Here is a 56,956-nt window from a genome sequence, read left to right as displayed (position 1 = left end):
TGACCGGTGTGGAGAGCACCGCGGGCCGGGGGGCCGGGGCGGGACCGGTGCTGCTCGGGGTGCGGCATCACGGGCCGGGATCGGCGCGGGCGGTGCGGGCGGCGCTGGAGGGCATCCGGCCGCGGGTCGTGCTGATCGAGGGGCCGCCCGAGGCCGACGCGCTGATCCCGCTCGCGGCCGAGGCGGAGATGCGGCCGCCGGTCGCCCTGCTCGCCCACGCGGTGGACGAGCCCGGCCGCTCGGCGTTCTGGCCGCTGGCCGAGTTCTCCCCGGAGTGGGTCGCCGTCCGCTGGGCCCTGGAGCACGACGTACCCGCCCGCTTCATCGACCTGCCGGCCACGCACACGCTGGCCTGGGGAAGGCAGGAGGACGAGGCGGCAGTGGGCGAAGGCCCCCCGGCGGGCGGGACGGCGGCGGACGGGGACACCGCCCCGGACCCGGCCGGCCTGCGGATCGATCCGCTCGGAGTGCTCGCCGAGACCGCCGGTTACGACGACCCGGAGCGGTGGTGGGAGGACGTCGTGGAACACCGGGGCGCGGCAGAGGACGACGCCCTCGCGCCGTTCACCGCGCTCGAGGAGGCCATGACCGCCCTGCGGGAGACCTACGGCAGCGGGGGACTCGACCGGGACCTCGTACGCGAGGCGTACATGCGGCTCCAGGTGCGGGCCGCCGAGCGGGAGTTCGAGGACGCCGTGGCCGTCGTCTGCGGGGCCTGGCACGTACCCGCCCTGCGGCAGAAGACCACCGTCGCCGCCGACAAGGCGCTGCTGAAGGGACTGCCCAAGGTCAAGACGGACATGACCTGGGTGCCGTGGACCCACCGCAGGCTGTCCCGCAGCAGCGGCTACGGGGCCGGCATCGACTCGCCGGGCTGGTACGGGCACCTGTTCAGCGCCCCGGACCGGCCGGTCGAGCGGTGGCTGACCAAGGTGGCGCGGCTGCTGCGCGCCGAGGACCGGATGGTCTCCTCCGCGCATGTCATCGAGGCGGTGCGGCTGGCCGAGACGCTCGCCGCGATGCGCGGCCGTCCGCTGCCCGGCCTGAGCGAGACGACCGACGCGGTGCGGGCGGTGATGTGCGAGGGATCGGACGTACCGATGGCCCTCGTGCGGGACCGGCTCGTCGTGGGGGATGTGCTGGGGGAGGTGCCGCCCTCGGCTCCGGCGGTGCCGTTGCAGCGGGACCTCACCCGGCTGCAACGACGGCTGCGGCTGAAGCCGGAGGCACTGGAGCGGGAGGTCGAGCTCGACCTGCGCAAGGAGAACGACGCCGCCCGCAGCAGACTGCTGCACCGGCTGCGGCTGCTCGGGATCGCGTGGGGCGAACCGGCCGCCTCCCGTGGCAGCACGGGCACTTTCCGGGAGACCTGGCGGCTGCGCTGGGAGCCCGAGCTGGCCGTGCGGGTCGCCGAGGCCGGGGTGTGGGGCACGACCGTGCTGTCCGCGGCGACCGCGAAGGCCGAGGGGGACGCCGTCACCGCCGAGGGCCTGGCCGACGTCACGGGGCTCGCCGAGCGCTGCCTGCTGGCCGAACTGCCCGACGCGCTGCCGACGGTGATGCGGGTCCTCGCCGACCGGGCGGCCCTCGACACGGACGTGGGGCATCTCGCCCAGGCGCTCCCGGCCCTGGTCCGCACTCTGCGCTACGGCGACGTGCGCGGCACGAACACCGGTGCCCTCGCGGAGGTCGCGGCGGGACTCGCCGAGCGCGTCTTCGTCGGACTGCCTCCGGCCTGTGCCGGGCTCGACGCGGACGCCGCCGAGGAGATGCGGCGCCATGTGGACGCGGTGCACGCAGCCGTGGGGCTCCTGGGCGACGCGCCCGCGGAGGGACACGGCAGCCTGAGAGGCCGCTGGCAGTCGGTGCTGCGGGTGCTCTCCGGGCGGGACACCGTGCCCGGGGTGATCCGGGGCCGGGCCGTGCGGCTCCTGCTCGACGACGGGGAGCTGGCGCAGGACGAGGCGGCCGTGCTGATGGGCCTCGTCCTGTCGCCGGGCACCCTGCCCGCGGACGCGGCCGCCTGGATCGAGGGCTTCGTCGGAGGGGGCTCCGGCGGCGGGATGCTCCTGGTGCACGACGAACGGCTGCTGGGGCTGGTCGACGCGTGGCTCACCGGCGTGCCGGCCGAGGCCTTCACCGACGTGCTTCCCCTGCTGCGGCGGACGTTCTCGGCGTACGAGCCCGGGGTGCGCCGGACCCTCGGTGAACTGGTCCGGCGCGGGCCGGGCCCCGGGGGCGGCAGGGCAGCGGCCGGCTCGGGGACACCGGGATTCGCGGCCGAGCTCGACCTGGCGCGCGCGGACGCCGTGCTGCCCGTCGTGCGGCTGCTGCTGGGGCTGGACGACGTGGACGAGAACACCGGTAACGACCTGGCGGGGGTGACGGGATGACGATCCAGGCACGGAAAGAGCGGACGGCGACGCGGGAAGTAGGGGCCATCACGACGGGCGGTCTCCGGGTGGAGGCGCGGCCGGCGAGGGCCGTGCCGGTGATCCCGCTCTGGGAACGGCCTCGCGAGGGAGGACGGCGATGACCCCCCAGGTGACGGACCCGGCGCAGGAGCGGCTGCGGCGGTGGCGGCTGGTCCTCGGGGGCGACGCGGCGGACGGCACCGGCTGTGCGCTGTCGGGGCAGGACGCCGCGATGGACGGGGCGCTCACCGCGCTCTACGGCAGGAAGGACGGCAAGTCACAGGGCGGCCGGGACCGTTCGGCGGGACTCGGGGCGTCGGCACCGTCCGTGGCGCGCTGGCTCGGTGACATCCGGACGTATTTCCCGTCCTCCGTCGTGCAGGTCATGCAGCGCGACGCCATCGACCGGCTCGGCCTCGCCACCCTGCTGCTGGAGCCGGAGATGCTCGAGGCGGTGGAGGCCGACGTGCACCTCGTCGGCACACTGCTCTCCCTCAACAAGGCGATGCCGGAGACCACGAAGGAGACGGCCCGGGCCGTCGTGCGCAAGGTCGTCGACGACCTGGAGAAGCGGCTCGCCACCCGCACCCGGGCCACCCTCACCGGCGCCCTCGACCGCAGCGCCCGCATCAGCCGGCCGCGTCACCACGACATCGACTGGAACCGCACCATCGCGGCCAACCTCAAGCACTACCTGCCCGAGTACCGGACGATCGTGCCGGAGCGGCTCATCGGGTACGGCCGGGCGGCGCAGTCCACCAAGAAGGAGGTCATCCTCTGTATCGATCAGTCGGGATCCATGGCGGCATCGGTGGTCTACGCATCGGTGTTCGGGGCGGTCCTCGCCTCGATGCGGACGATCTCCACGCGACTCGTCGTCTTCGACACGGCGGTCGTCGACCTCACGGACCAGCTGGACGACCCGGTGGACGTGCTGTTCGGCACCCAGCTCGGCGGTGGCACGGACATCAACCGGGCGCTCGCCTACTGCCAGTCGCAGATCACCCGGCCCGCCGAGACGGTGGTCGTGCTGATCAGCGACCTCTACGAGGGCGGCATTCGCAACGAGATGCTCAAGCGGGTCTCCGCGATGAAGGCGTCGGGGGTGCAGTTCGTGACGCTGCTGGCGCTCTCGGACGAGGGGGCACCGGCGTACGACCGCGAGCACGCGGCGGCGCTCGCGGCGCTGGGGGCACCGGCGTTCGCGTGTACGCCCGACCTGTTCCCCGAGGTGATGGCGGCGGCGATCGAGAAGCGGCCGTTGCCGATACCGGACGCGGCGTGAGGCTCCGCGTGTGCCGGCGTACCGTCGCCCGGTGTGCGGCAGCGCACCGGACATGACGGCCCGTCGGTAGGCAAGGGCTTGCGCAACCTCCGCACTCCCGTGCGAGGATCGGCGCCTGCTCGGCCGTGTGTGCTGGTGGCCGGGTGGTACCGCTTCCGTCGCACGGGAGGAAGCCCCCCACGTGACCTGGTCAGCAGCCCCGCCCGAGGCCGCGTTGCGCGTGCCGCGCACAGCGCTCGGGCGGCGTGCGCTCCAAGTGACGCTGCTGGCGGGCGGGTTGCCGGCCATCGGGCTGGTGTGGGGTGAACGGGCCCATGCCGCGGGCTCGGTGGAAACGCCGCCGGAGGTCCGTGCCCGGCAGGTGATCAGCGGCCCTGAGCTGCTGGAGCGACCGCATGTTCACCGGCCGGCCCGGTCCGGCCGCGTTTCCGGTGCGGGCCGTGTCGTTCGGGCTGCGGGTGAGGTGCCCACTTCACCCGCGCTTCAGGGCGTGTCCGCGATCCCGCACTCGCCCCCGCTACCCACCTCCCCCGCGCTCCCGGACAAGCCCCTGCTCCCGAGCAGGCCCGGGCTTCCCACCTCGCCCAGGCTCCCGGTCTCGCCTGCGGCCCTCGCCTCGCCCGCGCCCCCGGACGAGCCCGCGCTCCCGAGCGGGCCCGGGCTTCCCACCTCGCCGGCGCTCCCCGTCCTGTCCCGGCTGCTCCTCCCGCCCGGCGGGCTTGGGGTGATACCCGGTACGCACGCAGGGATCCCCTGGGTGCCCAGGTGGCCGGGGCGCCTCGTACTACCGGGTGGCCACCGGCTGCCCGCCTCGGTCGCGGCCGTTCCGCAGCAGTGGGCCGGGACGGCTGGGGAGGAGTCTGTGCTCCCTGAGCGGGCCGGGGTGGCCGGTGTCGCCGGCCGGGGGCTGCACGGCGCCAGCGGCACCCAGCGGATCAGAGGCCCGGTCCGGGACCGGACAGGTCACTGTCGGTGCGGCCACGGCAGCGGCCACGGCCACGTCGGTCGGCCCGGCCCCACTGCGTCGCCCGCCACCGCCGGACGCACCTCCGCCCACTGCCCGTCCGGCGGCCGTCCCGGCGGCGTGGCCGGGGGTCGGGTGACGGCCGACGGCCGATCGTCGCGGCATGGCGACGCCCCCGCCGTCACCCCGCGCCTCCCCGCACCGCTCGGTCCGCTGCCCGGGGCATGCACCCGCACCTCTGCGGGCGGCACCGGGAGCAGCCAGAGGGGCGTCCCCCTCTTCCCCGGCTAGTTCCGCAGGCCGTGCAGGCCCGATCGGTGGGGCCGCGCGGCGCTCCTCCCCAGTCGCTTCACGAGGCCTCACGCCCGGACGGCCGAAAGCCGTCGGTCGTCCGAAGCGGAAACCCCCGTGAAGGGGCCGGGTGGTCCCCAACGGGGTGGGGACGACCAGGCCCGCACCCCGGAGAACCGGGCCCTGAACGGGGCCTCGGCGCTCCTTCGGCGGTGTCCGGCGGGCCTCACCGGGCCAACCCCAACCCGGTGAGGCCCCTCACCCGCTCCTCACACCCGGCACGCCGTGCCAGAGAGCGCGGCATCATGTGACAGGTATCACCGCTCAGGTGTGACCCTCGATTTAGAGGCCCCCCGCAAGCAGCGATAACCTGCGAGACGGACATGCCGCGCGCTCGGACACCGTGTGCGCCTCCCTTGTGACAGACAGCGGACGTCACGTTGCCCTCGCGGCACGCCCACGCAGACAACGAACCGCGAGATCACTGATAGGGACGGAAGCGCGTGGACCTGTTCGAGTACCAGGCGAGGGACCTCTTCGCCAAGCACGATGTACCGGTGCTGGCCGGTGAAGTCATCGACACGCCTGAGGCGGCCCGCGCAGCCACCGAGCGCCTCGGTGGCAAGTCCGTCGTCAAGGCCCAGGTGAAGGTCGGCGGCCGTGGCAAGGCCGGTGGCGTCAAGCTCGCCGCCACCCCCGACGAGGCGGTCGAGCACGCGACCAACATCCTCGGCATGGACATCAAGGGCCACACGGTCCACAAGGTGATGATCGCCGAGACGGCCCCGGAGATCGTGGAGGAGTACTACGTCTCCTTCCTCCTGGACCGTGCCAACCGCACCTTCCTCTCCATCGCGTCCGTCGAGGGCGGCATGGAGATCGAGGAGGTGGCGGCCACCCGCCCCGACGCCGTCGCCAAGACGCCGATCGACGCCAACGAGGGCGTGACCGAGGAGAAGGCCCGCGAGATCGTCGCGGCCGCCAAGTTCCCGGCCGAGGTCGCTGACAAGGTCGTGAACGTCCTGGTCAAGCTGTGGGACACCTTCATCAAGGAGGACGCCCTCCTGGTCGAGGTCAACCCGCTGGCCAAGGTCGCCTCCGGTGACGTCATCGCCCTGGACGGCAAGGTCTCCCTGGACGAGAACGCCGAGTTCCGCCAGCCGGAGCACGAGGCCCTCCAGGACAAGGACGCGGCCAACCCGCTCGAGGCCGCCGCCAAGGAGAAGAACCTCAACTACGTCAAGCTCGACGGCGAGGTCGGCATCATCGGCAACGGCGCGGGTCTCGTCATGAGCACCCTTGACGTCGTCGCCTACGCCGGTGAGGCGCACGGTGGGGTCAAGCCCGCCAACTTCCTCGACATCGGTGGCGGCGCCTCCGCCGCTGTCATGGCCAACGGCCTGGAGATCATCCTCGGCGACCCGGACGTGAAGTCCGTCTTCGTCAACGTCTTCGGTGGCATCACCGCCTGTGACGAGGTCGCCAACGGCATCGTCCAGGCGCTGCAGCTGCTCAAGGACAAGGGCGAGGACGTCACCAAGCCGCTCGTCGTCCGTCTGGACGGCAACAACGCCGAGCTGGGTCGCAAGATCCTCTCCGACGCCAACCACCCGCTGGTCCAGCGCGTGGACACCATGGACGGCGCGGCCGACAAGGCCGCCGAGCTCGCGGCTGCTGCGAAGTAAGGGACGAGGGACTACACAGCCATGGCTATCTTCCTCAACAAGGACAGCAAGGTCATCGTCCAGGGCATGACCGGTGCCACGGGCATGAAGCACACCAAGCTCATGCTGGCCGACGGCACGAACATCGTCGGTGGCGTCAACCCGCGCAAGGCGGGCACGTCCGTCGACATCGACGGCACCGAGATCCCGGTCTTCGGCACGGTCGCCGAGGCGATCGAGAAGACGGGCGCCAACGTATCCGTCCTCTTCGTCCCGCCGGCCTTCGCCAAGGCCGCCGTCGTCGAGGCCATCGACGCCGAGATCCCGCTCGCGGTCGTCATCACCGAGGGCATCGCCGTCCACGACTCGGCCGCGTTCTACGCCTACGCCGTGTCCAAGGGCAACAAGACCCGGATCATCGGCCCGAACTGCCCCGGTCTCATCACCCCGGGCCAGTCCAACGCCGGCATCATCCCGGGCGACATCACCAAGCCGGGCCGCATCGGCCTGGTCTCGAAGTCCGGCACGCTGACGTACCAGATGATGTACGAGCTGCGGGACATCGGCTTCTCCTCCGCCGTCGGCATCGGTGGCGACCCGGTCATCGGCACCACGCACATCGACGCCCTGGCCGCGTTCGAGGCGGACCCCGACACCGACCTGATCGTCATGATCGGTGAGATCGGCGGCGACGCCGAGGAGCGGGCCGCGGCCTTCATCAAGGAGAACGTGAAGAAGCCGGTCGTCGGCTACGTCGCGGGCTTCACCGCGCCCGAGGGCAAGACCATGGGCCACGCCGGCGCCATCGTCTCCGGCTCCTCCGGCACGGCCGCCGCGAAGAAGGAGGCCCTCGAGGCCGCCGGCGTCAAGGTCGGCAAGACGCCGACCGAGACGGCCAAGCTGGCGCGCGAGATCCTCGCGGGCTGAACCAGGCCAGAGCTCATCGGTGGGCCCGCTCCCTGCACAGGGAGCGGGCCCACCGCCGTTTCCGAGCCCCCACCGCCGTTTCCGCCGCTTCCCCGCCCCCATCCGCCGTGTTCGCGCTCCCGCAGCCCCTCACCAAGGCTGCGGAAGCAACCGTTCCGGACCCTGCTGCTCCTCCTCGCGCAGCTTCGCGCGCAGTTCCCGCTCCGACTCCGACAGCGGCCCGGGCGCGACCGGCGGCGGCACGCCCTGAACCGTCTCTCCCGCCGGGACCGGTGGCTCGTAGTGGGTGGGGGCCGTGCGGGCGGTCAGGGCCGTGGTGCCGATCAGCGCGGCCGTGAAGGCGATGGCGGCCCGGGTCCAGAAGCGGGCACGGCGCTCCCCGCCCCTGCGGACGGTCAGCGGCTTGGAGGCCCGCAGCCGCTCGGTGGAGGCCAGTTCGACGAGCCGCCAGTGCAGTGTCTCCGGGTCCGCCAGCTCCGGCAGCCGTTCGGCGACGGCCTCGCGGGCGTGCGCCAGCCGGTTCACCGCGGCGCGGGTGCTCGCCTCCGTCTCCGCCGCCGTCTCCGGCAGGCCGAGGCCGACCCCGTCGTAGAGCACCAGCGTGCGGCGGTAACACGGGGGGAGCCTCAGCAGGGTGTCCATCAGCGCGCGGTCGAAGGCGTCGGACGGGGGCGGCTCGGGGTACCGGTAGCGGGGCCGGAGCCGGTGCCACGGGGAGAGCGCGCACTCGTACGCCACCGCGCGCACCCAGCCCGCCGGGTCGCGGTCGCGGGCCACCTCGGGCCAGCGCTGCCAGGCGATCTGGAAGGCCCGTTCCACGGACTCCCGGGCCAGTTCACGGCGGCCGGTCAGCAGATAGGTCTGCCGCACGAGCGCGGGGGCGCAGAAGGCGTAGAGCGCGTCGAAGGCCTCGTCGGGGGTCAGGGCGGTGACGGCGTCGTCCGGCCGGCGCGGTGACATCGTGCGCGGACGGCCGGTGAGGATGACGCGGTGCCCGTGCGGGACGGGGTCGTGGCTGCGGTCGGGGACGGTGACCGGGCCGCGCCCCCGGTCCTTGGCGGCGGGCCGTTTCCGGTCGGTGGCGGCACCCTTGCGTCGCGCCCGGGTGGCTCGCCGTGCGGCGGCCGCCTCGGAGGCGGGGGCCGGCTCACCGGTGTCGGCGGTCGCCTCCTGAGGGGCGGTCACCTCCGCCTCGTCGCCCAGTGAGTCGAGCAGCTTCGCGTACTTCTCCCCTTTGCGCCCACGCGGCGTGGAGCGGCCGGTCTCCCACCCGCGCACCGTCTCGCTGGTGACGCCCACCCGGGAGGCCAGCTGAGCACGCGTCAGCGAGGCGGCCTCGCGCAGGCGTCGGCGTTCCTTCGGCGGGGGGAGGGGGATGGCAGGGCTCTGCGTCACAGGGCGCCCCTCCGTCCGGAAAAGTACATAAACGTATATTGAGCGACACAACGGTGGTTCGCCTGTTACGACGGGAAAGCGCGTGTCGTTGGGAGCATGGCGGTCGTGACCGAGATGACCGCTCGCCGACGTTCGCCGTCGCCCCTGCTCAGCCGGATGCGCGACCGCTCGCCCGGACTGGCGGGCGGCCTCATGGGAGGCGCGCTGGCGGCGGGCCTGGGGCTCGCGTCGTTCGCCGTGCTCGTGATGCTGCTGTGGATCAGTTCGCCGTACCCGGACAGCGGCCCCGGCGGTGCGATGCACGTGGCGGCGGCGCTGTGGCTGCTGGCGCACGGTGCCGAGCTGGTCCGCTCGGACACGCTCTCCGGTGTCCCCGCCCCCCTGGGTGTTCCGCCCCTGCTGTTGCTGACGCTGCCGGTGTGGTTGCTGCACCGGGCGGGACGGGACGCCGTGGACGGCGGAGAGGACGAGGACGACGAGTCCGGCACCGACCTCCGGCCGGTCGCGCCCCCGCCCCTCGTGGCCCCGCGCACGGCATGGACGGGTGTCGTCCTCGGCTACCTCGCCGTCGCCGCGCCCGCCGCCCTGTACGCCGCCGGCGGTGTGCTGCGCCCGTCGTGGGGGTGGACGGGGGTGTGCGTCCCGCTGGTCGCCGTCGTGGCGGCGGGGGCGGGTGTGTGGTCGGCGTACGGCTGTCCGCACCGGCCGCTGCGGCGGCTGCTGCGCGTGCTGCCGACGGGAGTACGTCCGCTGGTGCTCGGCCCGGACGGCCGCCCGGGTGTCGCCGCCCGGGCCGCGGTCGCCGGGACGGCGGTGCTCCTCGGGGGCGGTGCGCTGCTGATGACGGTGTCACTGCTGGGGCACGGAGCGACGGCCCAGGCGTCGTTGCTCCGGCTGACCGAGGGGTGGTCGGGGCGGTTCGCCGTGCTGCTGCTGTGCGCGGCTCTGCTCCCCAACGCGGCGGTGTGGGGCGCCGCCTACGCCCTCGGCCCGGGTTTCGCCCTCGGCGCCGGGTATGCGGTCGGCCCGCTGTCCTCGGCACCGGCTCCGTACCTGCCGCCCTTTCCGCTGCTGGCGGCGGTGCCGGAGGCGGGGGAGGGGACGCCGGTGCACTGGGCGGCAGCCGGGCTGGTGGCGGTGGCCGCCGGGCTGACCGTCGGCTGGACGGTGGCCGAGGCCGCGGCAGTCGGGGAGCCGGGCGGGACGCGGCCGGGCCGCCCGCGTCCGCAGGTCGTCTGGTCGGCCGGCCGCACCGCCCGTGCGGCGGCGCTGGCGTCGGTGCTGGGCGCGGCGGTGCTCGGAGCTCTGGCCGCCCTGTCGGGCGGCCCCCTCGGCTCCGACGTGCTGTCCCGCTTCGGCCCGGTGTGGTGGCAGGTCGCCGCCGCGACCGTGGCCTGGCTGGGACTGCTGGCCATCCCGACGGCGGTGGGCGTACGGGCCTGGCGCTGCCGCACGCCCGGGACGGACGAGCCGAAGATCGGCAAGCAGCGCGAGGACGCGGCCGAGGTCCCTGACGGGGCCGGCCGGCTCCGACAGGGCTCCCGGCGCGGCCGAGGCTGGTTCACCCGCACCTCGGTCGCCGGGATCGCCGGAGTGGTCGGCGGCACCGGTGCCGCCGACCCGGACAGGCCTGCCGGACGGGCCGACGGCACTCGTGCCGGGGGTGAGGAGGACCTGTTCGGCTTCTGGGGCGCCGGTGCCGCCGACGCTGCCCGGGGGGCCGCGGGTGCCGAGGCCGCCGGGGGCGCCGGAGAGACCCGGGGAAGCCGGGCCGCCGGGTGGGCCGGAGGCGAGGACGAGGCCCTCGGTCCGTGGGGCGGCGCGCTCGCCGACACCGAGGACGACCCCCGGTACGGATCCCTCGGCCAGGACCCGGACGCCGACACCGACCGGAGGCGCTACGGCTTTCCGCCCTCCGGCCCGGCTCCCGAGCGCCGCGACCCTCAGGCCCCGCCCGACCGGCCCGCCGCGCCGGAAAGGTCCTGAGGCGTCAGTCGTCCGTCCCCAGCAGCCCCCGGAGCTCCTCCGGCAGCAGCGAGGTGCAGGCCTGCTCCGCCTCGTTGGTAAGGGCGTCGGTGGTGCAGGTGTAGTAGTCGCGGTAGACCATCTGTGCCGTGAAGGACGCGGCGACCAGGGCGATCGCGAGGGACGCCGTGACCAGGCCGGTCACCGCCGCCGTCGTCGGGCGGCCGCCCTGCGGCTCGGGAGCGGGGGAGTCCGGGTCGGGCCTGCGGGGCTTGGCGCGCAGGGAGCTGATGGCCCAGTACAGGGCCAGCGCGCCGAGCAGCAGGGCCACGTACGGCCAGCTGAAGAGGGCGAAGAAGAAGGCCCACATGCCCGACAGCAGCGCATAGCGGGCCCGGCGCTGCACGGGGTCCGTCGGGTCCCAGCGCATGTTCGGGCCGCCGCCCTGCGGTCCGCCCTGGCCCTCGGGCCCGCTGCGGGGGCGCTCACCGAAGCCGCCGGGGGAGCGGCCGGGCTGCTGGTCGCTCCACTGGCTGCCCCAGGGCGCGCGGTCGCGACCGCCGCCGTCCTGTGAGCCGTGGGAGTCCTCGGAGCCGTCACCCGTGGGCCGCCGGGGCTGCCAGGGCCGGTCCGGCGTGCCCTCGGGCGGCGGGGCGAAGGGGTTGTCCTCCTGGGACCCGCGCCCCCGCCCGTGCCCGCCGTCCCCGCCGGAAGGCGCGTCGGGCGGTGAGCTGGGGCGCTCCCGCAGCAGCACGGCGCCGCGCTCCCCTCCCTGCGGCGACAGCTGGGGGAACGTGAGGAGTCGCAGGCTGCGGTCCGGCATCAAAGTGAGCGTCTTCCCGTTGATGAGGAGGAATGGGTGGACAGAACGGAACGGCGTCGGACCCGGGTCCGTCACCTCCTGAACGCACCACGTCCGGACGTCGTTCCCGAACCGGCTCCGCCCAGACGCTACCTTCCGGCCCCGCCCCCGTCCCGTGGGGGCCGTCCGGTGTGCCGGTATCGTTGCTGACGGTCGGCCGGTTCGTAGGCTTCCCCGTATCCGGGGAGGCAAAGCATTTGTATGAATGCACAAAGTGCCGGATGCCCGGCCGCCCTGGACAGACGCTCCCCCGAGAAAGGCCTCCATCGTGGCCGCCAAGCCCGTGGCCCCGCGCGCCAAGCGCCTTGTCGTGCTGGTCTCCGGATCCGGCACCAACCTCCAGGCGCTGCTCGACGAGATCGCCGCCGTCGGTGCGCGGGAGTACGGGGCCGAGGTCGTGGCCGTCGGCGCGGACCGCACGGGCATCGAGGGACTGGCCCGCGCCGAGCGCGCCGGGCTGCCGACCTTCGTGTGCAGGGTCAAGGACCACGGCACCCGCGAGGAGTGGGACGCCGCCCTGGCCGAGGCCGTCGCCGCGCACGCCCCGGACCTCGTCGTCTCCGCCGGGTTCATGAAGATCGTCGGCAAGGAGTTCCTGGCGCGGTTCGGTGGGCGGTTCGTCAACACCCACCCCGCCCTGCTGCCCAGTTTCCCGGGAGCCCACGGCGTGCGGGACGCGCTCGCGTACGGCGCCAAGGTCACCGGCTGCACCGTCCACTTCGTCGACGACGGCGTCGACACCGGGCCGATCATCGCGCAGGGCGTGGTGGAGATCCGGGACGAGGACGACGAAGGCGCTCTGCACGAGCGCATCAAGGAAGTCGAGCGAAGGCTGCTCGTCGAGGTCGTGGGGCGCCTCGCCCGCAACGGCTATCGCATTGAGGGACGAAAGGTAGTTATCCAGTGACCGCCGAGAGCAACAAGCGGCCCCTTCGCCGGGCGCTCGTCAGCGTCTACGACAAGACCGGCCTGGAAGAGCTGGCGCGCGGGCTCCACGAGGCCGGGGTCGAGCTCGTCTCCACCGGTTCCACCGCCGCGAAGATCGCCGCTGCCGGCGTCCCCGTCACCAAGGTCGAGGAGCTCACCGGCTTCCCCGAGTGCCTGGACGGCCGGGTGAAGACGCTGCACCCGCGCGTGCACGCCGGCATCCTCGCCGACCTGCGCCTGGACAGCCACCGCGAGCAGCTCGCCGAGCTGGGTGTCGAGCCGTTCGACCTCGTCGTCGTCAACCTCTACCCGTTCCGCGAGACCGTCGCCTCCGGCGCCTCCCCGGACGAGTGCGTGGAGCAGATCGACATCGGCGGCCCGTCGATGGTCCGCGCCGCCGCCAAGAACCACCCGTCGGTCGCGGTCGTCACCAGCCCCGCCCGCTACGCCGACGTGCTCAAGGCCGTCCAGAGCGGCGGCTTCGACCTCACCACCCGCAAGCGGCTCGCCGCCGAGGCCTTCCAGCACACGGCCGCCTACGACGTGGCCGTCGCCTCCTGGTTCGCCTCCTCCTACGCGCCCGTCGACGAGTCGCGGTTCCCCGACTTCCTCGGCGCCACCTGGGAGCGCGAGCACACCCTGCGCTACGGCGAGAACCCGCACCAGCCCGCCGCGCTCTACGTCTCCGGCACCGGCGGCCTCGCCGAGGCCGAGCAGCTGCACGGCAAGGAGATGTCGTACAACAACTACACGGACACGGACGCCGCCCGCCGTGCCGCGTACGACCACGCCGAGCCGTGCGTGGCGATCATCAAGCACGCCAACCCCTGCGGCATCGCGATCGGCGCGGACGTCGCCGAGGCGCACCGCAAGGCGCACGCCTGCGACCCGCTGTCCGCGTTCGGCGGCGTGATCGCCGTCAACCGCCCGGTCAGCAAGGAGATGGCCGAGCAGGTCGCGGAGATCTTCACCGAGGTCATCGTGGCGCCGGACTACGAGGACGGCGCCCTGGAGGCCCTCACCAAGAAGAAGAACATCCGCGTGCTGCGCTGCCCCGAGGGCCCGGCCGCCCCGGTCGAGGTCAAGCCGATCGACGGCGGCGCGCTGCTCCAGGTCACCGACCGCCTCCAGGCCGACGGCGACGACCCGGCCAACTGGACGCTGGCGACGGGCGAGGCGCTGAGCGCCGACGAGCTGGCCGAGCTGGCGTTCGCCTGGAAGGCCTGCCGCGCGGTGAAGTCCAACGCGATCCTGCTCGCCAAGGACGGCGCCTCGGTCGGCGTCGGCATGGGGCAGGTCAACCGGGTCGACTCCGCGAAGCTGGCCGTCGAGCGGGCGGGTGCCGAGCGTGCCGCGGGCGCGTACGCCGCGTCGGACGCGTTCTTTCCCTTCCCGGACGGCCTGGAGATCCTCACCGCGGCCGGAGTGAAGGCCGTGGTCCAGCCCGGCGGTTCGGTCCGTGACGAACTGGTCGTCGAGGCCGCGCAGAAGGCCGGCGTCACGATGTACTTCACGGGGACGCGGCACTTCTTCCACTGACACATGCGGCGGAGCGGGCCGGCGCCGGAGCCGGCCCGCTCAGTGCCGCGTGGGACTCAGCCGTCGACCTCGTACCGCCCGGCCACCAGGAAGTGCCGCGGCTCCTGCGGAGTGCCGTCGATGGCGTCCTCGGCGGCCGCAGCTCACTTCGCACTGCGCAGTGCGGCCCACGTCTCGGATCCGACCTTGCCGTTCGGGTTCAGTCCCCCGGCCCGCTGGAACGCCCGCACCGCCGCGTCGGTGTCCTTGCCGAACCGGCCGTCCCCGTCCCCGGCGCCCAGGTCGTAGCCGCGTCGGGTCAGCATGCACTGCACCTGCACGACGCGCGGGCCGCTGTCGCCGCGGCGGGTGAGTTCGGTGCCGGAGTAGGAGGTGCACTCGGAGAGCCAGGGCGGGGTGGCGGACTGCGTGGCGGTACTGGTGGAGGTGGGGGCCGGTGCGTCGCCGCTGTCGGTGTCGCCGTTGCCGGAGGTCGCGGTGGCGCCGCCGTCGGGGGCGGTCCCTGCTCCGCCGGCACCGCCCGCCGGCCCTGAGGCACCGCTGTCGGCGTCCTCCCGTGCCCCCGCCCGCGTGCCGGACTGCTTCTCTTCGAGGGCGGACGGCGAGGCGGACGAGCTGGGCGGGACCGAGTTCGGTCCGCCGAGGTGGGTGACGTCGGCGGAGGCCCTCGGTGCGGCGATCGCGCTGTGGTCGCGCTCCGGGAGAAGGAGGAAGAAGGCGCCCGCGGCCACCGCCGCCGTGGCGAGGACGGCCGCCACAGCGAGCCAGGTCGCCTTCCGCTCACGGCGGTCGGCGTGAGCGCCGGTGGGGGACACGGCCGGGGCGGAGGGGGTGTGCTGGACGGGCGGTGCCGCAGGGCGGCCGTGGCGTCCCGGCGGCGTCGGCGCGCGGAAGCGGCTGGTCCCCTCGGTGGCGGAACGTTCCAGCAGCTCACAGGCCTGCTGCCGGGTGAGCAACCGGGTGGCCAGCGGTTCCTGCCAGGAAGAAGCAGCGCCGTCGCCGCGCGCCGCGGCCGTGTCGGTCAACTGCCGCGGGGTGGGCCGCCCGGCCGGGTCCTTGGCGAGGCAGGCGGACAACAGCGCGGTCAGCGCGGGGTCGGCGGCCGTCAATCCGGCCATGACCTCTCGTCTGGGCTCTTCGAAGGCGACCCGGTGCATGACGTCCACGCCCGTGCCGTCGCCGAAGGGGGCGCGCCCGGTGGCGGCGTAGACGATCGTGCAGGCGAGGGAGAAGACGTCGGAGGCGCTGTCGCACCGCCCCTCGCGCAGATACTCGGGCGCCATGAAGGCGGGTGTGCCGACCCGGTTGCCCGTAGCTGTGATCGCGCTGCTGTCGACGGCCCGCGCGATGCCGAAGTCGATGATGTGCGCGCCCTGCGGCGAAAGGACCACGTTGGACGGCTTGAGGTCCCGGTGTACGACCCCGGCGGCGTCCAGTGCCGACAGGGCCCGCCCCAGCTCCGCCACCAGCCGCCACACGGCTGCCGGTTCGAGCGCACCGCACTCGCGGACGGCTTCGGCGAGGTTGAGGCCGGGCAGGTACCGGGTCGCCATCCACAACAGATCGTCCTCGAACCCGCTGCCGAGCAGCTGTGGCGCGTGCGGCGTACGCAGCCGGGTGTGGACGGAGGCCTCCCGCTCGAAACGCCGCCGGAACCGGGGGTCCTCGGCGTACTCGGGGCGGATCACCTTGACGGCGGCGAGACCGGGGGCGTCGTCGGCGGCGCGCGCGAGGTAGACGCGGCCCATGCCGCCGCTGCCGAGCAGCCCGAGGGGTAAGTAGGGGCCGATCCGCTCCGGGTCCCTGGCCCGTAACGGACTCGCGCCCGCCTGTTCCAGCGCGGTGTCTCCGGACGCTGGAGAGTACGGCGGCATCGGCCGTCGGTCTGACATGGGCCCCCCGATGAGCTGCGGTCTCGCAACGATTGCTCGCGTCAAGCCAGTTGGGCGGAAAGGCTACCGTCCCCGGGGTGGGAGCGGCGAGAACTCCGGCGCACCGACCGGCCACCGTCGCCGAACCTACGGCCCGCCCGGTGGGCCGTGCTGCCGCCCTCGCACCGAGCCGGACGTCCGAAGGAACCGGGACCGGGGCGGGACCGTCGGACCAGGGCGACGCACCAGGGCCGTGCCCCCCTCGTACGGGTGGGACACGGCCCTTGGATGCGATGCGTGTGTGTGAACCGGTCCGTTCGACCGGGTCCGTTCAGTACCGGGGGCGGTTGAACCAGGCCTTGCCGGCCGCGTTGCCGACGAAGACGGCCACCAGGATGGCGAGGATCGTGTGCACCAGGCCCACGATGACGAACGGGTAGATGCCGAGGACCGCCGTGATGATGGCGAAGACCAGGATGGTGACCCGGGCGCCGTTGCCGCCGTTCTTGAACTTCGTCGCCAGGACCGCCGCGAACACCAGCCAGGCCAGGCCGAACACCACGTAGCCCCAGATCAGGCCGGTCGAGTCACCGACCAGGTCCTGGAAGGCGGTGTTGTCCTTGAGGGACTCGTCGTCCTTCGCGGCGTTCAGCGCGACGGCGGAGAAGGCGAAGATGGCCACACCGAGGACCTGAAGGCCGACGATGACCCACATCATCACGCGGGCCGCGCTCACCGAGCCCGGCATCGTGGTCGGCGCGGCGGGACCGCCGTAGGGAGAGACCGGAGGGGCCTGCGGGTAGCCGTAACCGGGAGCCTGCCCCTGGTCCTGCGGGTATCCGTAGCCCGGCTGCTGCGGCTGCTGCCCCTGGGGAGCGCCGTAGGGGTTGTTGGGGTCGCCGTAGCTCATGGGGCTCTTTCCTCCGTTGGTCCGAGTGCGGGGACGACGCGTGACATCCGCACGGAGGAAATCTTCAGTAGTGCGACCGTCCCCCCGTTGAGCTGCCCGCGGCACTTGTCGGGTCATCGTTCTGCACCACTGACCGGCTTGTCCAGCCGCATTCCCGATGTGTTGTCCAAGTGCAACATCGCTGATCATGGGCGGATACGGGAGGAGGGACCCCCGGGTGCCCGGATTGCGGTCGGATTGGAACCGCGGCGGGGTCATCCGCGAGGATGGGGTCATGACCGCCCAGATTCTCGATGGCAAGGCCACCGCAGCCGCGATCAAGTCCGATCTGACCGCCCGCGTGGCGGCGCTGAAGGAGAAGGGCGTCACGCCCGGCCTCGGCACGATCCTGGTCGGGGACGACCCCGGCAGCCAGAAGTACGTCGCCGGCAAGCACCGCGACTGCGCGCAGGTGGGCATCGCCTCCATCCAGCGCGAACTGCCCGCCACGGCCACCCAGGAGGAGATCGAGGCGGCCGTCCGCGAGTTGAACGAGGACCCGGCCTGCACCGGTTACATCGTCCAACTGCCGTTGCCCCGCGGCATCGACGAGAACCGCATCCTGGAGCTGATGGACCCGGACAAGGACGCGGACGGACTGCACCCCATGAACCTGGGGCGCCTCGTCCTCAACGAGCCCGCCCCGCTGCCCTGCACACCCAACGGCGTGCTGACCCTGCTCCGTCAGTACGGGGTGGAGATCAAGGGTGCCGAGGTCGTGGTCGTCGGACGCGGTGTGACCATCGGCCGCCCGATGCCGCTGCTGCTCACCCGCCGCAGCGAGAACGCGACCGTGACCCAGTGCCACACCGGCACGCGTGACCTGTCGGCGCACCTCAAGCGCGCCGACATCATCGTCGCCGCGGCCGGTTCCGCCCATCTGATCCGCGCCGAGGACGTCAAGCCCGGCGCGGCCGTCCTCGACGTCGGCGTCTCGCGCAGCGCGGAGGGCAAGATCGTGGGCGACGTCCACCCCGATGTCGCCGAGGTCGCCGCCTGGATCTCCCCGAACCCCGGCGGGGTCGGCCCGATGACCCGCGCCCAGCTGCTCGTGAACGTGGTCGAGGCGGCGGAGCGCAGTGTCGGCTGAGCACCGGGCCCCGACCGGGCACGAGACGCCCGAAGGGCGGGAGTCGCCGAGCGGGCACGACGCGCCGGAGGACATCACCGTCCGGGATCCCATCAGCGCGCCCGACGCCGAAGGGCGGCCGCGGCGGGTCACCCGGCGCTTCCCGCTGTTCACCAAGGACACCGCGCGCCCCGAGGGCGGTGGCCGGGCTGCTCCCCGGGACGCGCCCGCACCGGCCCGGCAGTGGCCCGTGCTCGCCGTGCTGGGGCTGACGGGGCTGGGGCTGCTGGTGACCGCGGTCGACCAGTTCCGTGTCGGGACGTTGCTGATCGGCGCCGCCCTGCTCGGCGGCGGTGCGCTGCGCTGGCTGTTGCCGGACGTCGGCATGCTCGCGGTCCGCTCCCGCTTCACGGACATCGTCACTTACAGCGTGCTGGGTCTGGTGATCGTCCTGCTGGCGCTGATGGCACAGCCGAATCCGTTGCTTCAGATCCCGTTCCTCAAGGACACGCTGCACTTCACCGTCACGAACGAGTGACCGGGCGGCGACCCGTCCTCTCCCCCGAGAAAGGACGGGCCGCCGTCCCGCCCCACCCTCCGGCACGGCGAACGGCCTGTTCAACGGCTGTGAGCGCGCTGTGGCACGGAAGTGACAGTTCCGGTACGTCGTGCTTCCGATTAGGCACGAAGTGGTGCGAGCACGGGGTGGGCGTGGACAATCGGGACGGTCCAGGGTGTATCGCGCGCGGTCACCATGCTCCAGTGCGCCCCCCGTCAGGGAACTGAGATCCTGAGTGGGCGCATCCCTGTGGGTATCCAGAACGGGGAACCGGCCGAGGCCGCCGCGCGCGGGGCGAACAGCGCGAGAAATATCAGCACGTACCGGGGGGAAGAGGGGGAGCAATGCCTCGTTGGAAGGCCTTGCCGGATGAGCTCGATCCACAGATCAGGGAGTTCACCAGTCAGCTGCGCCGGCTCGTCGACCGCAGTGGTCTGAGCATCGCGTCGGTGGCGGACCGCACGGGTTACAGCAAGACGTCGTGGGAGCGTTATCTGAACGGCCGGCTGCTCGCGCCGAAGGGTGCGATCGTCGCCCTGGCCGAGGTCACCGGCACCAATCCGGTGCACCTCACCACCATGTGGGAGCTCGCCGAGCGTGCCTGGAGCCGCTCGGAGATGCGGCACGACATGACGATGGAGGCCATACGGATCTCCCAGGCGCGCGCCGCCCTCGGGGAGTTCGGCGGGCAGGACTTCACCGACCCCAAGGCCGGTGGCAGAGCGGCGTCCGCGGGCGAGGGCAGAGCGGCGTCGGCGGGCAGCGGCACACCCCCTCGCCGCGGTGGCACCACCGTCACGCCGGGTGTCGCGGGACCGGCCGGTGTGGTCCCGAGCGTGCCGGTGCAGCCGACGGCCCCTGAGGTCCAGGACTCCACCGGCTCGGATGTGCGGGAGGGGAGCGGCCGGGCCGCCGAGCCCGAGGTCAACTCATGGGGGCTGGCCGGGTACCAGGGTCCGTCGCCGACCCGCGGGCGCTCCGCCGGGCCCGGCACCGACCGGGGCTCCCGGCCCGGCCAGGGTTCCGGTGCCTCCGCCGGTTCGCCCGGCGGACCGGGCCGGACCCCGGGCGCCGGGGCGGGCTCGTACGGCGAACCGCAGGACGCCGTTCCGGCCCGGGCCGGGGCGAGCGGCGGTGCCGGTGGTTCTCATGGCGCCGGTGGGTCCCGTGGCTCCGCCTCCGCGGGCAAGAAGCGGACCGTGACCTTCCTCGCGGGTGTGGTGGGCGTGCTCGTGGTGATTGCCGGTGCCTTCTATCTCACCGGCGGCGGGGGCGGAGACGAGGCCAAGGGTGGCGACACCTCGCCCTCGCCGACCGTCAGCGCCGACCCGAAGCTGCCGCCCGGCGTGAAGTGCAGCGGCGACAGCTGCACCGGCAAGGACGCGGAGGCCATGGGGTGCAGCGGTGACCTGGTGACCACCGCGCAGACGGTGACCGTCGGCACGGTCACGGTCGAAGTCCGTTACAGCAAGACCTGCAAGGCGGCCTGGGGGCGTATCACGCAGGCGGCACAGGGCGACGAGGTGCAGATCAGCGCGGGCAAGGCGAAGCAGTCCGGCAGCATCACCGCGACCGGGGACACGATCGCGTACACCCCGATGGTGGCCGTCAAGGGCGCCGCCGACGCCAAGGCCTGCGCGACGCTGGCCGCGGGGAAGCAGGGCTGCACCGAGTAGCGGCGTCACCGCCCGCGGTGGCGGCAGGCTGCACCGCACAGTGGCCTGGTCGGATCGTAAGGGGGCCCGCCGCGCCGCACAGCAGCCGGGCCGTACGCGCTGGCGGGAGTGCGCGCCGAACGGCAGCCGGGCCGGACCGCAGAGAAGCGGCCGCACCGCACAGCGGCAGGGCCGGACCGTGAGGGAGTCAGCCGCGCCGCACGGCCGCCGGGCCGACCGTGAAGGAGCCCGCCGCGGTGCACAGCGGCGGGTACGCGGTGGCGGCAGGCCGCGCCGAATGGCGGCAGGGCCGGACCGCAAAGAAGCCGACCGCACCGCAGAGAAGCGGCCGCACTCCCAGCAGCGGGGCCGGACCGTGAAGGAGACAGCCGGGCCGTACGCGATGGCGGCAGGCCGCGCCCCGCCAGCAGTGTCCCGGCGAACCCCGCCGCCAGCCGAACGGCAGCAGGGTCGGACCGTAAGCAAGTCGGCCCCACCGCACGGCAACAGGGCCGCACCGCAAAGAAACCGGCCGTACCGAACACGTGCGCGGCCCGCCCGCCCGGGCCCGCCGCCGTCGAGGAACCCGGCGCGAAATTTTTCGGGCCGGGAGGAATGGCCGGGGCGATCGGGGGCACGCGAACCGTACCCCCACGGGAGTCCGGCATGGTCGGTATCCCCCAGGCGGCCGCCTTCGTCCTCCTCTCCCGGACGGGCGGCCGCCTCTCGTATGGGCGGGGGAAGGTGTTGTGGGCCGGGCCACACCGACCCGGCCGTCCGGGATCCCGGATGCGCGATAGCCTGACCGCTGGATGGATCTCTTGACGCCAAGAGATCGATCAAACGTCCGGGGCAGGGACCCCGCCCCTACCGCCAGCTGTCATACGGAGAACGCCATGACCCGCACTCCCGTGAACGTCACCGTCACCGGCGCGGCCGGCCAGATCGGTTACGCCCTGCTCTTCCGCATCGCCTCCGGTCAGCTGCTCGGCGCGGACGTGCCGGTGAAGCTGCGCCTGCTGGAGATCACGCCCGCCCTGAAGGCGGCCGAGGGCACGGCCATGGAGCTGGACGACTGCGCGTTCCCGCTCCTCCAGGGCATCGAGATCACCGACGACCCGAACGTCGCCTTCGACGGCGCCAACGTCGGCCTGCTCGTCGGCGCCCGCCCCCGCACCAAGGGCATGGAGCGCGGTGACCTGCTGGAGGCCAACGGCGGCATCTTCAAGCCGCAGGGCAAGGCCATCAACGACCACGCCGCGGACGACATCAAGGTCCTCGTCGTCGGCAACCCGGCCAACACCAACGCCCTGATCGCCCAGGCCGCCGCGCCGGACGTCCCCGCCGAGCGGTTCACCGCCATGACCCGCCTGGACCACAACCGCGCGCTGACCCAGCTCGCGAAGAAGACGGGCTCGACGGTCGCCGACATCAAGCGCCTGACGATCTGGGGCAACCACTCCGCCACCCAGTACCCCGACATCTTCCACGCCACCATCGCCGGCAAGAACGCCGCCGAGGTCGTCAACGACGAGAAGTGGCTGGCCGAGGACTTCATCCCGACCGTCGCCAAGCGCGGCGCCGCCATCATCGAGGCCCGTGGCGCCTCGTCGGCCGCGTCCGCCGCCAACGCCGCCATCGACCACGTCCACAGCTGGGTCAACGGCACCGCCGACGGCGACTGGGTCTCCATGGGCATCCCGTCGGACGGCTCCTACGGCGTCCCGGAGGGCCTGATCTCCTCCTTCCCCGTCACCACCAAGAACGGCACGTACGAGATCGTCCAGGGCCTGGAGATCAACGAGTTCTCCCGCGCCCGCATCGACGCCTCCGTCAAGGAGCTGGAGGAGGAGCGCGAGGCGGTCCGCAGCCTCGGTCTCATCTGACGCCACCGCCGAGAGCCGTCTCTCCGCGTTCGTACGCAGGCCCCGTACCGGTTGCTTCCGGTGCGGGGCCTGCGGGCTTCGTGGGGCCGGAGTCCTTGCCGGTGCCGCCGTATCCCACGGTCACCGCCACCGTGGCCGCCAGGACCAGCAGGCCCACGACGCGCAGCGCCGGTGCCATGCCGGTGTGCAGATCGCCGTGGGAGGCCAGGACCGTGCCGGTGACCGCGACGCCGAGGGCCGCGCCGATCTCCCGGGCGGAGGTGCCGAGGCCCGAGCCGAGGCCCGCCTGGTGGGGCGGCAGGGACGTGACCACTCCCAGGGTCAGCGCCGGCATGCACAGCCCGGTGCCTGCGGACAGGACCAACAGCCAGCAGGCGTAGAGCGGGTAGGGCGTCGCCGCCCCGGCCGTGGACACGCCCAGCAGACCGGTGCCGATGAGGGCGAGGCCGCCGCCGATGACAGGGCGCGGGTGGGCGGACCAGCGGGCGGCCAGCCCGGGCACCAGGGCCATGCCGATGATGAGCGGCACGATCGCGAGGCCGGTGCGGGCGGGGCCGTAGCCCTTGACGCCTTGCAGGTACTGCGAGTTGACGTAGAACAGGGAGAACAGGCCGAAGAAGCCGGTCGCCATGCCCAGGGTCGTCGCGCGCAGCCGGGGTGCGGCGAAGACGCGCGGGTCGAACAGCGGGGCGCGCGAGCGCAGGGACACGATCGTGAACAGGGCGACGAGCACGGCGCCCGCGGCGAACGCGAGCAGGATCCGGGGCGAGGTCCAGCCGTACGCCGGGCCCTCGATGATGCCGAAGAGCACCGCGAAAAGTCCGCCGGTGAGGAGCAGCGTGCCGGCCGGGGCCAGGCTGCTGTGCGGGGAGCGGTCCGTGCGCGGGGTGGTGACGGCGACCGCCGCGACGAGCAGCGCGGCCAGCGGCACCATGGCCGCGAACAGGACCCGCCAGGACGCGTACTGGCCGGCGAGACCACCGCCCAGGTTCCCGGCCAGCCCGCCCAGACCGAGCGCCAGTGTCCACGCGGCCATGGCCCGGGCGCGCCCTTGCGGCCCGGCGAGGTGCATCAGGATCGACATCGTCGCGGGCGTGATCAGCGCGGCCCCGGCCCCGGAGACGCCACGCCCGGCGATCAGCACGGCGGGGTCCCGGGCGAGGGCGCCGAGGGCGGCCCCGGCCGCGAACAGCGTGAGCCCGGCGAGCAGGGTGCCGACCCCGCGGGCGCTCGCCGTGCGGGCCGAGGTGAGTGCGGTGGTCGAGAGGGCCCGGGCCCTCTTCGCGCCCCCCGCCGACACCGACCTGCGCACGGTGACCCGGACGTTCACGGTGCTGTGCCACGACGCCGTGGCCGCCTCCTGCGGTCCTGCCCTGTTCGCGCGGGCCGCCCGGGACGCACCCGGCATCCGGCTGCGGTTCCTCGCCGAGAGCCATGTGGACGCGCCGCTGCTGCGGGAGGGAACCGCCGATCTGGAGGTCGGTGTGATCGACACGGTGGCGCCCGAGGTGCACGTGGAGCCGCTGTACGAGGACCGGATGATGGGTGTCGTACGGGCCGGACATCCGCTGCTGGAGGGCGAGTTGACTCCCGAGCGGTTCGCCCGGGAAGCCGATCACCTGGTGGTCTCCCGGCGGGGCAGGCTGCGCGGCCCGGTGGACGACGCCCTCGCCGGACTCGGTCTGACCCGGCGGGTGGTGGGCTCGGTGGGCACCTTCCCCGCCTCCCTCTTCGTCGTCCGCTCCACCGACCTGACGGGCCTGATCAGTTACTGGAGCGTCCCCATGGCGCGGGCCCTCGGCGTGGCCACCTTCGAGGTGCCGCTGCCGCTCCCGCCGCTGCGGGTGGGGCTCGCCTGGCACCCGCGCCACGACGTCGATCCCGCGCACGCCTGGCTGCGGGACGCGGTGCGGGAGACCCTCGCCGAGCGGTCATGAGGGGGACTGACCCGCCGGATGACCTGTGAATGATGAGCGCTTAGCCCTTGTTTGTCCGCATTTTCAGTGACGCAGCGCACTTTCAGCCACCGACGCGCATGCATCCGGGGGAGTCGGGCAGGCGAACTCGGTCTCTTAGTGACACGAATGTGACACAGGGGCGCTGATCAGGAACGGAAGGCGAAGAGCGATCATGGCGGAAAGTACCGAACTTCAGGCGCGTGAAACCATCCATGCGGGAGGAAAGTGGCGGGCGGCCACTTCCGGGGCCACCCGCGAGATCATCGACCCCGCGGACGCGCTGCCCTTCGCCCTGATCGCGGAGGGCGACGAGAAGGACACCGATCTGGCGATCGCCGCCGCCCGGCGTGCCTTCGACGAAGGCCCGTGGCCGCACACCCCCGTCCCCGAGAGGGCCGCGCTGCTGCGCCGCGTCGCCGATCTCCTCGTCCGGGACCGCGAGAAGCTCGGACGGCTCGAGGCCCAGGACGCGGGCAAGACCGTCGAGGAGGGCCGCGTCGACATCGACTGTGTCGCCGACGCCTTCCGCTACTTCGCCGACCTGGTCGCGGGCGAGGCTCCGGGCCGGGTCGTGGACGCGGGCTCGCCCGACATCCACAGCGTCGTCGTGCACGAGCCGATCGGCGTCTGCGCGATGATCACGCCCTGGAACTACCCGCTGCTCCAGGCCAGCTGGAAGATCGCCCCCGCCCTCGCCGCCGGCAACACCTTCGTGATCAAGCCGAGCGAGATCACCCCGATGACGACGATCGCGCTCATCGAGCTGCTCGTCGAGGCCGGGCTCCCCGAGGGCGTCGCCAACATCGTCACCGGCCCGGGCCACTCCGTCGGCGCGCGGCTGTCCGAGCACCCCGACGTCGACCTGGTCTCCTTCACCGGCGGTCTGGTCAGCGGCACCAAGGTCGCCCAGGCCGCCGCCCCGACCGTCAAGAAGGTCGCCCTCGAACTCGGCGGCAAGAACCCCAACGTCGTCTTCGCCGACGCCTGCGCCACCGAGGAGGGCTTCGACACCGCCGTCGACCAGGCCCTCAACGCCGCCTTCATCCACAGCGGCCAGGTCTGCTCGGCCGGTGCCCGCCTCATCATCGAGGAGTCCGTCCGGGACCGCTTCGTCGGCGAACTCGCCCGGCGCGCCGAGAAGATCCGCCTCGGCCGCGGCACCGAGGACGGCGTGGAGTGCGGCCCGCTCGTCTCCGAGCAGCAGCGCGCCAAGGTCGAGATGTACGTGGACTCCGCCCTCAAGGAGGGCGCGGTGCTGCGCTGCGGCGGCAAGCGCCCCGAGCCGTCCCCCGAGCGCCCCGAGAACGGCTACTTCTACGAGCCGACCGTCCTCGACCACTGCCACCGCGAGATGCGCGTCGTGCGGGAGGAGGTCTTCGGGCCGGTCCTCACCGTCGAGACCTTCCGCACCGAGGACGAGGCCGTCGCCCTCGCCAACGACACCGAGTACGGACTCGCGGGCGGCGTCTGGACCGCCGACGCGGGCCGCGCCCGCCGCGTGGCCGGCCGGCTGCGCCACGGCACCATCTGGATCAACGACTTCCACCCCTACCTGCCGCAGGCGGAGTGGGGTGGCTTCGGCAAGAGCGGAGTGGGCCGCGAACTGGGCCCGGCCGGACTCGCCGAGTACCGGGAGACCAAGCACGTCTACCAGAACCTCGCTCCGAAGCCGGTGCGCTGGTTCGCGGGCTGACCCCTCCTCCCGCCGGGCCGCCGACCCCCCATCCCGGGCTGACCCCCACACCCCGGGCTGAGGTCCCCGTCCCCCGAGCCCGTCCCTTCATCCCCACTGGAGCAAGCACGCCATGTCCCACACCAGCCATGAGTACGACTATGTCGTGATAGGCGGCGGAACCGCAGGTTCCGTGATCGCCTCGCGCCTGACCGAGAACCCGGACGTCACGGTCGCCGTCATCGAGGGCGGCCCCAGTGACGTCGGCCGTGACGATGTGCTGACCCTGCGCCGCTGGATGGGCCTGCTCGGCGGCGAGCTCGACTACGACTACCCGACCACCGAACAGCCACGCGGAAACTCACATATCCGGCACAGCCGGGCCCGCGTGCTGGGCGGCTGCTCCTCGCACAACACCCTGATCGCCTTCAAGCCGCTGCCCGCCGACTGGGACGAGTGGGAGGCCGCCGGGGCCAAGGGCTGGGGCGCGGTGCAGATGGAGGCGTACTTCGCCCGGCTGCTCAACAACATCGTCCCGGTCGACGAGAAGGACCGCAACGCCATCGCCCGCGACTTCGTCGACGCCGCCCAGGAGGCCCTGGGCGTGCCGCGCGTCGACGGCTTCAACAAGAAGCCGTTCACCGAGGGCGTCGGCTTCTTCGACCTGGCCTACCACCCCGAGAACAACAAGCGGTCCTCGGCGTCGGTGGCCTACCTCCACCCGGTGATGGACGAGCGGCCCAACCTGACGATCCTGCTGGAGACCTGGGCGTACAAGCTCCAGCTGGACGGCAACCGCGCCGAGGGCGTCCACGTGCGCACCAAGGACGGCGAGGAGATCCTCGTCAAGGCGCGGCGCGAGGTGCTGCTGTGCGCCGGCGCCGTCGACTCGCCCCGGCTGCTGATGCACTCCGGCATCGGCCCCAAGGGCGACCTGGAGAAGCTCGGCATCCCCGTCACGCACGACCTGCCGGGCGTCGGCGAGAACCTGCTCGACCACCCCGAGTCGGTCATCGTGTGGGAGACCAACGGTCCCATCCCGGAGAACTCCGCGATGGACTCGGACGCGGGCCTGTTCGTGCGCCGCGACCCCGAACTGCCGCACCCCGACCTGATGTTCCACTTCTACCAGATCCCCTTCACGGACAACCCGGAACGACTGGGCTACCAGCGGCCGGAGTTCGGCGTCTCGATGACCCCGAACATCCCCAAGCCGAAGAGCCGCGGCCGGCTCTACCTGACCAGCGCCGACCCCGAGGTCAAGCCCGCGCTGGACTTCCGCTACTTCACCGACGAGGACGACTACGACGGCAAGACCCTCGTCGACGGCATCAGGATCGCCCGCGAGATCGCCAAGACCGAGCCCCTGGCCGGCTGGCTCAAGCGCGAGGTGGCCCCCGGCCCGGACGTCACCGGTGACGAGGAGCTCAGCGAGTACGCCCGCAAGGTCGCGCACACCGTCTACCACCCCGCCGGCACCTGCAAGATGGGCGACTCCGACGACCCGACCGCCGTCGTCGACCCCGAGCTGCGCATCCGCGGCCTGGAAGGCATCCGCGTCGCCGACGCCTCCGTGTTCCCCACCATGACCACCGTGAACCCGATGATCGGGGTGCTCATGGTCGGGGAGAAGGCCGCCGAGCTGATCGGTGGTGGTTCCAAGTGACCGCGACCCTCGAACCCCCCACGGAGCAGACCATGGACACCACACCCGTCTTCTCGGTGGAGGGCCTGTGGAAGGTGTTCGGCCCCAAGGCCGACCGCGTTCCCGGCGACCCCGAGCTCACCGCCCTCGACCCGGCCGAGCTGCGCTCGCGCACCGGCTGCACGGCCGCCGTCCGGGACGTCAGCTTCGACGTGCGCAAGGGCGAGGTCTTCGTCGTCATGGGCCTGTCCGGCTCCGGCAAGTCCACGCTGGTGCGCTGTCTGACCCGGCTGATCGAGCCGACCGCCGGCACCATCGCCATCGATGGCGAGGACGTCCGCGCCATGGACCGCTCCCGGCTGCGCGAACTGCGGCGCCACCGCGCCGCGATGGTCTTCCAGCACTTCGGCCTGCTGCCGCACCGCACCGTCCTCGACAACGTCGCCTACGGCCTGGAGATCCAGGGCATGGGCAAGGCCGAGCGGCGCGAACGGGCCGCCGAGGTCGTCGCCAAGGTCGGCCTCGAGGGCATGGAGCACCGCCGCCCCGGCCAGCTCTCCGGAGGCCAGCAGCAGCGTGTCGGCCTCGCCCGCGCGCTCGCCGTCGACCCGGAAGTCCTGCTCTTCGACGAGCCGTTCAGCGCGCTCGACCCGCTGATCCGGCGCGACATGCAGGAAGAGGTCGTCCGGCTGCACCGGGAAGAGGGCCGCACGATGGTCTTCATCACCCACGACCTCCAGGAGGCCCTCAAGCTGGGCGACCGCATCGCCCTGATGCGGGACGGCCGCGTCGTGCAGCTCGGCACCCCCGAGGAGATCGTCGGCGCGCCCGCCGACGACTACGTGCGCGAGTTCGTCCGGGACGTCCCGCGCGAGCAGGTCCTCACCGTCCGTACGGCCATGCGCCGCCCCTCGGGCGACCAGAACGGCAGCGGACCGGCGGTGCGGCCCGACGCGACGGTGTCCGAGGCGATCGAGGCGGTCGCCCGCGCCGGCGCTCCGGCCCGGGTCGTCGACAAGGGCCGGTGCGTGGGCGTGATCGACTCCGACACGCTCCTCGGTGTCGTCGCCGGAACGGAGCAGCCCGCTCCACCGGGGACGGAGCAGCCCAAGGAGGCGGTGTGATGGCGACCATCACCGCGTCCCCGACGCGCATAGGCCTGCCCGCCTTCCTCAAGCACCACGCCGTCCGCAAGCTGCTCTTGCTCGGTCTCGCCGCCGCGATCCTCGTGCCGCTGGCCAACGCCCGCTGGGCGAGCGGCAGCTGGCCGAGCGCGCTGACCGTCGACTTCTCCGAGCCGCTCGCCAAGACCAGCGACTGGATCATCGACAACCGCGACAGCCACCCGCTGTTCCTCTACTTCTTCGGCCACGTCAGCAACGTCGTCGTCCTCGCCGTACGCGCCGTCTACCTCACCCTCCTCGCCGTCGGCTGGGCCGGGGTCACGGCCCTGGGCGCCCTGGTCGCCTGGCGGGTCGCCGGTGTGAAGCTGGCACTCGGCACGGCCGTCGCCTTCCTCGCCTGCGGGCTGCTCGGCATGTGGGTGCCGACCATGCAGACGCTCGCCCTGATGGTCGTCGCCGTCCTCGCGTCGGTCGTCGTCGGAGCGCTGCTCGGCCTCGCCGCCGGGCTCTCCGACCGGATGGACCGCATCCTGCGCCCGGTCCTGGACACCATGCAGGTGCTGCCCGCCTTCGCCTACCTGCTGCCGGTCGTACTGGTCTTCGGCATCGGCGTCCCGGCGGCCGTGCTGGCCACCGTCATCTACGCCGCGCCCCCCATGGCCCGCCTCACCTCGCTCGGGCTGCGCGGAGCCGACAAGGGGGTGCTGGAGGCCGTCGAGTCCCTGGGCTCCACCGCACGCCAGCGCCTGCTGACCGCCCGCATCCCGCTGGCCCGCAAGGAACTCCTCCTCGGCCTCAACCAGACGATCATGATGGCGCTGTCCATGGCCGTCATCGCGGCCGTCATCGGCGCCGGCGGTCTCGGTGACCGCGTCTACCAGGCCCTGGCCTCGGTCGACGTCGGCGCCGCGCTCGCCGCCGGCATCCCGATCGTGCTGCTGGCCGTCGTCCTCGACCGCGTCACCGGCGCGGCGGGGGAGAAGCTCGGCGCCGAACCCGAGCCCCACAGCGGGCGCGGCTGGCTCATCGCCCTCGCCGGCGTCCTGGCCGTGGCCGTCGCCGGGCGGCTCGCGGGCCGCCTCGACTGGCCGGAGCCCTGGGTCGTCGGCATCGCCGAGCCCGTCAACCGCGCCGTCGACTGGATGACCGCGCACCTGTACTCGGGCGTCCCCGTCGTCGGCGGCACCGCCGACTGGGCGGGCCACTTCACCACCTGGGTCCTCGACCCGATGCGCGACGGCCTGCAAGCACTGCCCTGGTGGTCGGTGCTGCTGATCGTCGCCGCCCTGGCCTGGGTGATCGGCACCTGGCGCACCGCGCTGACCGCCGTCCTGGCCATGGCCGCGATCGGCGTCCTCGGTGTCTGGAAGCCGTCCCTGGACACCCTCTCCCAGGTTCTGGCGGCCGTCGCCGTCACCCTCGTCGTCGGTTTCGCCGTCGGCATCGCCGCCGCCCGCAGCGACCGCATGGAGCGCGCCCTGCGCCCCGTCCTCGACGTATTCCAGACGATGCCGCAGTTCGTGTACCTGATCCCGGTCGTCGCCCTGTTCGGCGTCGGCCGCGCCCCGGCCGTCGCCGCCGCGATCGTCTACGCGCTGCCGGCCGTCGTCCGCATCACCACCCAGGGCCTGCGTCAGGTCGACCCGGCCGCGCTGGAGTCCTCCAGCTCGCTGGGCGCGACCAGCTGGCAGCAGCTGAAGCAGGTGCAGCTCCCGCTGGCCCGCCCGGCGCTGCTGCTCGCCGTCAACCAGGGCCTGGTCCTGGTCCTCGCCGTCGTCGTCATCGGCGGCCTGGTCGGCGGTGGCGCCCTCGGCTACGACGTCGTCTTCGGCCTCGCCCAGGGCGACCTGGCGACCGGTCTGGTGGCCGGCGCCGCGATCGTCTGCCTCGGCCTGATGCTCGACCGGGTGACCCAGCCCACCGAACGCCGCGCGAGGAAGGGAGCCTGACATGCGCGTCCGTACCACCGCCGCGGTCGCCGCGGTGAGCTCCCTGGCCCTGCTCACCGGCTGCGGCGCGGCCGACATGACCAAGCAGGCCTCGCCCTTCGCAAACGCGCAGGGCGCCAGGACCGTGACCCTGTCCGTGCAGTCCTGGGTGGGCGCCCAGTCCAACGTGGCCGTCGCCCAGTACCTCCTGGAGCACGAGCTGGGCTACCGCGTCGACACCGTCCAGGTCGACGAGGTGCCCGCCTGGGACGCCCTCAGCCAGGGCCGCGTCGACGCGCTCCTGGAGGACTGGGGCCACCCCGAGCAGGAGCAGCGCTACGTCAAGGACAAGAAGACGATCGCGCCCGGCGGAGAACTCGGCGTCACCGGCCACATCGGCTGGTTCGTCCCGACGTACCTCGCCAAGCAGCACCCGGACATCACGAACTGGAAGAACCTCAACAAGTACGCCGAGCTCTTCCGCACCCCCGAGAGTGGCAGCAAGGGCCAGCTGATGGACGGTTCGCCGTCCTACGTCACCAACGACAAGGCGCTGGTGAAGAACCTGAAGCTGGACTACCAGGTGGTGTTCGCCGGGTCCGAGGCGGCGCAGATCACGCAGATGCGGCAGTTCGCCAAGGAGAAGAAGCCCTTCCTCACCTACTGGTACTCGCCGCAGTGGCTCTTCAAGAAGGTCCCGATGACCGAGGTGAAGCTGCCGCCCTACAAGGAGGGCTGCGACGCCGACCCGGACAAGGTCGCCTGCGCCTATCCGCACACCCCGCTGCAGAAGTACCTCAACGCGGACTTCGCGAAGAAGGGCGGCAAGGCGGCGGCCTTCCTGAAGAAGTTCAAGTGGACGACGGAGGACCAGAACGAGGTCTCCCTGATGATCGCCGACCAGAAGATGACACCGGAGGACGCGGCGAAGAAGTGGGTGGACAGCCACAAGTCCACGTGGAAGAAGTGGCTGTCCTGACGTTCACCGCACCAGCCGGTCGGCGATCTCCCGCAGGGCCCGGGCGGCCCACCGCTGGAGTCCCGGCCCGAAGGTGATCCGGGTGGCCCCGAGCGCGCCGAGTTCGGCGGGCGAGGGGCCGCCCTCGGCCGGGGCCCCCACGTTGAGCGGCCCCTGGATCCCGGCCCGCAGCAGCGGCAGGACGTCCGGCGGGGCGCCGATCGGGTACACGCAGTCGGCCCCGGCGGCGACGTACAGCGCGGCCCGCTCGACGGCCCGGTCCGGATCGGCGACGCCACGGATGAAGGTGTCCACCCGCGCGTTGACGAACAGCCGGTCACCGGCCGCCTCCCGCACCTCGGCCAGCCAGGCGGCGTGCGCCCGCGGCTCCTTGAGCACCCCGCCCTCGGAGTCCTCCAGGTTGCAGCCGACCGCCCCCGCCTCCAGCAGCCGCTCCACCAGCTCCTTCGGCGCGAGCCCGTAACCTCCCTCCACGTCCGCCGTCACGGGCACGTCGACGGCCCGGACGATCCGGGCGACCGCGGCGAACATCTCGTCGGCCGGGACCTGCCCGTCCTCGTACCCGAGGGAGGCGGCGACCCCGGCGCTGGGCGTGGCGAGCGCCGGGAACCCGGCCTCCGCGAACACCCGCGCACTGGCCGCGTCCCACGGTCCGGGCAGCACGAGCGGATCACCGGGCGCCCGGTGGTGGTGCAGGGCGCGGAACACCTCGGCCTTGCTCATGGCGTGCGAGGTCCGGTCCGTCACTTGTACTGCCCCGGCTGGTAGTGGCCGGGCGTCATACGGCAGGTCACCCCGAAGCGGTTCCAGGCGTTGATCACCGTGATCGCGGCGATGAGCTGGGCCAGCTCGGCCTCCTCGAAGTGCTTCGCGGCGTTCTCGTACACCTCGTCCGGCACGAACCCGTCCGTCAGGACCGTGACGGCCTCCGTCAGCTCCAGGGCCGCGAGCTCCTTCGCGGTGTAGAAGTGCCGCGACTCCTCCCAGGCGCTGAGCTGCACGATCCGCTCGACACTCTCACCCGCCGCGAGGGCGTCCTTGGTGTGCATGTCGATGCAGAAGGCGCAGTGGTTGATTTGGGAGGCGCGGATCTTCACCAGCTCGTACAGCGTGTGGTCCAGGCCCTTCCGGGCGGCGGTGTCCAGCCGGACCATCGCCTTGTAGACCTCGGGCGCGTGCTTGGTCCACTCCAGCCGGGCGGGCTGCTCGGGGGCGTACTCCACGGTCGTCGTCTCATCGGTGTGCGTCGTCATGCCCTCGACCCTAGGGAGAAAGCAGCCCAGGAGTATGGTCCATTTCCATGGCGGAACCTTGGGCCACTCTGGGCGTCGACCTGCATGTGGAACCGACCGGGCCGGGCCTGCGCCGGGGGCTGACGGACGCCCTGCGCGAGGCGGTGCGCTCCGGCCGGCTGGCCCCCGGCACCCGGCTGCCCTCCTCCCGCGCGCTCGCCACCGACCTGGGCATCGCCCGCAACACGGTCGCCGACGCCTACGCCGACCTGGTCGCCGAGGGCTGGCTCACCGCCCGGCAGGGCTCGGGCACCCGGGTCGCCGCCCGCGAGGTCGTCCCGCCGGCCGGCACGGCACACCACCCGCGCGCCACCGCCCGCCCGGCCTACGACCTGCGCCCCGGCAGCCCCGACCTCGCGTCCTTCCCCCGCGCGCAATGGCTCAAGGCCGCCCGCCGCGCCCTCACCGCCGCCCCGTACCACGCCCTCGACTACGGCGACCCGCGCGGGCGCCCCGAGCTGCGCACCGCGCTCGCCGGCTACCTCTCCCGGGCCCGGGGCGTGCGCGCCGACCCCGAACGGATCGTGGTGTGCTCCGGGTTCGCGCACGGTCTGAAGCTGCTCGGCACGGTCCTGCGGGCGCGCGGGGCCCGCACGGTCGCGGTCGAGTCCTACGGCCTCGACGTGCACCGGAAGATCGTGGCCGACTGCGGCCTGGACACCGTTGCGATGCCCTTCGACCGCCGGGGCACCGACCCGGGCGGGCTGACCGGGGCCGACGTGCTGCTGCTCACCCCCGCCCACCAGTTCCCCATGGGCGTGCCCCTGCACCGCGACCGCCGGACCGCCGTCGTCGAGTGGGCGCGCCGCACCGGCGGACTGGTGCTGGAGGACGACTACGACGGTGAGTTCCGCTACGACCGGCAGCCCGTCGGCGCGCTCCAGGGCCTGGACCCGGACCGGGTGGTCTATCTGGGCACCGCGAGCAAGTCCCTCGCCCCCGGGCTGCGGCTGGCCTGGACGGTGCTGCCGCCGGACCTCGCCGAGGAGGTCGCGGCGGCGAAGGGCGGTGTCGACACCAGCGGGGTGCTCGACCAGCTGGCCCTGGCCGAGTTCCTCACCTCCGGTGCCTACGACCGGCACGTGCGCGCGACCCGGCTGCGCTACCGGCGTCGCCGCGACGCCCTGGTCGCCGCCGTCACGGACCGCGCCCCGCAGGCCCGGGTCTCCGGCATCGCGGCCGGACTGCACGTCCTGCTGCGGCTGCCGCCCGGCACCGAGCAGTCGGTGGTCCAGGCGGCCCACTGGCGTGGTCTCGCGCTCCACGGACTCGCCCGCTACCGCAACCCCGCCGCGTCCGTCGAGCCGCCCGACGCCCTCGTCGTCGGCTACGGGACACCGCCGGACCACGCCTGGTCCGGTGCCCTGGACGCGCTGTGCGCGGTACTGCCGGGATGACCGCGGGGCGGCACGGACAGCCCTGAGGAGACGAGCACCGTGACGGCACCGAGGCGGGCGGTGGCGAGGAGGGCCGTCACCCGGGCGATCGCGCCGCGGGGCCCGGCATCGGCCGGGGCCGGTGCGGTGCGACCTGCGCGCCGGTCAGCGCCTGGCCTCCCCGGCCGCCCCGGCCGTCCGCTCCGGCGGGCACTGCCGCCGCAGCCGGTCGGCCGCGTGCCGGTTGAGGGCCCGCATCGGGGCCGCCGTCTTCAGCAGCATCTCCTCGTACTCCGCCTCCGGATCGGAGTCGAGCACGATCGCGCCGCCCGCGCCCAGGTGTGTCGTCCCGTCGGCGAAGACAGCCGTCCGGATCACGATGCCGAGGTCCGCGCCGCCGCCGCACCCGAAGTAGCCGAGCGCACCGGAGTACACACCACGGGCCTCGGTCTCCAGCGAGTCGATGATCTCCAGCGCGCGCAGCTTCGGGGCGCCGGTCATCGACCCGCCCGGGAAGCACGCCCGCACACAGTCCACCGCGTCCGTGCCGGACCGCAGCCGTCCCTCCACGGTCGACACCAGCTGGTGCACCGTCGCGTACGTCTCCGTGGCCATCAGCCGGGGCACCCGCACGCTCCCGGTCCGGCAGACCTGCCCCAGGTCGTTGCGCAGCAGATCCACGATCATCAGGTTCTCGGCGCGCGCCCTGGCGTCCGAGGCCAGCGCGTCCCGCAGCCGGGCGTCCTCCTCCGGCCCCTTGCCCCGGGGCGCGGTGCCCTTGATGGGCCGGGCCTCGACGGTGCCGTCCCGGCGCACGCGCAGGAACCGTTCCGGCGAGGAACCGGCCACCTCCACCTCCCCGAAGCTCAGGAACGCCGCGTACGGGGCCGGGTCGTCGCGGCGCAGCGTCCGGTAGAAGTCCAGCGCGTCGGGCGGAGCGGGCAACCGGGCGGCGTTCGTCAGACAGACCTCGTAGCCGGTGCCCGCCCGCAGCGCCCGGCGGCACGCCTCGATGTCCGCGAGGTAGGTCGCCCGGTCGCGCACCAGCCACGGTTCGGCGGCGCCGGGGTCGGCAGGGCCGGGCTCCGCGGGCAGCGACGGCCCTTGCGCCGCCACACCGGAGAGGCCGGTCAGCACGCCCTCAAGCCAGTCGGCGGCCTCCCGGGCGGCCTGCGGGGTGTCCTCCGCCAGGCAGACGGCGTAGGTGAAGCCCTCCTCGTGGTCCACCGCGACGACCCGGTCGGCGAACAGCCAGGCGGCGTCCGGGGTGGAGGAGCGGTGCCGGTTGGACGACCCGCAGTCGGCCTTCATCTCGTAGCCGAAGTACCCGACGTAGCCGCCGGTGAAGTCGAACGGCAGCCCGGTGGCGTCCACCCGTCGCTGGGTCAACTGCCGCTTCAGATAGTCGAAGACACTCGCCCCGACCCGCCGCACGGGCCGCCCCGCCCGCTCGATCTCGCAGCGCCCGGCATCGACGTCGTACCGCACGAACTCGGAGAGCGGCCCCTGATCGTCCCCGAGGAACGAGAACCGCGACCGTCCCGGCTCGACCAGCGAACTGTCCAGCCAGAAGGCCCGGGGAGCCCCCGCGAACATCCGCCGGAACACCACCTCGGCGTCGACGGCCCCCACCATCCGCCGCGTGTGCAGCCGGTACCCGGCCCGCCCGGGACGACGGGGCCGGGGAACACGGACGACGGCCCCTCGCGCGGACGCACCCTCGACCGGTCCGTCGGGCGCACCTTCGACCGGTCCGTCGGACGCACCCTCGACCGGCCTGTCGGGCGCCGCGTCCGAGCCGTTTCCGCTCGGCGTTCCGGCCGGGCCCGCCGTCTTCGCCCACCGGGGCGCCGCGCGGGAGGCGGCGTCGACGGGCTCGTTCCGTGGTGCGCCCGGGCTGCTGCCGCTCGGCGTTCTGGACCCGCGGGACAAGCTCGCCGCCAGGCGCACCGCGGCCGCGTGGAAGAGGCTCGCCGGGGCCGGTTTGTTCAGGCCTCCGGTGTCCGGGAGGGCCGCCGTCGCCCGCCACACCCCCCTCTCGTACCCCAGGACGGCAGACCGGTGCCGGATCACCTCGTGCGTCGGCATCGGCACCGCCGTGTTCTTCGTGCGCAGCTTGCCCGCCCGCTCCGCCGTGAGGTTGCGGAAGCTCACGAGCAGCCGGTGCCCGTACTCCGTCAGGACCGACTCCGGGCGGAACTGCACCCCCCACAGCGGCCGGCTGCGGTGCCTCAGGCCCATCAGGACGCCGTCCTCCGCCCAGGCCGTGGCCTCCAGCGCGTCCGGCAGCGGCTCGCGCACGGCCAGGGAGTGGTAGCGCACGGCGGTGAAGTGCTGCGGCAGACCGTGGAACAGGTCCCGCCCGTCGTGCCGGATCGTGGACAGATGCCCGGCCCGCGGCTCCGGAGCGGGTTCCACCGCCCCGGCCTCCCCGAGCGCGATGCCCTGATGCCCCAGACACACACCGAGCACGGGAACCGGGGAGGTGGCGAGCAGCCTGCTCCCGATGCCGAAGTCACGGGGCACCCCCGGATGCCCGGGACCCGGCGACACCACGAGATTGTCGAACGCACGCAGATCGGGAAGGGCGTCGACGGGCGCGTCGTTCCGGACCACCACCGGCTCCTCGCCGTTCACCTCGGCGATCAGCTGGAACAGGTTGTACGTGTACGAGTCGTGATTGTCGATGAGCAGGGTCTTCACCCGCCCACCTCCCTCTGTTCGTTCGCGGGCCCGTGCCGCCATTTCCCGAAGAAAGGCCGGAGCCGCACAGACACAACAACAGCGTGCGAAACAGCGCGCTGAAGTCACCGCATCAGGGAAGCGCCGTCAGATCGAATAGCCGTCAGATCGAATTACTCCCGGGCCGGGGCCGGGCCCTCGCAGGTGAAGCGATGGACGACATGCCTTTCCGCCCCTCCGTCGACCATTACCCCACCCTCCGGAAAGCCGGCTGCCGCGCGGTCGCGCATTGCCGGTCACGCCGTCCCATACGGAAAGCGCTCACTCCGCGTTCACGATGCAACGAACAATGATCGAGCGGCCGGAAATGCCCGGCGGCTCACCGCGGCGCGCCGGCGCTCTCCTCCGCTTCCACCGGCGCCTCCCCGAACCGCGACAACGCCAGCGCCCCCGCCACCGCCACCGCGAAACCGGCGATCGCCAGCCACCCCAGGCCCGGCCGTGTACGGTCCCCGAGCCACACCACGCCGATCAGCGCGGGCGCGACCGTCTCCCCGAGCACCAGCCCGGCCGTCGCCGTGGTCACCGAACCGCGCTGGAGGGCCGAGGTCAGCAGCAGGAACGCCGCCCCGCCGCCCAGCAGCAGCGCGTACGTCGCCGGGTTCGGGAACAGCTCACCAGGGGACAGCCCGTCGATGAGCCGCACCGACACCTCCACCACCCCGAACCCGAGCCCCGCTCCCAGCCCGAGCGCCAGCGCCCGCCCGCGCTCCGGCAGCCGCCCGCCCGCCGCCCCGAGCAGCAGCACCCCGCCCGCCGCCCCGAGCATGGCCCACTTCAGCCAGGCCGGCCCTTCCTCGTCGCCCTCCGCCCCGGACGCCAGCCCGAGCAGCGCGAGCCCGGCACACACCACCGCCACCGCCGCCCACTCCAGGCGGCTGAGCCGCACCTTCAGCAGCCGCGCCGCGACCACGGCCGTCACCGCGAGGCTCGCGGCCAGCGCCGCCCCCACGGCGTAGATCGGCACCGACCGCAGGGCGAGGATCTGCAACACGAAACCGAGCCCGTCCAGCCCGAGGCCCGCCAGGTACCGCCACTGCCGCAACGCCCGCCACAGCAGCGCCACGTCCCCGCCCGGGCCGGTCGCCGCCGCCGACCGAGCGGCGATCGCCTGCAACACCGTCGCCGTACCGAAGCAGACCGCCGCGCCAAGGGCGCACACCATTCCAAAAATCACAAACCGACAGTAGGGGAGCGGCCGTGGACGGGGGGTCATGCGCGCCCGTTCACACCGCTCTCTAGGCTGACCGTCTGTCAGTGCACGACGGGGAGACCGGGGGAGACACGCACATGGCCGAAACACGTCGAAGGCTGCGCTCGAGCACGGTGGTGCTGGGCGGCATGGGCGTCCTCGCGGCGGCCCTGTCGGCCTGCGGTTCCGACCCCGACCGCCGCTGTGTGGACCGGGACAGCTACGACTACATCAACGGCTACAAGATCGTCGCCGACAAGAACTGCTCGTCCGGCACGTCCTCCTCCGGCAAGGGCCGCAAGAAGACCGGCAAGACCAGGGCCGCCGACGCCGACTGGTACTACGACGCGGACGTCAGCGGCGGTTACGCCGACAACGGCACCTTCAGCCGTGACGAGGCCGTGGACCGGGGCGGCTTCGGCTGCTCCGGCTCCGGCAGCGGCGGCGGCTGACGGGCGGGAGCGGCAGATGGAACGCCGGACCATGGAGCCCCGCCCCGGCTGGCAGCAGACCGTCGAGGAACAGGGCCTGATCTACCCCCTGACCCGCTACCCCGACGACTCCCTGCGCCCCTACTGGGACGAGAGCGCGTACTACGTCTTCTCCCTGGAGGAGATCGAGGCTCTCGAAGAGGTGGTCGAGGACCTCCACCGCATGTGCCTGGCCGCCGCCGAGCACATCGTCGCCGAGGACCGCTTCGCCGACCTGGGCATCACCGACCCGCGCGTCGCCCGCGTAGTCGCCGAGGCCTGGCAGCGCCGCGCCGAACTCCCGTCCGTCTACGGCCGCTTCGACCTCCGCTACGACGGCACCGGCCCGGCCAAGCTGCTGGAGTACAACGCCGACACCCCCACCTCACTCGTCGAGGCCGCCTCCCCCCAGTGGTTCTGGATGGAGGAGCGCTTCCCCGGCGCCGACCAGTGGAACTCCCTGCACGAACGCCTCATCGACGCCTGGAAGAAGCAGGCCGCCCTCCTCCCGCCGGGCAACCCCCTCTACTTCGCGTACTCGTCGGCCGACGAACTCGGCGAGGACATGATGACGGTCGCCTACCTCAAGGAGACCGCCGAGCAGGCAGGCCTGGCCACCGACTGGATCGCCATGGAGGAGATCGGCTGGGACCGCCTCTCCCGCCGGTTCGTCGACAACCGCCTCCGCTTCATCCGCAGCGTCTTCAAGCTCTACCCCTGGGAGTGGCTCACCACCGACCGCTTCGCCGACCACGTCCTGGACACCCTCGACAACGGCGGCGGCACGGGCTCCACCCTGTGGATCGAACCGGCCTGGAAGATGCTCCTCAGCAACAAGGCACTGCTCGCGATCCTCTGGGAGCTGTACCCGGACCACCCGAATCTGCTCCCGGCCTACCTGGACGGCCCTCGCGACCTGTCCATGAAGGGCTGGGTCGCCAAGCCCCTCCTCGGCCGAGAGGGCGCGGGCGTCACGATCCACGAGCCCGGATCCACCCCGACCCTCCGCGACGAGCCCTGCTGCTACCAGCAGCTGGCGCCCCTGCCCGACTTCGACGGCAACCGGGTGGTCCTGGGCGCCTGGGTGGTGGAGAACGAGTCGGCCGGCCTGGGCATCCGAGAGTCCTCGGGCCTGATCACGGACGAGTACGCCCGCTTCCTTCCGCACGTGATCTTGTAAACGGAGCTCAGGGGACGTACATCGGGGGCGCGGGGAACTGCGCGGTCAACCACGGAGCACCCGCACCCGGCGACGATGAGCAACCCGGCAGACGCTCCCCGCCCACCCCACCCGGTAGGCTGACCGAGGGCCGTGACTGGCGCGCTGGGATGGGACCAACCATCGGGGAGCGGCCCGAGAAGTCAGAGCCGTGCGCCTGGGCCGTACCGTGAACGCTGAACGCAACGTCCGGAGGTCCACACATGCCAGCCGAGCCCCTCTCCACCGCTTCCACCGCCTACCGCGCCGCCCTCGACGTGATCCGCGCCGTCGAACCCCGCGTGGCGGACGCCATCGGCCAGGAGGTCGCCGACCAGCGCGAGATGCTCAAGCTGATCGCCTCCGAGAACTACGCCTCCCCGGCCACGCTCCTGGCCATGGGCAACTGGTTCAGCGACAAGTACGCCGAGGGCACCATCGGCCGCCGCTTCTACGCCGGCTGCCGCAACGTCGACACCGTCGAGGGTCTCGCCGCCGAGCACGCCAGGGAACTGTTCGGCGCCCGTCACGCCTACGTCCAGCCGCACTCCGGCATCGACGCCAACCTGGTCGCCTTCTGGGCCGTCCTCGGCGCCCGGGTGGAGGTGCCCTTCCTCCAGAAGACCGGCGTCCGCCAGATCAACGAGCTGACCGACGCCGACTGGGCCGAGCTGCGGCAGGCCTTCGGCAACCAGCGCATGCTCGGCATGTCCCTGGACGCCGGCGGCCACCTCACCCACGGCTTCCGCCCGAACATCTCCGGCAAGATGTTCGACCAGCGCTCCTACGGCACGGACCCGGCCACGGGCCTCATCGACTACGAGGCCCTGCGCGCCTCCGCCCGCGAGTTCAAGCCGCTGATCATCGTCGCCGGTTACTCCGCCTACCCCCGCCTGGTGAACTTCCGGATCATGCGCGAGATCGCCGACGAGGTCGGCGCGACGCTCATGGTCGACATGGCGCACTTCGCCGGCCTGGTCGCGGGCAAGGTCCTCACCGGCGACTTCGACCCGGTGCCGCACGCCCAGATCGTCACCACGACCACTCACAAGTCGCTGCGCGGCCCGCGCGGCGGCATGGTCCTGTGCGACGACACCCTCAAGGACCAGGTCGACCGCGGCTGCCCGATGGTCCTCGGCGGTCCGCTCCCGCACGTCATGGCCGCCAAGGCCGTGGCCCTCGCCGAGGCCCGCCAGGCGTCCTTCCAGGACTACGCCCAGCGCATCGTCGACAACTCCCGCGCCCTGGCCGAGGGCCTGATGCGCCGCGGCGCGACCCTCGTGACCGGCGGCACGGACAACCACCTGAACCTGATCGACGTGGCCTCCTCCTACGGCCTCACCGGCCGCCAGGCCGAGGCCGCGCTGCTGGAGTCGGGCATCGTCACCAACCGCAACGCCATCCCCGCCGACCCGAACGGCGCCTGGTACACCTCCGGCATCCGCATCGGCACGCCCGCGCTGACCACGCGCGGCCTCGGCACCGCCGAGATGGACGAGGTCGCCGGTCTCATCGACCGCGTCCTCACCACGGCGGAGCCCGGCACCACCAAGTCGGGCGCCCCCTCCAAGGCGGCCCACGTCCTCGACGCCAAGATCGCCGACGAGATCTCCCGCCGCGCCACCGACCTCGTGGCCGGTTTCCCGCTGTACCCGGAGATCGACCTGGGCTGACGCCCGCGGCCCGTCACCCGTCCGGGGCCCGGGCCGACGTGCGCGGCCGGTCACTCGTCCAGGTCGATCAGCACCTGACGCGGCTCCTCCCGCGGCGGTCCGGCTTCCCGCCGGGCCGCCGCGCGGCGTATCAGCAGGGTGCCGCCCGCACCGGCCGCGAGCCCCAGCGCCCCCGCCGTCACCGCCCACCGGACGTCACCCCGCACCGGACCGTCCGGGTCCGCCGAGGGGGGCGGGCTCGCGACGGGTCCGCCCTCCGCGTCACCGAGCAGCCGGGCCAGGTCGAACCGCTCGAAGACGGACCGCGGCGCCCGGTGCCAGCGGATGTCGTCGTCCTCCACGGTGGGGCTGGGGTCCGAGCGCACCCAGGGCGTGCCGTCCTCGGCCACGACCAGCTGGTCCTGCCGCTCGACGGCCACGTCCCCGCCCGGCGGCCGGTTCGTGCTCGGCCAGCCGCCGACCCCGGACAGCCCCCAGAGCACCGTGAGCCGCACCTGCGGGAAGTCCCCCTCCGCCCAGTCGTCCGGCACCCGCTCCGTGTGCGTGTGCGTGGGCTGAAGCAGCTGCCACAGCCGGGCGAAGTCCCGCTGCCCCGAGCGCACCGCCGCGGTCCGCCCCGTCCCGCCCGCGACGACCATCGCCACGTCGGGAACGTCCCGCCCCCGCGCCGGTACGGCAGCGGCGGCGGGGACCGCCGCACCCCCGGCCGGAACGGCCACCACGGACACCACCAGCCCCCACCACACCACCCGGGCCGGCCACGCGGCCGAACCCACCCGGCTCCGGCGTCTCCCGGCCCCGCCTCGTGCCCGCATCGGTCCCCCTCCGCATCGGCCCCACAAGGGCCACAACGGCCCCACCCCGACCCCGCCCGGGGGCGGCCCCTTTGTGCCTCACCCTTGTTACACCGCCGGAGCCGCACGGGAGCCCGTCTGTTTCCGGCCGGTTCCGGATCGGACCCCGGGACCTGAGAGAATGGTGGGCATGGCCTCTGACCGACCTCGCGTGCTCTCCGGGATCCAGCCCACCGCCGGCTCGTTCCACCTCGGCAACTACCTCGGCGCCGTCCGCCAGTGGGTGGCCCTCCAGGAGACCCACGACGCGTTCTACATGGTCGTCGACCTGCACGCGATCACCATCCCGCAGGACCCGAAGGACCTGCGCGCGAACACGCGCCTGGCCGCCGCCCAGCTCCTGGCCGCCGGTCTCGACCCGGACCGCTGCACCCTCTTCGTGCAGAGCCACGTCCCCGAGCACGCCCAGCTCGCCTGGGTCATGAACTGCCTCACCGGCTTCGGCGAGGCGGGCCGGATGACCCAGTTCAAGGACAAGGCCGCCAAGCAGGGCACCGACCGCGCGTCGGTCGGCCTGTTCACGTACCCGATCCTCCAGGTCGCGGACATCCTGCTCTACCAGGCCCACGAGGTCCCGGTCGGCGAGGACCAGCGCCAGCACATCGAGCTCACCCGTGACCTCGCCACGCGCTTCAACGGCCGCTTCGGCGAGACCTTCACGCTCCCGAAGCCGTACATCCTCAAGGAGACGGCGAAGATCTACGACCTCCAGGACCCGTCGATCAAGATGAGCAAGTCGGCCTCCACGCCGAAGGGCCTCATCAACCTCCTCGACGAGCCCAAGGCCACCGCCAAGAAGGTCAAGAGCGCCGTCACCGACACCGACACGGTGATCCGCTACGACGCCGAGAACAAGCCGGGCGTCAGCAACCTGCTCACGATCTACTCGACCCTCACCGGCGAGAGCATCGGCGAGCTGGAGGAGAAGTACACCGGCAAGATGTACGGCGCGCTCAAGACCGACCTCGCCGAGATCATGGTCGACTTCGTCACGCCGTTCCGGGAGCGCACCCAGCAGTACCTGGACGACCCCGAGACGCTCGACTCGATTCTCGCCAAGGGCGCCGAGAAGGCCCGCGTGGTCGCCGCCGAGACCCTCTCCCAGGCGTACGACAAGGTCGGCTTCCTGCCCGCCAAGCACTGAACCCGCCCCCGCGCACAGCCGTACGACCGAACAGCGCTGTACATCACTCCGGTTGCGCCTGCCCGGAACCCGGCCGTGGCCTTACAGTCGATAACCGGGTGGTCGTATCAGCGGCCACACTGACACGACAGGAGACGACGTGGGGACCGTAACGATCGGTGTCTCGATCGCGGTCCCGGAGCCTCACGGCAGCGAGCTCCAGCAGCTGCGCGCGGGCTTCGGCGACGCCGCTGCTCACGGCATCCCCACGCACGTCACCCTGCTGCCGCCGACCGAGGTCGACGAGAGCGCCCTGCCCGCCGTCGAGGCGCATCTGGCGGAGGTCGCCGCGGCCGGCCGCCCGTTCCCCATGCGGCTGTCCGGCACCGGCACCTTCCGGCCCCTGTCGCCGGTGGTGTACGTCCGGGTCGTCTCGGGCGCCGACGCCTGCACACGGCTCCAGGAGCAGGTCCGCGACCCCGCAGGACCGGCCGCACGCGAACTGCAGTTCCCGTACCACCCGCACGTCACCGTGGCCCACGGCATCGACGAGGCGGCCATGGACCGCGCCTTCGAGGAGCTCGCCGGCTACGAGGCCGAGTGGCCCTGCACCGGCTTCGCCCTCTACGAGCAGGGCGCCGACGGCGTCTGGCGCAAGCTCCGCGAGTTCCCCTTCGGCGGCTCGGTGGTCCCCCCGCAGGCCGGGCGGGTGGAACGCGGCTCGGTCCCGACCCGCTGACCGGCCCCCGGGGCCACGGCTCGGTCCCGACCCGCCGACCGCCTCCGGGTCAGACCGGCAGCCGCCGGAACACCGGGCGTGGCAGGTGCCGCAGCGCCGCCATCACCACCCGCAGCGCTCCCGGCACCCACACCGTCTCCGAGCGGCGCCTGAGGCCCAGCTCCACGGCCGTCGCGACCGCCTCGGGCGTGGTCGCCAGCGGCGCCTCGGGCAGCCCGGCGGTCATCCGCGTCCGCACGAACCCGGGGCGCACCACCATGACGTGCACACCCGTGCCGTGCAGCGCGTCGCCCAGTCCCTGCGCGAAGGCGTCGAGGCCGGCCTTGCTGGAGCCGTAGATGAAGTTGGCGCGGCGGGCCCGCTCGCCCGCGACGGAGGACAGCACGACCAGCGAGCCGTGCCCCTGGGACTGGAGCGAGCGGGCGCACACCAGGCCCGCCGAGACCGCGCCGGTGTAGTTGGTCTGCGCGACCCGCACCGCCGCCTCCGGGTCCCGCTCGTCACGGGCCTGGTCACCCAGCAGCCCGAAGGCGAGCAGCACCATGTCGACGTCGCCCTCGGCGAAGACCTTGCCGAGCACGGCCTCGTGGGAGGCCGGGTCGAGGGCGTCGAAGGCGACGGTGTGCACCTCGGCCCCGAGCCCGCGCAGCTGCCCGGCGGCATCCTCCAGGGCGGGGGAGGGGCGGCCGGCGAGCCAGACCGTGCGGGTGCGGCGGGCGATCAGGCGGCGGGCGGTGGCCAGCGCGATCTCCGACGTCCCGCCGAGGACGAGCAGGGACTGGGGGAGACCGAAGGCGTCTTTCATGACAGCAGCTCCTTGAGGTTGCTCACAGACTGAGGCGGCGGGCCAGGTCGGACACGAACACCCCGCGCGGATCCAGCTCGGCGCGCAGCTCGCGGAAGTCGTCGAGACGCGGGTACATGGCCGCCAGCAGCTCCGGGCGCAGCCGGGAGTCCTTGGCCAGGTAGACGCGTCCGCCGGCGGCGGCGACCTCCTCGTCGAGTTCGTCGAGGAACGCGCCGAGGCCGGGCAGGCTCGCCGGGATGTCCAGCGCCAGCGTCCAGCCCGGCACGGGGAACGACAGCCAGCCCGGGTCGGACTCCCCGAAGCGTTTGAGGACCGCCAGGAAGGACGGGCAGTGGCGTTCGGAGATCCGGCGCACGATCCGGCGCAGGGCGTCCTCCCGGCCGTAGCCGACGACGAACTGGTACTGCACGAAGCCGCCGCGGCCGTAGACGCGGTTCCAGTGCGGCACGCCGTCCAGGGGGTGGAAGAACGCGGAGATGCGCTGGATCTGGCCGGTGCGGGCGAGGGGGGCCTTGCGGTACCAGAGCTCGTTGAACAGGCCGACGGTCGTCCGGCTGAGCAGGCCCTCGGGGAGGAGCCTGGGCGTGGCCGGAAGACGCGCGGTGCGGAAGGCGAGCGGGTCCCGGCGCAGGCGTGCGGGAAGCGCGTCCAGCGGCGCGTGGTCGCCGCGGGTGAGGACCGCTCGCCCGGTGGCGGCGCCCCGGGCCAGCAGGTCGATCCAGGCGACCGAGTAGCGGTAGCGGTGGTCGGTGGCCGCGAGCCGGGCCATCAGGTCGTCCAGGTCCGTGGCCCGTTCGGTGTCGACCGACATCAGCGACGTCTCGACCGGCTGGAGCCGGATCGTCGCGGTGAGGATCACGCCGGTCAGGCCCATGCCGCCGGCCGTGGCGTCGAAGAGCGGCGTGCCGGGGATCACCGTGCGGATCTCGCCGTCGGCGGTGAGCAGTTCGAAGGCGAGGACGTGCCGCGCGAAGGAGCCCGAGACGTGGTGGTTCTTGCCGTGGATGTCGGCGCCGATCGCCCCGCCGACGGTGACGTACCGCGTGCCGGGGGTGACCGGCACGAACCAGCCGAGCGGCAGCAGCACCTCCATCAGCCGGTGCAGGGAGACGCCCGCGTCGCACAGCACGGTCCCGCCGTCGGCGTCGATCGCGTGCACCCGGTCCAGGGCCGTCATGTCGAGCACGGAACCACCCGCGTTCTGCGCCGCGTCCCCGTATGCCCGTCCCAGCCCCCGGGGGATCCCGCCGCGGGCCCCGCAGTCCCGGACGGCTGCCGCGGCCTCCTCGTACGTCCGGGGGCGGATCAGCCGGGCGGCGGTGGGGGCGGTGCGCCCCCAGCCCATGACGGTGGTGTGGTCAAGGCCCATGACGTCCGGGTCGAAATCGGTGTCGGCAGACATGTTCGTGACCGTATCGCCCTACTGTGAGCGATTAGTTAGCGAACATGGCATCCCTCCCCAAAATGGGTGATTAATGGGATGTCGCTCAATATTGCCGGAGTTCAGGGTTGATGGGCGTGAACAGTGAGTCCACATGGACGACATCGACGACCTGCACGACATGGACCACCGGATCGTTTCGGCGCTCAGGGCGTGCGGCACCGACCCGCGCGTCGCCGGTGCCGCGCGTGCCCTGTCCTGGGCGGGGGAGCACGCGGCGCTGTGGCTGGCGGCGGGCCTTGCCGGAGCCGCCCTCGACGGCGCCCGGCGCGGCGCCTGGCTGCGCGGCACCGCCCTCACCGCCGGGGCGCACCTCGTCAGCATGGGGGTGAAACGGGTCGTGCGCAGACCGCGCCCCGCGCACGTCGACCCCCTGGTGCGCACCGCCGGCCGGCACTCCTTCCCCAGCTCGCACGCCACCTCCGCAGCGGCCGCCGCCGTCGCCTTCGGCGCCCTGGGAGCACACGCGGTCCCGCCGCTCGCCGCCGCCGTGTGCGTCTCGCGCCTGGTGGCCGGCGTCCACTACCCCTCGGACGTCGCCGCCGGAGCGGCCCTGGGCGCCCTCACGGCCCGGCTCGGCGCCCGCTGGATGCGCGGAGGCGCCCACCATGACTGAGACGGCCATCCTGCGGCAGCGCACCCACGAGGAGCGGTCCGCACCACCGCGCAAGGGCGGCCTCCTGGCCGGTCTCCTGCGGACCGCGCGCCCGAGACAGTGGGTCAAGAACGTCCTCGTGGTGGCCGCCCCGGCCGCCGCGGGCGAGCTCTTCTCCCGGCACGCCGCGATCCAACTCGGCCTGGTCTTCGCCCTCTTCACCGCCTGCGCCGCCGCCGTCTACCTCGTCAACGACGCCCGCGACGCCGACGCCGACCGCGCCCACCCCGTCAAACGGCACCGCCCGGTCGCCGCCGGACAGGTCCCCGTACCCCTCGCCTACACCGTCGGCGGCCTCCTCGGCGTCCTCGCGCCCGCCGTCGCCGCCTGGCTGTGCGGCCCGGCCGTCGCCGCGCTGCTGACCGCCTACCTGGGCATGCAACTGGCCTACTGCGTCAGCCTGAAGCACGTCCTGGTCGTCGATCTCGCCGTCGTCACCACCGGATTCCTGATGCGGGCCATGATCGGCGGACTCGCCCTCGGCATCCCGCTGTCGCGCTGGTTCCTGATCACCACCGGCTTCGGCGCGCTGTTCATGGTGTCGGCCAAGCGCTACTCGGAAGCCGTCCAGATGGCCGGGAAGGCGGGCGCCACACGGGCGTTGCTCACCGAGTACACCACCGGCTACCTCCGCTTCGTCTGGCAGCTCGCGGCCGGGGTCGCCGTCCTCGGCTACTGCCTGTGGGCCATGGAGGAGGGCGGCGTCCCGCACACCAGCGTGCTGCCCTGGCGCCAACTGTCCATGGTGGCCTTCATCCTGGCCGTCCTGCGGTACGCCGTCTTCGCCGACCGCGGCACGGCCGGCGAACCCGAGGACGTCGTCCTGCGCGACCGCGCGCTCGCCCTCATCGGCGTGGTGTGGGTGGCGATGTACGGCCTGGCCGTGGCGAATTGGTGACCACGCGCGTGTGGGGCGGCCCCGGCGCCCCCCGCCGCCGGGAACTGCTCGGCTTCGCCACCGTGGGCCTCGCCGCCTACGCCGTCGACCTCGCCCTGTTCACCGCGCTGCGCGGCCCCGCCGGACTCGACCCGCTCACCGCCAAGTCCGTGTCCTTCCTGGCCGCCTGCACGGTCGCCTACGCCGGCAACGCCGCCGGCACCTACCGCACCGCGCGCGCACCCGGCCTGCGGGCGTACGCCGCGTTCTTCGCGGTGAACCTCGCCGGGGCCGCCGTGCAACTGCTCTGCCTGGCCGTCAGCCACTACGGGCTCGGCCTCACCTCACAGCGCGCCGACACCGTCTCCGGCGCGATCGTCGGCATAGCGCTGGCCACAGTCCTGCGGTTCTGGGGTACCCGCACATGGGTGTTCCGGGCGGAGGGCAGAGTCGGATCATGGACTGGCTGAAAAGACTCCCGGTGATCGGGCCGTGGGCGGAGCGGCTGATGATCACGCACGCGTGGCGGTCGTACGAGCGGCTGGACCGCGTGAAGTGGACGCGGCTGGCCGCCGCGATGACCTTCACCAGTTTCGTCGCGCTGTTCCCGCTGCTGACGGTGTCCGCCACCATCGCCGCCGCCACGCTCAGCACGGAACAGGAGCACAGGCTCCAGGACAAGCTCGCCGAGCAGGTCCCCGGCATCTCCGACCAGCTCGACATCGCCGGCCTGGTCGACAACGCCGGCACCATCGGACTCATCGCGGGCGCCCTGCTGTTCTTCACCGGCGTCAGCTGGGCCGGGTCCATGCGCGAGTGCCTGCGGGCGGTGTGGGAGCTGTCCGACGAGGAGGAGGAGAACCCGGTCCTGCGCTACGGCAAGGACGCGGGTGTCCTGATCGGCCTCGGCGGCGCACTGCTCGTCACCATCGCCGCCTCCGCCATCGCCTCCGCCATGATCGGCTGGTTCACCCGGGAAGCCGGCATCGAGGAGGGCGGCTGGGGCGGGGTCCTGCTGCACATCGCCGCGTTCCTGATCGCCGTGCTGGCCAACTTCCTGCTGCTGCTCTACGTCCTGACCCTGCTGCCCGGCGTCGAGCCGACGCGCCACCGCCTGTTCGTGGCGGCGCTGACCGGCGCGATCGGCTTCGAACTGCTGAAACTGCTGCTCAGCGGCTACCTTCAGGGCGTGGCGGCGAAGAGCATGTACGGCGCGTTCGGGGTGCCCGTCGCGCTGCTGCTGTGGATCAACTTCACCTCGAAGCTGGTGCTGTTCTGCGCCTCCTGGACGGCGACGCGGAGCAAGGAGGACGAGGTCCCGGGCCTCACGGGCGCGTCCGACGGCGCACCAGATCCGGCAGCGGCCAGCGGCGGTTGACCAGGAACGCGCCGCCCGCGAGCAGCACCAGCACCCCGCCCGCGATGCCGAGCGCCGTCCCGATGCCGCTGGCACCGCCCGTGGCCGGGGCGCTGGCCACCGGCTTCGCACCGGTCGCCGCCGGGCCGCTGGCGCCGTCCCCGGAACCACCGGCCTCGCCGGAGGGGTTCGCGCCGGGCTGGGCACTGGACCGCACGGCGCTCCTGGGCGGCACCAGCTCGCCCACCGGCTGCACCTTCCCGGCCGCCTTGAAGCCCCAGTCGAACAGCCGGGCCGTCTCCTTGTAGACCTCGTTGTGCTCGGGCTTCTCCGGGTTCATCACCGTCACCAGCAGCACCTTGCCGCCGCGCTCGGCGACGCCCGTGAAGGTGGCGCCCGCGTTGGTGGTGTTGCCGTTCTTGACGCCCGCGATGCCCTGGTAGACCGGCACGTCGGAGTCACCGGCCAGCAGCCGGTTGGTGTTCTGGATCTCGAAGGACTCGCGGACCTTCTTGCCCTTCTTGCCCTTCTTGGTCTGCCCGGGGAACTTGGCCCGCACCGTCGAGGCGTACTCGCGGAAGTCCTTCTTCTGCATCCCGGAGCGGGCGAACAGCGTCAGGTCGTACGCGGAGGAGACCTGCCCCTCGGCGTCGTAACCGTCCGGGCTGACGACGTGCGTGTCGAGGGCCTGGAGCTCCTCGGCGTGCTCGTTCATCTCCTTGACGGTGTTCTCGACGCCCTTGTTCATGGCGGACAGCACGTGCACGGCGTCGTTCCCCGAGCGCAGGAAGACGCCCAGCCACAGGTCGTGGACCGTGTACGTCTCCTCCTCCTTTATCCCGACCATGCTGGAGCCCGAGCCGATGCCGGCCAGGTCGGAGGGGACGACCTTGTGCTTGGTGTCGCCGGGGAACTTCGGCAGCAGTGTGTCGGCGAACAGCATCTTCAGCGTGCTCGCCGGGGCGAGGCGCCAGTGCGCGTTGTGGGAGGCCAGCACGTCACCGGACTCGGCGTCGGCGACGATCCAGGAGCGGGCGCTGAGGTCCTTCGGCAGCACCGGTACGCCGCTCGCCAGGTTCACCTGCGTGCCCGGCTCGCCGAGCCGGGCGCCGCCCACGGTCGACATCGACGCCGGGGGAGTGGCCGACGGGCTGGCCGACGGACTGGCCGACGGGCTGTCCGACGGCTTCGGGGCGGCGAGGGCGGCGGGCGCGGCCAGGGCGAGGGACGACAGGACGGCGGAGGTGACCAGCAGGGATCGCCTGGCGGTCTTCTTCGGAGCGGGCACGGTCGGAAACGTACATGCCGTACGGGGGGAAGTCCCGTCTCCGGCCCCACCCCGGGAACGGAACCGGACACGCTCTGGCGATACTGGTGCCATGAAGCTCAGCCGCCCCGTCTCCTGGTTCCTGCTCGCCTTCGGGGTGTGGAGCTGGGTCATCTGGATCACTTTCGTCAAAAACCTGGTCAAGGACGGCAGCGGGCTCGCCTTCGACGACGGTCGTCCCACGGCCTACTTCTGGGTGCACCTGCTGCTCGCCGTCGTTTCCTTCGTATTGGGGACGGTCATCGGGGCCATCGGGTTGCGTGGTCTGCGCGCACTGCGCCGGACGTCATAGCGGCGAGCGGGAGACTCGACACCGTGGTCATCGTTTTCGTACTCGTCGCGAGCCTGGTCCTGGCCCTCGTCGTGACGGCCAACTGGTACGTGTGGCGCCGCCTGTTCCGCGACACCACCGGCGGCCCGGGCCTCGTCCGCCGCGCGGGTGCGGTCCTGATCGCGGGCGGCTGGGCCCTGGCGATCGGCGCCCTGGTCGCCGAACGCACGGGCGCCCCCTTCCGGCTCCAGCAGATCCTCGCCTGGCCGGGCTTCCTGTGGCTGGCCCTGTCGATCTACCTGCTGCTGGCCGTGCTGGCGGGAGAGATCGTCCGCCCACTCCTGCGCCGCTTCCTCGAACACCGGGCGAGCCGAACGCACCGGGGCCGGACGCCGACCACCGCTGATCCGGCGTCGGCAGCCCCCTCGAGCCCGTCTCCCGACGCCGATGCCGACGCGTCTCCGGCCGCGACGAGCGCACCGCAGGCGAACGGCGGCGGCACGACCGCGTCCGTGACCGCCTCCCGCTCCGGCCGCGCCCGCAGCGCCACCGCACCCCACCCGCGGTCCGACCCCGCGCCGGACGCCCCCGCGGATCCCCCGCCGCCCGCCGGCGCCACCACCCCCACGGGGCCCTCCCGCCGGCTGTTCGTCTCCCGGGTCGTCGCCGGGACCGCCGCTGCCGCCGCGGTGGGGACCGTGGGGTACGGGACGTACGGGGTGCTGCGCGGGCCGAAGGTCAAGCGGGTCACCGTGCCGCTGGCCAAGCTGCCGCGCGCCGCGCACGGGTACCGGATCGCGGTGGTCAGTGACGTGCACCTCGGGCCGGTCCTGGGGCGCGGCTTCGCACAGAAGGTCGTCGACACGATCAACGCGACGCAGCCCGACCTGATCGCGGTCGTCGGCGACCTGGTCGACGGCAGCGTGAAGGACCTCGGCCCGGCGGCCGCCCCGCTCGCCGGGCTCAGGGCCCGGCACGGGTCCTACTTCGTCACCGGCAACCACGAGTACTTCTCCGGCGCCGAGCAGTGGGTCGAGGAGGTCCGCCGCCTGGGCATCGACCCCCTGGAGAACGCCCGCAAGGAGATGCCGTACTTCGACCTCGCCGGGGTCAACGACGTGGCCGGCGAGGACGAGGGCCAGGGGCCCGACTTCGCCAAGGCGCTCGGCGACCGCGACACCGCCCGCGCCTGCGTCCTGCTCGCCCACCAGCCCGTGCAGATCCACGACGCCGTCGAGCACGGCGTCGACCTCCAGCTCTCCGGCCACACCCACGGCGGCCAGCTCTGGCCGGGCAACCTCGTCGCTGCCGGCGCCAACCCCACCCTCGCGGGCCTGGACCGCTACGGCGACACCCAGCTCTACGTCTCGCGCGGCGCCGGTGCCTGGGGTCCGCCCACCCGGGTGGGAGCACCCTCGGACATCACCGTGATCGAGCTGGCGTCGAAGCGGGCCTGAGCGCGCACCCTGTGAGAACGCTGTGAAACCGGGCCGAAAAGGCGCATCGGTAAGTTCTTTCCCAACTCACAAGATCTCCCTTCCCCCTGCTCAAAATCCTGTGATTGGGTGAGCCCGCCACGAAGGGGTGTGGCATACACACAAGGGCCCCAAGAGGGTCTGGGGAGGGCAAAGCCGATGCGATCGGTTCGCATGCGGATACTCGCGGGGCTGCTGGTCCTGGCCGCCGCGGGCGTGGGCGCCTGGCAGTTGTCCCCGTCCAGGGGCGACGGGAAGACCATCACGGTCGGCACGACGGACGGCGTCACCTCGCTGGACCCGGCCGGCGCCTACGACGCGGACTCCTGGGCGCTGTTCAGCAACGTCTTCCAGTCGCTGCTGACCTTCGCGCCGGGCGGCACCGCTCCCGTGCCGGACGCGGCGAAGAACTGCGCGTTCCCGCACGGCGACCTGACCACGTACCGCTGCGAGCTGCGCGACGGCCTCACCTTCCCCAGCGGCCGGACGATGGACGCCGAGGACGTGAAGTACTCCTTCGACCGGATCCTGAGGATCAAGGCCCCGGTCGGCCCGGCGTCCCTGCTGGGCACGCTCGGTTCCGTGGACGCCGACGGCATGACCGTCACCTTCCATCTGACCTCACCGGACGCGACGTTCCCCTTCAAGGTGGCCACCGGCGCCGGCTCGATCGTCGACCACACCGCGTACCCGGCCGCCAAGCTGCGCACCGGCTCCCGAGTCGACGGCACCGGCCCGTACACCCTCACCTCGTACACCAAGGACCGGGACGCCGTCCTCACGCCCAACAAGCACTACCGGGGCGCCGTCGGCGGCGGCACCGCGAAGCCCGTGGACGTGCGCTACTACGCCACCCCTAAGGCCCTGGACACCGCCTGGAAGGACAAGCAGGTCGAGGTCGCGACCGACCAGCTGCCGCCCGGCGTCCTCGCCGGGCTCAACCCGAGCGACCCCGGGCAGCGCGTCTACGAGGCGGACGGCTCCGAGACCCGGAACCTGTACTTCGACACCCGTTCCGGCAAGCCGCTGCACGACCCGAGGGTCCGCCGGGCCATGGCCTGGCTGATCGACCGCGAGCAACTGGCCGCCACCGTCTACGACGGCACCGTCGACCCGCTGTACTCCCTGATCCCGGCCGGCCTGACCGGTCACACCGCTTCCTTCTTCGACGACTATCCCGAGCCCGACCCGAAGAAGGCCCGGCAGCTGCTCACCCAGGCCGGTGTGAGCCTGCCGGTGCGCTTCACCTACGGCTACGCCGAGGGGCGGGGTGCCGGTGAGCAGGAGGCGGCCGAGATCAAGAAGGAGCTGGAGGCGAGCGGTCTGTTCCAGGTCACCCTCAAGGGCTACGAGTGGACCGCTTTCCAGAAGCAGTGGGCGACCGGCAGGCTCGACGCGTACGCCGTCGGCTGGGTCGCGGACTTCCCCGACCCGGACACCTTCGGCGCCGCGCTCGTCGGCACCGGCAGCGCCATGAACACCGGCTACAGCAGCAAGACCGTCGACCGGCTCATCAAGGACAGCCGGCGCTTCGCCGAGCGGACCGACGCCGCCCAGGACTTCCGATCGGTGCAGCAGACCGTCGCGCAGGACGTTCCGGTGCTGCCGCTGTGGCAGGCGAAGGAGTACGTCGTGACGACCGAGGACGTCGGCGGCGGCCAGTACCTGTCGGACGGCACGGGCGTGTTCCGCCTGTGGAGCCTCACCACCCTCTGAGGCATCCGCGTCCTCCGACGACCCGCCATGGCCGCCGGTCAGGAGTCGGTGCGCCGCCGGGCCGCCGGATCGGGGATGGCGTGTGTCATCCCCGGCAGGAAGTCCGTGAACAGCTCGTGCACCTCGCGCACGAGCGGTCGCAGCACCCGGAAGCGGGCCAGGGCCACGCCCCGCGCGGTGAGCCGGGCTCCGCGTTCGGCGAGCCGGTAGCTCCGCTCGCGGCCCTCGGTCCGGTCGAAGATCCAGTACAGGCACAGCCCCATCTGGGACAGCCACATCAACTCGGGCAGGATGTCCCGCAGTTCCTCGGGCACCTTGGTCTTCGTCGCCCCGGCCAGCACGTCCCGGTGGACGCTGATGGCCTCCTCGCGCGCGTGCTCCGACTCGGGCGAGAAGGGGCTGAGCGGGCTGTCGGGGTCGGCGGCGTTCTTGAAGAACTGCACCGCGAACTCGTGGTACGGCGCGGCGATGTCCAGCCAGGCCCGCAGCACCCCCGCGAGCCGGGCCTCCAGATCGGTCTCCCGGTCCAGGATCTCGCGGACCGCCACCTGGTGCTCGGCGGCGATCCGGTCGTAGAAGCCCTGGATCAGGTGCTCCTTGCCCGCGAAGTAGTAGTAGGCGTTGCCGACGGAGACCCCGGCCTCCTTGGCGATGGCCCGCATCGTCGTCTTGTCGTAGCCCCGCTCCTGGAACAGCCGCATGGCCGTCTCCAGGATCAGGGCGCGGGTCTGCTCGGACTTGGTGGGGGTGGCGCCGTCGTCGGGGCCGTCGTTCTTCGCGGGCACGGGAAGAGAGCCTAACGTCAGCACCGGTGCGGTCACCGAGGGGCGCAGGTGCCGTCGGCGCAGCCCGGCGCGGTGTGGCTCCAGCCGCTGTCCGGGTCGTACGACCAGCCGTCCGCCCTCCGGTACACCCGGCCGCCCCACTGCGCGCCGCCGCGCTGCCCCCGGTGCCACTGCGCACCGCGCCACTTGGCCGCGGCGAGCACCGCGCCCCTGGCGAGCCGGGCACCGGACGGGGTGCTCAGCCGGTGGGCGAGCGGGCGGTGCTCGCGCAGTGCCCAGAGGGTGACCACCCAGGCGGCGGGACCCTGGTAGACCTGCCCGGCGTCACCCACGACGGTGATCTCGGCGAGGGTGGCGCCGTGGTCCAGGCCGGGCCAGCGCCGCCGGGCCTCCTCGGAGGCGGCCGGGACCAGCTCCAGCGGCACCAGGTGGGGCTGCCGCAGGAGCCAGTCGCGCAGGAACGCGCACAGGGAGCACTCGGCGTCGTACAGGACGGTGAGCCGGCGCACCGGTGCGGGTGCGTTCATGCCGGTCGCGTTCGTGCCGCTGGCGTTCACGTGGGCCTCCGTCAGGCCCGCGCCGACGGGGCGACCCAGCCCTGCGGCGGCACCGGCGGCACCTGCTCCCGCTCCATGGTCCCCCGGCGCCGGATCCGGTTCAGCACGTAGACGTTGGCCAGGTGCATCACGCCGAGCACCAGCAGCACCACGCCGAGCTTGGTCGACAGGGCCTCGAAGACGCCGCGGGCGTCGGTGATGGTCCCGTCGCCGCTCAGGTACAGGGCGACGAACCCGAGGTTGACGAGGTAGAAGCCCACCACCAGGAGGTGGTTGACGGCGTCGGCGAGCTTCTCGTTGCCGTGCAGCACGTCGGCGAGGAACACCTTTCCGTTCCGGCTGAGCGTGCGGGCCACCCAGACGGTCAGACCGATGCTGACCAGCAGGTAGATGACGTAGGCGATGACCGTGCGGTCCATTGCCCCACCCTTCTTGAACACGTTCAAAACGCTGTCGGGGATGACTCTAGACCTACTTTTGAACATGTTCAACACAAGGGGCCGGGGTGATTGTCAGTGGTGCCTCGTACTGTCCTCGGCATGGGAATCGTGACGTTCGTCGACGAGACGACGACGGGGGAGCGGCGGGCCGCCTGGGGGCTGGAGATCGCCGAAGAGCGCCTGACCGCAAGGGAACTGATCCGGCGCCGGGTGTTCCAGGAGGTCGCTGAGTACAACGCCCGCAGGCCGGAGGTCTTCCAGGGCCTGGTACAGCCGCAGGACACCGAACGGGTGCTGAACGGCTACGCGGTGCGCACGCCCCGCCGCATCGACCCCGAGGCCCAGACGGCCCTGGCCGAGCGGGCCTTCGCGGGCAACGGCTTCCTGGTGCTGGTGGGAGACCGTCAGGTCACCGACCCGGACGAGGAGATCGAGCTGACGCTCGGCACCGAGGTCACGTTCCTCAAGCTCGTCCCCCTGGTGGGTGGCTGATGAGCGCCTCCGGTACCCCCCGGTCGCACCTCGACCGGCTGCGCGACCGCATCGCCGGCGGTGACACGGAGCAGGTCGCCGACCAGGCCCTGAACGTCCTGGACTCCCGCCGCGGCATCTGGGGCGGAGACTGGGAGCAGGTGCTCGACCGGCTCCGCGAGCTGCCCGCCGACCGCCGCCGCGAGCTGCTGCACGCCCTGGCCGACCGCTTCCACCGGGCCGGTGACGACACGGAGGCCCGCTGCCGCCATCTCGTCCTGTGCGGCATGATCTCCGAGGGCCTCGCCGACGATCCGCTGGCCGCCGAGCGCCGCAAGGCCCTGGACGACCTCGCCCGGCGACAGTCCTTCTTCTACGCGTTGCGCTTCGAGGTCCTGGTCCGCGCCGAACTGGCCGCCGGCCGCCCCCTGCCGGCGCCCGTCGTGGCCGTCGTCCGCCGCGCGGCCCTGGACGCCTACCGCGCGAGCGACCTCGTCGGGCTGGCCCGGCAGCTCACCGACCCCGTCCTCAACGTCGGCGAGGCATGGGCCGACCAGGCCCTGAGTGATGCCACGACCCCCGACTGGCA

47 protein-coding genes, 2 pseudogenes and 1 riboswitch (2 of these 50 cut by a window edge) are annotated in these 56,956 nt (G+C 72.8%); of the genes and pseudogenes, 32 read left to right on the top strand and 17 right to left on the bottom strand.

Going from position 1 to position 56,956, the window contains the following annotated elements; translation table 11 throughout:
- The 4 genes from AB0I06_RS11355 to sucD form a co-directional block, all read left to right on the top strand.
- Positions 1-2,393: the 3' portion of a DUF5682 family protein gene (locus AB0I06_RS11355; RefSeq protein ID WP_363118534.1), read on the top strand. 1 nt of this gene lie to the left of the window's left edge; only the last 2,393 of its 2,394 coding nucleotides appear in the window; its start codon straddles the left edge of the window (only 2 of its three bases are visible, at positions 1-2); the stop codon is at positions 2,391-2,393.
- Between the two features lie 139 nt (positions 2,394-2,532).
- A complete protein-coding gene (locus AB0I06_RS11350; protein ID WP_363118533.1) occupies positions 2,533-3,699 on the top strand; it encodes a VWA domain-containing protein in 1,167 nt (388 codons plus the stop codon).
- Positions 3,700-5,457: 1,758 nt separating this feature from the next.
- Complete coding sequence (gene sucC / locus AB0I06_RS11345) at positions 5,458-6,639, top strand: ADP-forming succinate--CoA ligase subunit beta (protein ID WP_363118532.1); 1,182 nt, start codon at positions 5,458-5,460, stop codon at positions 6,637-6,639.
- A 21-nt stretch (positions 6,640-6,660) separates the two neighbouring features.
- Entirely contained in the window at positions 6,661-7,545 is an 885-nt protein-coding gene (gene sucD / locus AB0I06_RS11340) for a succinate--CoA ligase subunit alpha (protein ID WP_363118531.1), read from the top strand.
- A gap of 129 nt (positions 7,546-7,674) precedes the next feature.
- On the opposite strand, the gene AB0I06_RS11335 is transcribed toward sucD, so the two are convergent.
- Positions 7,675-8,940: a helix-turn-helix domain-containing protein gene (locus tag AB0I06_RS11335; RefSeq protein ID WP_363118530.1), complete on the bottom strand. Its 1,266-nt coding sequence runs from the start codon at positions 8,938-8,940 to the stop codon at positions 7,675-7,677.
- Between the two features lie 96 nt (positions 8,941-9,036).
- Between AB0I06_RS11335 and AB0I06_RS11330 the strand changes: the two genes are divergently transcribed.
- Positions 9,037-10,926: a DUF6350 family protein gene (locus AB0I06_RS11330; RefSeq protein WP_363118529.1), complete on the top strand. Its 1,890-nt coding sequence runs from the start codon at positions 9,037-9,039 to the stop codon at positions 10,924-10,926.
- A 4-nt stretch (positions 10,927-10,930) separates the two neighbouring features.
- Here the strand turns inward: AB0I06_RS11330 and AB0I06_RS11325 are convergent, their stop codons facing one another.
- Positions 10,931-11,728: a hypothetical protein gene (locus tag AB0I06_RS11325; protein ID WP_363118528.1), complete on the bottom strand. Its 798-nt coding sequence runs from the start codon at positions 11,726-11,728 to the stop codon at positions 10,931-10,933.
- Between the two features lie 307 nt (positions 11,729-12,035).
- Between AB0I06_RS11325 and purN the strand changes: the two genes are divergently transcribed.
- Together purN and purH are read left to right on the top strand one after the other, a co-directional pair.
- The gene (gene purN / locus AB0I06_RS11320) at positions 12,036-12,674 is read left to right on the top strand and encodes a phosphoribosylglycinamide formyltransferase (protein ID WP_363118527.1); all 639 of its coding nucleotides are present in this window, start codon (positions 12,036-12,038) and stop codon (positions 12,672-12,674) included.
- On the top strand, positions 12,671-14,233 hold the full coding sequence (purH, locus tag AB0I06_RS11315; RefSeq protein ID WP_363118526.1) for a bifunctional phosphoribosylaminoimidazolecarboxamide formyltransferase/IMP cyclohydrolase: 1,563 nt from the start codon (positions 12,671-12,673) through the stop codon (positions 14,231-14,233). The genes purN and purH overlap by 4 nt, the downstream gene beginning before the upstream one ends.
- Before the next feature lie 56 nt (positions 14,234-14,289).
- Here the strand turns inward: purH and AB0I06_RS11310 are convergent.
- The 3 genes and pseudogenes from AB0I06_RS11310 to AB0I06_RS11300 all read right to left on the bottom strand — a co-directional run.
- Positions 14,290-14,364 (bottom strand): annotated as a pseudogene (locus AB0I06_RS11310) (hypothetical protein); the annotation flags it as partial.
- 12 nt (positions 14,365-14,376) lie between these two features.
- Positions 14,377-16,125 carry a serine/threonine-protein kinase gene (locus AB0I06_RS11305; RefSeq protein WP_363118525.1) on the bottom strand — a complete coding sequence of 583 codons (1,749 nt, stop codon included), beginning with the start codon at positions 16,123-16,125 and terminating at the stop codon, positions 14,377-14,379.
- 310 nt (positions 16,126-16,435) lie between these two features.
- On the bottom strand, positions 16,436-17,014 hold the full coding sequence (locus AB0I06_RS11300; RefSeq protein WP_363118524.1) for a hypothetical protein: 579 nt from the start codon (positions 17,012-17,014) through the stop codon (positions 16,436-16,438).
- Between the two features lie 274 nt (positions 17,015-17,288).
- On the opposite strand from AB0I06_RS11300, the gene AB0I06_RS11295 reads away from it, so the two are divergent.
- The 4 genes from AB0I06_RS11295 (at position 17,289) to AB0I06_RS11280 (ending at position 22,222) form a co-directional block, all read left to right on the top strand.
- Positions 17,289-18,143, top strand: coding sequence for a bifunctional methylenetetrahydrofolate dehydrogenase/methenyltetrahydrofolate cyclohydrolase (locus tag AB0I06_RS11295; RefSeq protein WP_363118522.1), 855 nt, complete (start codon positions 17,289-17,291; stop codon positions 18,141-18,143).
- Between the two features lie 73 nt (positions 18,144-18,216).
- Positions 18,217-18,660 (top strand): DUF3017 domain-containing protein, encoded by a 444-nt coding sequence (locus tag AB0I06_RS11290; protein ID WP_363118643.1) that lies wholly within the window; start codon positions 18,217-18,219, stop codon positions 18,658-18,660.
- Positions 18,661-19,043: 383 nt separating this feature from the next.
- A complete protein-coding gene (locus tag AB0I06_RS11285; protein WP_363118521.1) occupies positions 19,044-20,357 on the top strand; it encodes a DUF2690 domain-containing protein in 1,314 nt (437 codons plus the stop codon).
- Between the two features lie 875 nt (positions 20,358-21,232).
- On the top strand, positions 21,233-22,222 hold the full coding sequence (locus AB0I06_RS11280) for a malate dehydrogenase (RefSeq protein ID WP_363118520.1): 990 nt from the start codon (positions 21,233-21,235) through the stop codon (positions 22,220-22,222).
- Here AB0I06_RS11280 and AB0I06_RS11275 read toward each other — a convergent pair.
- Positions 22,215-23,522 (bottom strand): MFS transporter, encoded by a 1,308-nt coding sequence (locus AB0I06_RS11275; protein ID WP_363118519.1) that lies wholly within the window; start codon positions 23,520-23,522, stop codon positions 22,215-22,217. The two genes, AB0I06_RS11280 and AB0I06_RS11275, sit on opposite strands and share 8 nt — an antisense overlap.
- Here AB0I06_RS11275 and AB0I06_RS11270 point away from each other — a divergent pair.
- The 6 genes and pseudogenes from AB0I06_RS11270 to AB0I06_RS11245 all read left to right on the top strand — a co-directional run.
- Positions 23,434-24,159 (top strand): annotated as a pseudogene (locus AB0I06_RS11270) (LysR substrate-binding domain-containing protein); the annotation flags it as partial. The gene AB0I06_RS11275 and the pseudogene AB0I06_RS11270 overlap by 89 nt on opposite strands.
- A 193-nt stretch (positions 24,160-24,352) precedes the next feature.
- Positions 24,353-25,873, top strand: a complete 1,521-nt coding sequence (locus tag AB0I06_RS11265; protein WP_363118518.1) for an aldehyde dehydrogenase family protein — start codon at positions 24,353-24,355, stop codon at positions 25,871-25,873.
- A 112-nt stretch (positions 25,874-25,985) separates the two neighbouring features.
- Positions 25,986-27,518, top strand: coding sequence for a GMC oxidoreductase (locus AB0I06_RS11260; RefSeq protein WP_363118516.1), 1,533 nt, complete (start codon positions 25,986-25,988; stop codon positions 27,516-27,518).
- A 32-nt stretch (positions 27,519-27,550) separates the two neighbouring features.
- Positions 27,551-28,621, top strand: coding sequence for a glycine betaine/L-proline ABC transporter ATP-binding protein (locus AB0I06_RS11255; RefSeq protein WP_363118515.1), 1,071 nt, complete (start codon positions 27,551-27,553; stop codon positions 28,619-28,621).
- Entirely contained in the window at positions 28,621-30,570 is a 1,950-nt protein-coding gene (locus AB0I06_RS11250) for an ABC transporter permease subunit (protein WP_363118514.1), read from the top strand. The genes AB0I06_RS11255 and AB0I06_RS11250 overlap by 1 nt, the downstream gene beginning before the upstream one ends.
- 1 nt (position 30,571) lies before the next feature.
- Entirely contained in the window at positions 30,572-31,528 is a 957-nt protein-coding gene (locus AB0I06_RS11245; RefSeq protein WP_363118513.1) for an ABC transporter substrate-binding protein, read from the top strand.
- Positions 31,529-31,531: 3 nt separating this feature from the next.
- Here AB0I06_RS11245 and AB0I06_RS11240 read toward each other — a convergent pair whose 3' ends face one another.
- Positions 31,532-32,251 (bottom strand): isocitrate lyase/phosphoenolpyruvate mutase family protein, encoded by a 720-nt coding sequence (locus AB0I06_RS11240; protein WP_363118512.1) that lies wholly within the window; start codon positions 32,249-32,251, stop codon positions 31,532-31,534.
- 20 nt (positions 32,252-32,271) lie between these two features.
- Complete coding sequence (locus AB0I06_RS11235; RefSeq protein ID WP_363118510.1) at positions 32,272-32,781, bottom strand: carboxymuconolactone decarboxylase family protein; 510 nt, start codon at positions 32,779-32,781, stop codon at positions 32,272-32,274.
- A gap of 47 nt (positions 32,782-32,828) precedes the next feature.
- On the opposite strand from AB0I06_RS11235, the gene AB0I06_RS11230 reads away from it, so the two are divergent.
- Positions 32,829-34,217: a PLP-dependent aminotransferase family protein gene (locus AB0I06_RS11230; protein ID WP_363118509.1), complete on the top strand. Its 1,389-nt coding sequence runs from the start codon at positions 32,829-32,831 to the stop codon at positions 34,215-34,217.
- A 144-nt stretch (positions 34,218-34,361) separates the two neighbouring features.
- Here AB0I06_RS11230 and pabB read toward each other — a convergent pair whose 3' ends face one another.
- Together pabB and AB0I06_RS11220 are read right to left on the bottom strand one after the other, a co-directional pair.
- Entirely contained in the window at positions 34,362-36,899 is a 2,538-nt protein-coding gene (gene pabB / locus AB0I06_RS11225; RefSeq protein ID WP_363118508.1) for an aminodeoxychorismate synthase component I, read from the bottom strand.
- Positions 36,900-37,257: 358 nt separating this feature from the next.
- The gene (locus AB0I06_RS11220; RefSeq protein ID WP_363118506.1) at positions 37,258-38,103 is read right to left on the bottom strand and encodes a hypothetical protein; all 846 of its coding nucleotides are present in this window, start codon (positions 38,101-38,103) and stop codon (positions 37,258-37,260) included.
- Between the two features lie 125 nt (positions 38,104-38,228).
- Between AB0I06_RS11220 and AB0I06_RS11215 the strand changes: the two genes are divergently transcribed.
- From AB0I06_RS11215 to AB0I06_RS11205, 3 genes are all read left to right on the top strand, one after another.
- Complete coding sequence (locus AB0I06_RS11215) at positions 38,229-38,582, top strand: hypothetical protein (RefSeq protein ID WP_363118505.1); 354 nt, start codon at positions 38,229-38,231, stop codon at positions 38,580-38,582.
- A 16-nt stretch (positions 38,583-38,598) separates the two neighbouring features.
- The gene (locus AB0I06_RS11210; protein ID WP_363118504.1) at positions 38,599-39,780 is read left to right on the top strand and encodes a glutathionylspermidine synthase family protein; all 1,182 of its coding nucleotides are present in this window, start codon (positions 38,599-38,601) and stop codon (positions 39,778-39,780) included.
- A gap of 122 nt (positions 39,781-39,902) precedes the next feature.
- Positions 39,903-39,989, top strand: a riboswitch (ZMP/ZTP riboswitch).
- Positions 39,990-40,022: 33 nt separating this feature from the next.
- Positions 40,023-41,471, top strand: a complete 1,449-nt coding sequence (locus tag AB0I06_RS11205; RefSeq protein ID WP_363118503.1) for a glycine hydroxymethyltransferase — start codon at positions 40,023-40,025, stop codon at positions 41,469-41,471.
- Positions 41,472-41,521: 50 nt separating this feature from the next.
- Here AB0I06_RS11205 and AB0I06_RS11200 read toward each other — a convergent pair whose 3' ends face one another.
- On the bottom strand, positions 41,522-42,109 hold the full coding sequence (locus AB0I06_RS11200; protein WP_363118642.1) for a hypothetical protein: 588 nt from the start codon (positions 42,107-42,109) through the stop codon (positions 41,522-41,524).
- A gap of 346 nt (positions 42,110-42,455) precedes the next feature.
- Here AB0I06_RS11200 and trpS point away from each other — a divergent pair, with 346 nt between their 5' ends.
- Together trpS and AB0I06_RS11190 are read left to right on the top strand one after the other, a co-directional pair.
- Positions 42,456-43,469, top strand: a complete 1,014-nt coding sequence (trpS, locus tag AB0I06_RS11195; RefSeq protein WP_363118502.1) for a tryptophan--tRNA ligase — start codon at positions 42,456-42,458, stop codon at positions 43,467-43,469.
- A gap of 139 nt (positions 43,470-43,608) precedes the next feature.
- Complete coding sequence (locus AB0I06_RS11190) at positions 43,609-44,187, top strand: 2'-5' RNA ligase family protein (RefSeq protein ID WP_363118501.1); 579 nt, start codon at positions 43,609-43,611, stop codon at positions 44,185-44,187.
- Positions 44,188-44,236: 49 nt separating this feature from the next.
- On the opposite strand, the gene AB0I06_RS11185 is transcribed toward AB0I06_RS11190, so the two are convergent.
- Both AB0I06_RS11185 and AB0I06_RS11180 read right to left on the bottom strand, forming a co-directional pair.
- A complete protein-coding gene (locus AB0I06_RS11185; RefSeq protein ID WP_363118500.1) occupies positions 44,237-44,992 on the bottom strand; it encodes a decaprenylphospho-beta-D-erythro-pentofuranosid-2-ulose 2-reductase in 756 nt (251 codons plus the stop codon).
- 22 nt (positions 44,993-45,014) lie between these two features.
- Positions 45,015-46,397: an FAD-binding oxidoreductase gene (locus tag AB0I06_RS11180; protein WP_363118499.1), complete on the bottom strand. Its 1,383-nt coding sequence runs from the start codon at positions 46,395-46,397 to the stop codon at positions 45,015-45,017.
- 133 nt (positions 46,398-46,530) lie between these two features.
- Here AB0I06_RS11180 and AB0I06_RS11175 point away from each other — a divergent pair, with 133 nt between their 5' ends.
- Genes AB0I06_RS11175 through AB0I06_RS11160 form a run of 4 tightly spaced genes read left to right on the top strand, consistent with a single transcriptional unit; the run spans position 46,531 to position 49,346 of the window.
- Complete coding sequence (locus AB0I06_RS11175) at positions 46,531-47,052, top strand: phosphatase PAP2 family protein (RefSeq protein ID WP_363118498.1); 522 nt, start codon at positions 46,531-46,533, stop codon at positions 47,050-47,052.
- The gene (locus AB0I06_RS11170) at positions 47,045-47,989 is read left to right on the top strand and encodes a decaprenyl-phosphate phosphoribosyltransferase (protein WP_363118497.1); all 945 of its coding nucleotides are present in this window, start codon (positions 47,045-47,047) and stop codon (positions 47,987-47,989) included. The genes AB0I06_RS11175 and AB0I06_RS11170 overlap by 8 nt, the downstream gene beginning before the upstream one ends.
- A complete protein-coding gene (locus AB0I06_RS11165; protein WP_363118496.1) occupies positions 47,986-48,438 on the top strand; it encodes a GtrA family protein in 453 nt (150 codons plus the stop codon). The genes AB0I06_RS11170 and AB0I06_RS11165 overlap by 4 nt, the downstream gene beginning before the upstream one ends.
- Positions 48,426-49,346: a YihY/virulence factor BrkB family protein gene (locus AB0I06_RS11160; RefSeq protein ID WP_363118495.1), complete on the top strand. Its 921-nt coding sequence runs from the start codon at positions 48,426-48,428 to the stop codon at positions 49,344-49,346. Before AB0I06_RS11165 ends, AB0I06_RS11160 begins: the two co-directional genes overlap by 13 nt.
- On the opposite strand, the gene AB0I06_RS11155 is transcribed toward AB0I06_RS11160, so the two are convergent.
- Entirely contained in the window at positions 49,294-50,613 is a 1,320-nt protein-coding gene (locus AB0I06_RS11155; RefSeq protein WP_363118494.1) for a D-alanyl-D-alanine carboxypeptidase, read from the bottom strand. The two genes, AB0I06_RS11160 and AB0I06_RS11155, sit on opposite strands and share 53 nt — an antisense overlap.
- 91 nt (positions 50,614-50,704) lie before the next feature.
- Here AB0I06_RS11155 and AB0I06_RS11150 point away from each other — a divergent pair, with 91 nt between their 5' ends.
- From AB0I06_RS11150 to AB0I06_RS11140, 3 genes are all read left to right on the top strand, one after another.
- Positions 50,705-50,944, top strand: a complete 240-nt coding sequence (locus tag AB0I06_RS11150; protein ID WP_003992504.1) for an SCO4848 family membrane protein — start codon at positions 50,705-50,707, stop codon at positions 50,942-50,944.
- 23 nt (positions 50,945-50,967) lie between these two features.
- Positions 50,968-52,380 (top strand): metallophosphoesterase, encoded by a 1,413-nt coding sequence (locus tag AB0I06_RS11145; protein ID WP_363118493.1) that lies wholly within the window; start codon positions 50,968-50,970, stop codon positions 52,378-52,380.
- A 192-nt stretch (positions 52,381-52,572) separates the two neighbouring features.
- Positions 52,573-54,114, top strand: a complete 1,542-nt coding sequence (locus AB0I06_RS11140; protein WP_363118492.1) for an ABC transporter substrate-binding protein — start codon at positions 52,573-52,575, stop codon at positions 54,112-54,114.
- Between the two features lie 38 nt (positions 54,115-54,152).
- Here AB0I06_RS11140 and AB0I06_RS11135 read toward each other — a convergent pair whose 3' ends face one another.
- From AB0I06_RS11135 to AB0I06_RS11125, 3 genes are read right to left on the bottom strand one after another with little or no spacing between them, the layout of a single operon-like run.
- On the bottom strand, positions 54,153-54,899 hold the full coding sequence (locus AB0I06_RS11135) for a TetR family transcriptional regulator (RefSeq protein WP_363118491.1): 747 nt from the start codon (positions 54,897-54,899) through the stop codon (positions 54,153-54,155).
- 32 nt (positions 54,900-54,931) lie between these two features.
- A complete protein-coding gene (locus AB0I06_RS11130) occupies positions 54,932-55,426 on the bottom strand; it encodes a DCC1-like thiol-disulfide oxidoreductase family protein (protein WP_363118641.1) in 495 nt (164 codons plus the stop codon).
- Positions 55,427-55,467: 41 nt separating this feature from the next.
- Positions 55,468-55,875: a hypothetical protein gene (locus AB0I06_RS11125; RefSeq protein ID WP_363118490.1), complete on the bottom strand. Its 408-nt coding sequence runs from the start codon at positions 55,873-55,875 to the stop codon at positions 55,468-55,470.
- Between the two features lie 120 nt (positions 55,876-55,995).
- On the opposite strand from AB0I06_RS11125, the gene AB0I06_RS11120 reads away from it, so the two are divergent.
- Both AB0I06_RS11120 and AB0I06_RS11115 read left to right on the top strand, forming a co-directional pair.
- Positions 55,996-56,388 (top strand): hypothetical protein, encoded by a 393-nt coding sequence (locus AB0I06_RS11120; RefSeq protein WP_363118489.1) that lies wholly within the window; start codon positions 55,996-55,998, stop codon positions 56,386-56,388.
- Positions 56,388-56,956, top strand: partial view of a DUF4132 domain-containing protein gene (locus tag AB0I06_RS11115; RefSeq protein ID WP_363118488.1) — the start only. The gene runs 1,903 nt beyond the window's last position; only the first 569 of its 2,472 coding nucleotides appear in the window; the start codon lies at positions 56,388-56,390; its stop codon lies off the right edge, out of view. The genes AB0I06_RS11120 and AB0I06_RS11115 overlap by 1 nt, the downstream gene beginning before the upstream one ends.

Origin of the sequence: Streptomyces sp. NPDC050674 (genome assembly GCF_040654575.1) — a bacterium.
Taxonomy (GTDB): domain Bacteria; phylum Actinomycetota; class Actinomycetes; order Streptomycetales; family Streptomycetaceae; genus Streptomyces.
The sequence above is the reverse complement of the archived record's forward strand: the minus strand, read 5'-3'. Positions and strand labels throughout refer to the sequence as shown.

Bases quoted from the DNA above. Each gene is read 5' to 3' on its own strand.
- AB0I06_RS11350 (WP_363118533.1), top strand. From the start codon at position 2,533: ATGACCCCCCAGGTGACGGACCCGGCGCAGGAGCGGCTGCGGCGGTGG.
- sucD (WP_363118531.1), top strand. From the start codon at position 6,661: ATGGCTATCTTCCTCAACAAGGACAGCAAGGTCATCGTCCAGGGCATG.
- AB0I06_RS11330 (WP_363118529.1), top strand. From the start codon at position 9,037: ATGGCGGTCGTGACCGAGATGACCGCTCGCCGACGTTCGCCGTCGCCC.
- AB0I06_RS11325 (WP_363118528.1), bottom strand. From the start codon at position 11,728: ATGCCGGACCGCAGCCTGCGACTCCTCACGTTCCCCCAGCTGTCGCCG.
- AB0I06_RS11305 (WP_363118525.1), bottom strand. From the start codon at position 16,125: ATGTCAGACCGACGGCCGATGCCGCCGTACTCTCCAGCGTCCGGAGAC.
- AB0I06_RS11300 (WP_363118524.1), bottom strand. From the start codon at position 17,014: ATGAGCTACGGCGACCCCAACAACCCCTACGGCGCTCCCCAGGGGCAG.
- AB0I06_RS11295 (WP_363118522.1), top strand. From the start codon at position 17,289: ATGACCGCCCAGATTCTCGATGGCAAGGCCACCGCAGCCGCGATCAAG.
- AB0I06_RS11280 (WP_363118520.1), top strand. From the start codon at position 21,233: ATGACCCGCACTCCCGTGAACGTCACCGTCACCGGCGCGGCCGGCCAG.
- AB0I06_RS11265 (WP_363118518.1), top strand. From the start codon at position 24,353: ATGGCGGAAAGTACCGAACTTCAGGCGCGTGAAACCATCCATGCGGGA.
- AB0I06_RS11260 (WP_363118516.1), top strand. From the start codon at position 25,986: ATGTCCCACACCAGCCATGAGTACGACTATGTCGTGATAGGCGGCGGA.
- AB0I06_RS11255 (WP_363118515.1), top strand. From the start codon at position 27,551: ATGGACACCACACCCGTCTTCTCGGTGGAGGGCCTGTGGAAGGTGTTC.
- AB0I06_RS11250 (WP_363118514.1), top strand. From the start codon at position 28,621: ATGGCGACCATCACCGCGTCCCCGACGCGCATAGGCCTGCCCGCCTTC.
- AB0I06_RS11245 (WP_363118513.1), top strand. From the start codon at position 30,572: ATGCGCGTCCGTACCACCGCCGCGGTCGCCGCGGTGAGCTCCCTGGCC.
- AB0I06_RS11240 (WP_363118512.1), bottom strand. From the start codon at position 32,251: ATGAGCAAGGCCGAGGTGTTCCGCGCCCTGCACCACCACCGGGCGCCC.
- AB0I06_RS11235 (WP_363118510.1), bottom strand. From the start codon at position 32,781: ATGACGACGCACACCGATGAGACGACGACCGTGGAGTACGCCCCCGAG.
- AB0I06_RS11230 (WP_363118509.1), top strand. From the start codon at position 32,829: ATGGCGGAACCTTGGGCCACTCTGGGCGTCGACCTGCATGTGGAACCG.
- AB0I06_RS11220 (WP_363118506.1), bottom strand. From the start codon at position 38,103: ATGGTGTGCGCCCTTGGCGCGGCGGTCTGCTTCGGTACGGCGACGGTG.
- AB0I06_RS11215 (WP_363118505.1), top strand. From the start codon at position 38,229: ATGGCCGAAACACGTCGAAGGCTGCGCTCGAGCACGGTGGTGCTGGGC.
- AB0I06_RS11210 (WP_363118504.1), top strand. From the start codon at position 38,599: ATGGAACGCCGGACCATGGAGCCCCGCCCCGGCTGGCAGCAGACCGTC.
- AB0I06_RS11205 (WP_363118503.1), top strand. From the start codon at position 40,023: ATGCCAGCCGAGCCCCTCTCCACCGCTTCCACCGCCTACCGCGCCGCC.
- AB0I06_RS11200 (WP_363118642.1), bottom strand. From the start codon at position 42,109: ATGGTCGTCGCGGGCGGGACGGGGCGGACCGCGGCGGTGCGCTCGGGG.
- trpS (WP_363118502.1), top strand. From the start codon at position 42,456: ATGGCCTCTGACCGACCTCGCGTGCTCTCCGGGATCCAGCCCACCGCC.
- AB0I06_RS11185 (WP_363118500.1), bottom strand. From the start codon at position 44,992: ATGAAAGACGCCTTCGGTCTCCCCCAGTCCCTGCTCGTCCTCGGCGGG.
- AB0I06_RS11180 (WP_363118499.1), bottom strand. From the start codon at position 46,397: ATGTCTGCCGACACCGATTTCGACCCGGACGTCATGGGCCTTGACCAC.
- AB0I06_RS11175 (WP_363118498.1), top strand. From the start codon at position 46,531: ATGGACGACATCGACGACCTGCACGACATGGACCACCGGATCGTTTCG.
- AB0I06_RS11170 (WP_363118497.1), top strand. From the start codon at position 47,045: ATGACTGAGACGGCCATCCTGCGGCAGCGCACCCACGAGGAGCGGTCC.
- AB0I06_RS11160 (WP_363118495.1), top strand. From the start codon at position 48,426: ATGGACTGGCTGAAAAGACTCCCGGTGATCGGGCCGTGGGCGGAGCGG.
- AB0I06_RS11150 (WP_003992504.1), top strand. From the start codon at position 50,705: ATGAAGCTCAGCCGCCCCGTCTCCTGGTTCCTGCTCGCCTTCGGGGTG.
- AB0I06_RS11140 (WP_363118492.1), top strand. From the start codon at position 52,573: ATGCGGATACTCGCGGGGCTGCTGGTCCTGGCCGCCGCGGGCGTGGGC.
- AB0I06_RS11130 (WP_363118641.1), bottom strand. From the start codon at position 55,426: ATGAACGCACCCGCACCGGTGCGCCGGCTCACCGTCCTGTACGACGCC.
- AB0I06_RS11125 (WP_363118490.1), bottom strand. From the start codon at position 55,875: ATGGACCGCACGGTCATCGCCTACGTCATCTACCTGCTGGTCAGCATC.
- AB0I06_RS11120 (WP_363118489.1), top strand. From the start codon at position 55,996: ATGGGAATCGTGACGTTCGTCGACGAGACGACGACGGGGGAGCGGCGG.